This is a genomic window from Marinomonas maritima, assembly GCF_024435075.2.
GTDB lineage: Bacteria > Pseudomonadota > Gammaproteobacteria > Pseudomonadales > Marinomonadaceae > Marinomonas > Marinomonas maritima.
The window spans coordinates 1-57,671 of record NZ_JAMZEG020000002.1; the positions used below are offsets into that span (position 1 = coordinate 1).

Genomic DNA, 57,671 nt, shown 5'->3' on the forward strand with positions numbered 1-57,671 from the left:
AATTGGGAATAACATGAACATACCGAATATATTGACTTCCGTGCGGATCTTCATGATTCCAATATTAGTGGCTATTTATTATTTGCCTTGGGAAGGGCGATATTATGCCTGTGCCATTATTTTTGCTCTAGCCGCCATCACCGATTGGTTGGACGGGTATTTAGCAAGAAAGCTTGATCAAAGCACCGCATTTGGCGCATTTTTTGATCCAGTGGCGGATAAGCTTATGGTGTCGATTGCCTTGGTCATGCTGGTGGCGAGTTATGCGAATCCACTACTTACATTAGCCAGTGCCGTTATTGTTGGCCGAGAAATTGTTATTTCAGCACTGCGTGAATGGATGGCAGAAATGGGCAAGCGAGCCAGCGTCGCGGTGTCTTATATCGGTAAGCTAAAAACCACGATGCAAATGCTAGCCATTTTCATACTACTAGGCAGTCGCCCTGATACTATGATGGCGCATGTTGGGGAGGCGGTATTAATCGCAGCGGCGTTGTTAACGCTTTGGTCAATGTATATATACTTAAAGGCGGCGTGGCCTGAGCTAATGTCTAAAGAGTCGCACAAAAATTAAACAGATTATGAAAAAGTACTTAAGTTAGTTATTTATTTGGATTTTTCCCTTGACGTGAAAGCTCAAATACATAGAATAGGCACCGTCTTTTGAGACGCGGGAATAGCTCAGTGGTAGAGCACAACCTTGCCAAGGTTGGGGTCGCGAGTTCGAGCCTCGTTTCCCGCTCCAATCAAAAGATTTTCTGATATGAGGCCGGATGGCAGAGTGGTCATGCAGCGGACTGCAACTCCGTTAACGCCGGTTCGATTCCGACTCCGGCCTCCAAAATCAGATATGCCCGGGTGGTGAAATTGGTAGACACACAAGACTTAAAATCTTGCGCTGAATAAGCGTACCGGTTCGATTCCGGTCCCGGGCACCATTTATGGTGCCTTTTTTTCGCCTGTACTTTGTAAAAAAAATCCTTATCTAGCTCAAACCCTCGTACTTTCTCGCTTTCAGCCTTTTTATTACTTATGCTATCTTTTCTGAAATTCAGCACCGAAATTGCACCGGAGATTGTTTAAGTGGCTTTTGTCTTTGGCTATCAATACGTTTCATCTTCGGAGTGAACAGAAATAGTAGGCGATCCATCAAATGCCACTTCAATATTGAAGACAATGGGTCGGCAGCAGACTTGGCAATCTTCAATGTATTCTTGATTTTCCTCTAATGTTTCGATGATGACGTCGATGCTCTCTCCGCAATAGGGGCATGAAATGTCTTTTTCTAATAATTCGCTCATCTAAACCTCGTTTCTTTTATATCGCTTTTTGGTGTGTGATGTTATTTTTCTGGTCTTTGCTATTGAGTCTAATCTAGCTGATGGCGCTTTCACTTTACTTTAATAATAGCTAAAAAGTAGCCTACTCGCTTGTGGGTTATTTGGTTTGTATGTATTCCTTCTGTTCAAAAATCCACAGTGTTATCTATCTGCTTTCACTCTATTTGTGCAACACTGTTATGATTTGAGCTTCAAAGGTGAGGTGCTGTAATGATGAACTCTATTAAATACCTATCAGTGTTGGCATTGCCTGTGTTTTTGTTTGGCTGTGCTTCTGGGTCTCATGTCGTAACTGGGCAGCAGATGCCAGAGATTGAAGTGGATCAAGTGGTTGTTTTTACAGAGGCGCCTGCGTTCGATTATGAAATAATTGGCAGTGTACGAGCATCGAGCGACAACGGCTTCTCAGAGGAGTCTAGGAAGGAAAAAGCCACTCTAGAGATGCGAGAGCAGGCAGCTAAGATTGGTGCAAATGGTGTGATTCTGGATGGTGTCACGCAGTTGTCGTTTCGACGTTTAGGTACTGGTGTTGGCTTGGCTGTCGGCAGTGGAGGTGGAGTTGGTACTTCTCTTGGTTCAAGCTTTTCTTTCCCTACGGCAGAGGTGACGGGAACGGCGATTTATTATGAGTCAGATGTGGTGAAAGCGCTTTAATGTTTTCCCTTATTACGGTAAGTGTTTTGGGCTGTCTGTGATATTATTTTTTTATTCTGTGCTTTTAAAAACAGAGTAAATAAGCAGTGTCCAAAAACGATAAAAACCGATGAGAGAGTGTTATGTCAGGGTTGGAAGAAAAGGCAAAGGGTCGTCTCACAACGAGGACAGTCGCGATGCCAGGGGATACAAATCCTTCCGGTGATATTTTTGGTGGTTGGGTCGTATCGCAAATGGATATTGCAGCTGGTATATGTGCTGGACAGCGAGCTCAATCCCGTGTTGTCACGGTGGCTTTGGATGGTATGAGTTTTATTCGACCTGTTAAAGTCGGTGATATTTTAGGTGTTTATACCACAGTAGAATCGGTTGGTCGTACATCGATGAATATTCTGGTTGAAGCTTGGGTGCGTCGTGGTCGTATTGGTCAGCGTGAAAAAGTGACAGAAGGTATGTTTAAATTTGTTGCGATTGATGAGACGGGTGCTTCGACACCGATTCCAAAAGAAGAAGATTTACCGGATTACGTGTTGAATGGCTTTGATGACCATTAAGCTGTTGGCTACGAGATAGGCAAAAAAAAGCGCTTACCGAAGTAAGCGCTTTTTTTATATTGGTACCAGTAGGCGGACTCGAACCGCCACACCCGAAGGCAACGGATTTTGAATCCGTCGTGTCTACCAATTCCACCATACTGGCCTTGAAAAAGGTGAAACGTATTCTATGTTTTTTTGTATAGGTGTCAATCGTTTAACCTAAAATAAACATATTTTATTTAGTTAATAGATTTCACCACCTCATCTGACCATAGCATAGCGTCCAGAAATGCTCGATTTAAGGTCGTTCTTTCTGTTACTGACATAGATTCAATACTGTCCCAGTTTTGTTCTTCGCAGTTTAAGGTATGGGTCAAATAAGCGCCTAACTCTCCGGATTGGGTTGTTATGGCGGCGAGTGAGTTTTTATCTAGCGCGATCTGCTCTAATACAACAGATCTTTCTACGTTGAATACGGCGTCTATGCCGGACATCAAACCCACCATGAAAGCAGAATCGGTCAAGTTGGACTTTTTACTTTCAGCAAGCAGTTGGCAGCAACGCCCTCGAGTTAAAAGTACTTTGAGTAAAGCCATCGGTTGCTTGGTTGATGATGTTAGTGTGATAAGTAGTGCCCATTTTTTTAATTTGACAAGACCTAAAAAAACGACCGCTTCTTTAATAGATACAACGGTCTTAGGCACGCCGCACACTGGGCTATTGAGGATGCGTAATAGTTGATAAGACAATTTTGGGTTTTTACCGACTAGGTCAGTAATGGTTTCTATACTAACGTCTTTGTTTTGTAGTGCATTAACCAGTTCTATGGCGCCATGCGTTGCAGAGTCTATTTTTTTACCTTTAATGATTTCTGGGCGCTGTAAAAAATAGCCTTGGAATAAATCGAACCCGAGTTGTTTACACAGTTCAAACATTTTCGAGTCTTCCACTTTTTCAGCGAGTAAGATAAGACCTTTGGCTTTGAGTTCAGTGATTTTTTTTAAATATTGTTCAGGGTGCGTTGCAAGAACGTCAATTTTTACAATGGATACCCATGGTAGTAAAGCTTCATAAGCGGCATCAAATTGATAATCGTCTAGTGCAAATCGATAACCAGCGGAACGCCATTTTTTTATGGCCGTAAAAAACTCAGGGGTCAGTTTTTGACTTTCGAGTATTTCGATATAGACGGTATCTGGATCAATCGGGAAAAACGCGTCAGATAGCATCAACTCCGTGGTCATGTTGATAAAAAAAGGCTTTCTTAGTTGTGACTCTAATTTTGTGATGCCAATGCACAGGTTAACCAAAACTTGACTGGTAGCGGTTTCGCCATCTGAAATGTTGGCGTTTAGGGCGTCCTTTCCACGGAATAAAAGCTCATACCCGAAAATTTCTTTTGTTCTTTTGAGTATCGGTTGCTGAGCCATCATTAGGTCATCTAATACCGTTGGAAATTCGATCATATGTTACCCATTTTTAATTGCGTGATTCTGTATTATCTAAATATAGTAGGATATAAAAGCATACATTTCTTTCTCGTGGCAACGAGTAAAGTTATGACGCCGCATTTTGTTGCTTGATAAAATTTAAATGGGTACCAAAAAGGTTGACAGTAATTACTAGTGTCCATAGAATTCACCGCTGTTTTGGGGCCTTAGCTCAGCTGGGAGAGCGGTTCGCTGGCAGCGAACAGGTCAGCGGTTCGATCCCGCTAGGCTCCACCAATTTCAATGAGACTATTGAAAGCGGTAAACAACAATCTCAGGACATTCTGTCCACTTACGCTACGCGTTTTGTGGGGCCTTAGCTCAGCTGGGAGAGCGGTTCGCTGGCAGCGAACAGGTCAGCGGTTCGATCCCGCTAGGCTCCACCATTTAACGTATGCAAATACGAAACAACTTAAATCCCTTCTTCTTTTTTACCGCATCCAAGGTTAGGCTTGTTATCGTTTGTATTATTGGTCGAACGCTTTATTTTGCGTTCCCTTGTATTTAACGACAGACTGTTTTTCTAAACGGTTTTATTGATCCTTTTTCCACCGTATAGGGCTCGTGCATGTTTCAACTTTACACAGGTAACCGTCTAGAGGATTTAGCTGTGTTGCTGGCTAAAATTTTGGCTCTTTCACCGCCAGAAAACCCTTTTGATGATGAGTGTATCTTGGTGCAAAACCCAGGGATGGCTCAGTGGTTAAAAATGTTTTTGGCACAATCTCATTCTATTGCCGCGGGTTTGGTTTTTCCTCTTCCCTCGACGTTTGTTTGGCAAACCTTTTCACAAACGCTTGACGATATTCCGGCGCAAAGTGAGTTCAATAAGCCGTTTTTGGTGTGGCGTTTAATGCGATTGCTAGACTCGCGTCTTGGCGATCCTGAATTTCAGTCGCTCAGTTGGTATTTAGAAGAAGACGATACGCAAGTTCGACGTTTTCAGTTGTGTAACAGCATTGCGGATATTTATGACCAATATTTAGTGTATCGTCCTGATTGGATCAAAGTTTGGGAAGCGGGTGACGCTTTTGACAAAGGTACGGATAAAGCCTTAGAAGTCTTGTTTGAACAACAGCCATGGCAAGCCATATTATGGCGAGATTTGGTGGCTGATGTGAGCGAACAAGGTACGTCCTTGTATCATCGTGGTAATTTGATTGAAGCCTTGCAAGACGCCGCGCAGTCTTCGACTCGTCCGGTTGGCGTTCCTGAGCGTATTTTTATTTTTGGCGTTTCTTCTTTACCACCCAATACGCTTGAATCCTTAAGAGTACTCGCGGCATCGGGTTGGATTGATGTGCACCTTTTCCTACAGAACCCCTGTCGCTTTTATTGGGGCGACGTCGTTGACAAACATTATCTTGGACGAGAAATAAAACGCCAAACCCTTAAGCCTGGATTGAGTACAGACACCTTGCATTTGGATGCGAATCCTTTGTTGGCCAGCTGGGGGCGTTTAGGGCGAGATTATATCGCTCAGCTTCAAGAGATGGCCGACAGTGAATTAGAAGTCTTTGAAGATTATCAAACCCAACAATCGAGTGGTTTGCTGCAATGGGTTCAGCAAGATGTGCTGACCTTAGAAAACCACGGGTCTCAAGAAGAAAGAGATTCGACCATCGCCAGCGCTGAATATCGACACCGCATCGCGGTAGATGATCAAAGTATTCGTGTGCATCTTTGCCACAGTCCATTGCGTGAAGTGGAAGTATTGCACGATCAATTGCTGAAAATGTTCGAGCAAAATTCCAGCCTGACACCAAAAGACATCATTGTGATGTTGCCCGACGTCAACGCCTACAGCCCTTTTGTGAAGGCGGTTTTTGGTAAAGGAAGCGGGCAAAATAAAGGCAGCGGCCAAGCACAAAGTAGAAAACGTATTCCGTTTGCCTTGATCGACCAATCCGGTGGCATGGAAAATCCAATCGTCGATGCCTATTTGTATTTGCTAGGTCTGGCTGAAAGTCGTTTTACCTTATCGGAATTAATCAGTGTGTTGGAAGTACCTGCGGTGCTGGCGCGATTTGAGTTAACGTCAGATGAACTAGAACGTATTCGCCAATGGTCGACTGAAGTTGGCGTGCGCTGGGGATTGGATGGGCACACCGCCGAGCAACACGATTTGCCCACGCAGGAATCTCATACTTGGCTAAACGGCGTACGCCGCATGTTGTTGGGTTATGCCATGGGTCACGATCATATTTGGCAAGGCACGTTGAGTTATGGCGACGTAGAAGGGTTGGAAGCGTCGGTCGCGGGTAAGTTGGCTGAGTTTTTGGTTGCCATCAATGACGCTCAAGCTCGCCTAATGCAGTCTTTATCGCCGAAAGAATGGATTTCGACCTTGTACTATTTGTCCGAGCAGTTTTTCTTGGTCGATGAAGACGATGAGTTTCCTGCCTTGTTGAGTAAGCAATTGGATGCTTTGATGTTGCAATGGCAACAAGCGCATTTTGACGCGCCTTTGGATCAACAAGTGTTACGGCAGCTGTTATCGCCTTTGTTGCAAGAATCTCAGGGCGGTCAACGTTTCTTAGCGGGCCGAGTGAACTTCTGCACCTTGATGCCAATGCGTTCTGTGCCGTTTAAAGTGATTTGTGTCTTGGGGCTCAACGAAGGGGATTATCCTCGCAGTGTGGCACCTATGGGCTTTGATCTCATGGTTGGGCAATACCGCAGTGGTGACCGAAGCCGACGAGAAGACGACAAATATTTGTTTCTTGAAGCGCTTATGTCCGCGCGCGATTGTTTCTACCTCAGTTATGTCGGACGCAGTATTCAAGATAACAGTGACAAGAACCCTTCTATTTTGGTGAGCGAGTTATTGGAGTACATCGGTCAAAGCTGTGTGTTTGAAGGCGATCATACGTTGGCGCCAGACGATGCTCAGTCGGCCTTGTTGAATACGCTGATTGTCGAGCATCCATTGCAGCCGTTTAATCCTGCCTATTATTGTTCTCATGATAAACAAGACGAGGTAACGAATCACTTTGATAAACGCCTATACAGCTATGATGAACAATGGCTACCGGCGTTGTTGAGCGCAAAAATTGAAGAAGAGCCGCAAGGGTTCAAAGCACTGGACGGATTGGAGCAGTCTCGCTTTGACATGGCGCTTGATGAGCTGTCGCGTTTTATTGCTCATCCGGCGCGATACTTTACTCAGCGCCGTTTAAAAGCCTATTTGAATTTAAAAGAAGAAGATGAGCAAGAAGATGAACCGTTTGCATTAGATGGCTTGGCGGGCTATCAACTGCGTGAATCCTTACTTCAAGCCATGCTAAAAGGCGACGAAGCGTCGTTTGTTGAGCGTTTATCATTAATGGGGGCGTTACCTTATGGCGCGCTGGGGCGTTTGTCTTTACAGCAAAGCCAAGGGCAATGCCGACAACTGTTGACGGTGTTGCAAAGCTACGTATTGGAAGAGTGTGATCCCATTGAGGTGAACTTGTCACTGGGCAGTCTTGTTTTACAAGCGTGGTTGGATTTGCCGACGGCAACCACACGTTTGTCTTATCGTATTGGTGACTTGTCTGCTCATCAAAAAATGCAAGCGTGGATAGAGCATCTGGCTTTGTGTGCACAAGGCACGCCAAAACAACATCATCTGATTAACCTTACGAAAATGGGCAAGTTGTTGCAGCACAGTTTCATCTTGATACCGCCCAAAGAAGCCATGGAACATTTAACGAATATGTTGGCCTTGCTGCAATTGGGTTTATGCCAGCCGATTGCTTTGCCCGCAAAAAGTGCCGATGCATGGTGCAAAAGTTATTGTTCCAATAAAGCGGAAGAAGACGCTGACATAGCATGGGAGCAAGCGTTGAAGATTTATCAAGAGAGCAGCAGTATGTTTACTCGTAGTGAAGTCGATGACGCTTATTGGCAGCGCTACTATGCTGATTTGACCGATCAGAAAGATAACTTCGTTCGTTTGTGTGAGCAGATTTGGTTGCCCATGCACCGCCATTTGGAGGTGATGGAATGAGTGATCCCACGTCGAGCTTTTCGGCTGTTCCAGAGCAACTCAACGCGCTGACGTTTCCTTTGTTTGGCAAACGTTTGATCGAAGCCAGTGCGGGTACAGGGAAGACCTATACGATTGCCAACCTGTATTTGCGTTTATTAGTACCAACGGGGCAAGACGGTGATTTAGACAAACCACTAACGGTTGATCAGATTTTGGTGGTGACCTTTACCGAAGCGGCCACGGCGGAACTGAAAGCACGAATCCGTGATCGTATTCGTGTAGCGCGAAAAGCCTTATTACAAGGTGAAAGTGATGACGTTTTTCTGGCCGATTGGCTTGCAAAAATATCAGACGTTCAGCAATCCGGCGCCATTGAAAAGCTGCTTTATGCTGAAAAGCAAATGGACGAAGCGGCGGTGTTCACTATTCATGGATTTTGTCAGCGAATGTTGAGCCAAAACGCCTTTGAAAGTCGCATGCTGTTTCAACAAACCATTGAAACCGATGAGCAGGCGCCGTTGTCGATGGCGGTGAAAGACGTTTGGCGAAGCGCGTTTTATCCGATGGATGACACCAAAGCCGCTTTGATTCAGCCGATTTGGTCAAACCCTGATGCCTTACTGAAAGATTTGTATTTACTGAATAATCAGCCTGACGCCAAAATGGTTGCACCGGATTACGACTGGGAAAGCGCCTTGAGTCAGGCGCAGCATACAATGAAAAGCGTAAAAGCCATGTGGTTGTCGCAATCACACGACATTGTCGAAGCGCTTGAGCGTAGTGGTATCAAACGTACTTTCTGGCGCAAAGACCCATCGAAAGACATTCAAGCCATGACGCAATGGGCTCATTCAAGCCGTTTTGAATTGGATAAGAGCCTAGAAAAATTTGATACTAATGAACACGCCAGTCGATTAAGCAAAAGCGGTGATTTACCTGTCCATGAATTTTTTGATTTGGTGCAATCGTTGCGCGACAGCTTCCCTGATGCTGGCCGATTAAAAGCCGTTTTGCTTACTCAGCTTTGGCAGCAGACGCAAGAACGCATGAAGCGCTGGAAGCGTAGCACGCAGTCGTTGACCTTTACGGATTTGTTAACCTCGCTGGATGTAGCATTGACGCAAGATGAGGCCGGTAAATTGGCGGAGCGGATTCGCCATCTGTATCCGATTGCTTTGATTGATGAATTTCAAGACACAGACGCGGTACAGTATCGAATTTTTTCGACCATTTATGAATCTGCACAAGTTGACCAAAATGCGTTGGGTTTGATCATGATTGGAGATCCAAAGCAGGCGATTTATGCGTTTCGTGGTGCCGATATTTATACGTATTTGTCTGCCAAAAAACACGTTGATAAAGTTTATTCTTTGGCCACCAATTACCGTTCTTCCGCGGCGATGATTCAATCGGTTAATGGTTTGTTTACGACACAAAAAGAGCCATTCCGAGTGAGCGGTATTCCCTTTGTGGAAGTGCAAGATCGTGGTGTGGCGGGCCGATTTATTCGACGAGGTCAAACTCAAGCGGCATTGCAATTCTTGTATCGTCATTCTGATGAACCGGTTTCTTCTAAGGATTACCGCAATGCGATGGCGGAATCCTGTGCCGCGCATTTGCATGAATTGTTGCTCGAAGGTCAGTTGAATCAGGCTTTGATTGGCGAACAGGGCGTGAGACCCAAAGATGTTGCCTTGTTAGTGACTAATTTTAGTCAAGCCAATGCGCTTAAAGACGCGCTTCGGCAACGTGGCATTGCCAGTGTGTATTTGAGCGACAAAGGGTCCGTATTTGAAACGGTCGAAGCACGTGAGTTATTAATTGTACTGACGGCCATTTTATCCAATGGACAGGAAAGTAAACTGCGTTCTGCGTTGGCAACCAGTTTGGTGGAATGGTCGTTAGAAGAGTTGGATACGTTAAACCACGACGATGTGGTCTACGAAAAATGGGTACAGGCTTTTCGTTATTATTTGGAATTGTGGGACCAGCAAGGCTTGCTGCCCATGTTACGAGAATTTATGCAGGATGTGGCATTGGCAACGCACATGCTGAGTCATATCGGTGGCGAGCGCCGCTTAACAGATTTTTTGCATTTAATCGAAAAACTTCAGCAAAAATCCTTAGAGCTGGATTCTAAAGAAGGCGTGTTGCGCTATCTCAAGTTAGCCATTCAAAACCCCAACGGCAACAGCGACGAGCAAAAGATCCGTCTTGAAACGGACGCTGAGTTGGTTCGAATTGTGACGATTCATAAAAGTAAGGGCTTGGAATACCCAATAGTGTATTTGCCGTTTGCGTTTACGCCTTATCGAGATCAAGGCACTTCCGCGCTTTTTCACGACGATCAACAGCAATTGTGGATTGCCATCGACCCAGATGAAGCGCAAACAGAGCGCCATAAAGAAGAGCTGTATGCGGCGGAAATTCGCTTGGCATACGTGGCGCTAACACGTTCAAAAGAGGCGTGTTTTATCGGCTCGATGGAAGTGGGGAAAAAAGCCAATAAATCTCGTGGTGCTTCATCGGATGTACATCTTAGTGGTGTTGGCGCTTTGATCTCAGAAGGCGAGTTGCTAGAGGCGGGCGCTTTGTATCCGAGTTTAGAACGACTTTGCGGACGTTATCGAACTGAACAGATGAGCGTGCAGGATTTACCGGACGAGTTGCCAACGTTGCCGCGTTTCAAAATGGCTCAGATTGAATTGCTGGCGCCACAGGTTCGTCAATTCACTGGGCGCGTAGAACGCGACTGGTGGGTTGGTAGCTATTCTTCTCTTGTGGTGGAAGACAAAGAGCGTCACGATGAAAGTTTGCCTGGATTGGATGAAACCATGCGGCTGGTTGATCCTTTAGCGGACGACATTGAAGAGCCAGAGTTGCTGATAGAGCCGCAGCAGAATCGATTTACTTTTCCGAAAGGCGCCAAGCCTGGCACTTTTTTGCATGACACTTTGGAAGGTAAAGCCTTGCATAGTGTAGCCGCCAATCCGAGCTTTCGTGATTTGCTAAAAATCCGTCATCATAAACTCATGACCGACTTTTATGAACGTCAGGGATTTGATGAATGGCAAGATGTGCTGAGCGATTGGTTGCCTGATATTGTCAATACTGAGCTGGTGGAAGGTATGAGTCTTGGTGGGTTGGCACAGTCGGCTTGTCGCAAGGAATTAGAGTTTTTTATACCGGTGGATGGCATGAATGCGTTGCAGCTTGATCGTATTTCGCGTGAGCACGATGCGGTCTCTCGTGTGTCTCCATTGATTCAAGATAGGCCGTTAAAAGGCATGTTAAAAGGCTTTATCGATTTGCTGTTTGAATGGCAAGGTCGTTATTACGTGCTGGATTATAAGTCTAATTATTTAGGCGATGATTTTACGGATTACGAACCAGATAAGCTGGTGCATGCGATGGCAGAGCACCGATACGATTTACAATATCAGTTGTATACCTTGGCGTTGCATCGCTTATTAAAGCAACGTTTACCCCATTATGACTACGAAAAACACGTTGGTGGTGTGGTGTATTTGTTCTTGCGAGGCATGAAGCCTGAACAACAAACGGGTGTGTTTGAAACGCGTTTAACACTTGAACATGTGACGGCGTTAGACAACCTGTTTAGCGGCGATGCGGTGAAAGAGGAGACGGTGCAATATGGACTTTTCTAATCAATTGGACATTTTTGATCAATTAACCTCGTCAGAAGATCGCTTGCCAGAAGATCTATTGCCAGATAGTCACTCGTCAGTTCAAGTGAGTTTGTCAAAATTGCAAGTCAAAGGCGTATTTCGAGCCATTGATTGTCAGTGGATTGAGCAACTGGCTCAGCACGCTGGTGAAAACGATCATGGAGTTTGGATGGCGGGGGCTTTATGCAGTGCGTATCTTGGTGCGGGTCATATCTGTATTGATTTAGCGACGCTTTGGCAAATACCGCCAGAAGGTATGAGTGTTGATGAATTACGTAATGCTTTGGCAGCGGGCGGCGTAAACAGTGTTCAGGCTTGGTGTGACGTATTGAACGCGAGTTGTTTAGTTGCCACGGCACCAAATTTGGCGGAGCGTCCCATGGTGTTAGTGGGCACTCGTTTGTATTTGTATCGTTATTATCAATATGAACAGCAGGTATTAAATTATTTCAAAAAACAATTCGATGTCGCTCCGTTCGATGTTGACGCGGATTTACTGGCTCAGCTTTTTCCAGAGACATCTGAAACCGTCAATTGGCAAAAAATATCGGTCGCGAATGCTGCGAGTTTGTCTTTTTCCGTGATTAGTGGCGGTCCGGGAACGGGTAAAACCACCACGGTAACTAAGCTATTGGCTTTGCTAGTGGCGCAGTCCTTTTCACAAGGTAAGCCTTTGCGTATCGAATTGGCGGCTCCCACTGGAAAAGCGGCTGCACGGTTAACGGAATCTATTTCCAGCGCTAAAGCGGATTTACCGCTAAGCGATGAAATCAAGCAGGCGATTCCAGAGCAAGCCAGTACCCTGCATCGTTTGTTGGGCAGTGATTTTGGCCGTAGTCGCTTTAAACATAATAAAGACAACCCTTTGCACCTAGATGTTCTATTGGTTGATGAGGTCTCCATGGTCGATTTGCCGATGATGGCGAAACTTATTGATGCCATGCCGCCCCATGCACGGCTCATTTTGTTGGGCGATAAAGATCAGTTAGCGTCGGTAGAAGCGGGCAGTGTGCTTGGCGATTTATCCTTTGGTATTGAAAATGTGTATTTTCAACCAGAATGGGCGGCGCGTTTGGCGTTTGTAACAGGGGAAGATATAACGCCATTTGGGAACGCCTTAGCGCCTCCGATCAGCCGAGCGTTAACCTTGTTACGAACCAGTTATCGATTTCATGAAAACAGTGGTATTGGGCACTTGGCAAAGGCGATGAATGCCGGTGATGCAAAAGGTGTTTTGCGTTGTCTGCAATCTGATTACGGTGATGTTCATTGGTGCGTGCCCGAAGAAGGGCAAACGAAAGCGGACATTGCCACCTTGGCAAAAGGCTACGATGACTATTGGGAAGCGGTACGCCAGAAGCGTGGTGTCGCAGAATTGTATGCGATTTTTTCACGTTATCAAATTCTGACGGCGGTGCGTCAGGGCGAGTTTGGTGTTGAGAAGATCAATGCGCATTTGGAACTGTATTTTTATCAACGAGGTCGAGTCAAAGATCCACATGTTTGGTATCCAGGAAAAGCGGTGATGCTTACCAGAAACGACGCGGCATTGGGTTTGTTTAATGGCGACATCGGCTTGTGCATGCCAGATGACTCTCAACGGCTTCGGGTTTGGTTTATGCAACCTGATGGCAGCTTTACTGGTTTGTTGCCGAGTCGACTCAGTGAGTTTGAAGTGGTGTTTGCGATGACTGTGCATAAGTCGCAAGGCTCTGAGTTTGACCGCGTTGCTTTATTACTGCCAATAACACCTTCACCAGTATTGACCAAAGAGTTGCTGTATACCGGCATCACAAGGGCTAAAAAAGACGTTACTTTATGGGGTGCGAGCAGCTTGATCCGCAGTGCAGCGAATACGAAAATTCAGCGTTACTCTGGTCTTATTGAGGCGCTTTGGCCTAATTAATGAGTCTTGCATCATTTGGGATGCTTGATATTGGGGTATTTGACTCCACTAATAGTGAATCCTTTCAAAGGGCTTATAAAGTATCGAGTTAAAGAATCGTTTTATTACAATTCTTGCTAGGATTTTTTTATGATAGGGTAGCCGCATTATGAGTACTAGTAAGCCCTGATACAATGTTAAGTAGGAAAGAGTAGTAACAATGGCAAAAGAAATCGTTTTAACTGGTGTTACCACCACGGGCACACCACACTTAGGCAACTATGTTGGTGCTATACGTCCTGCGATAGAAGCAAGTCGTCAAGAAAATGCGGAGTCTTACTTTTTCCTTGCTGATTATCACGCATTGATTAAGTGCCAAGATCCTGAGCGTGTTAAACAGTCTCGATTAGAGATAGCAGCAACATGGCTAGCATGCGGATTGGATACTGACAAAGCAACGTTTTACCGCCAATCTGATATTCCTGAAATTGCTGAATTAAATTGGTTGCTGACGTGTGTCACGTCAAAAGGCTTGATGAACCGTGCGCACGCCTACAAAGGTGCGGTGGATGCTAATCTTGAGAATGAGCAAGATCCTGACTTTGGCATCACCATGGGACTGTTTTGTTACCCTGTTTTAATGGCCGCTGATATTTTGGCGTTCAATGCCCATAAAGTACCTGTTGGTCGAGATCAAATTCAACACATTGAAATGGCACGTGATATTGCGGGTCGTTTTAACCATCTGTTTGGTGAGCATTTTGTCTTGCCTGAAGCGGTGGTTGGCGAAGAAGGCTCGATACTCAAAGGCCTAGACGGTCGTAAAATGAGCAAGAGCTACAACAACACGATTCCCTTGTTTGATACTGAGAAAAAGCTACAAAAAGGTATTAATAAAATCAAAACGAATCTGTTAGAGCCTGGCGAAGCAAAAGATCCGAACGATTCTACGGTATTTGAAATTTACCAAGCCTTTGCAACACCTGAGCAGACGGCGCAAATGCGTCAGAACTTTGCAGAAGGTATTGCATGGGGTGAAGCGAAGAAGGAACTTTTTGCTCTGGTTAATGGTCAACTTAGTGAACCCCGTGAAAAGTATCTTGAACTGATGGCAAACCCTGCTCATGTAGAAGAAATTTTACAAGCAGGCGCTGAAAAGGCGAGAGCTCGTGCACGTATAATGATTTCAAACCTACGCAGTGCCGTTGGTTTGGTCAATTTTAAATAAAGGAGAGTTTTTGTGAGAACAACAGTATTTGCTATGCTTATGGCATTTTTTTTAGCAATTGGTGCAGGTGGTTATAGTGCCGATGTTCAGGCTAAAAAGTTTGGCGGTAGTAAAAGCTTTGGGAAAAGTTTTTCTATATCTAAACCGAAAAGTGCGACATCAGGAACCAACAAAGCGACTAATTCTGCAACCAACACGGGCACTAAAAAACCTGGCTTTCTAGGTGGCTTAGGCGGCGGGTTGTTGGGCGGCCTTTTGGTAGGTGGTTTGTTTGCTACGCTGATGGGAAGCGGTGCATTTTCTGGCATTTCTTTTGGTGACATATTGCTGTTCGCCTTGATTGGTTTCTTAATTTACAAATTCTTTATTGCACCGAAACGCCGTGCCGCTGCAGAATCTGCGGCTGGAAATGGGATGTTTCGTAACATGTCTGGGTCGGCTGATGAGAATGGTCAAACGTCACCAATGACTGGTATTTCAGGTTTTGGTGGTCAATCAGACATTAAGCTTCCAGAAGGATTTAATGAACAAACTTTTGTTGCTGAAGCAAAGAACCATTACATCACGTTGCAAAAAGCGTGGGATGATAATAATTTTGATGAAATTTTAGATTATGTTAGCCCTGAACTTTATAATCTTTTGGTTACTGAACGTGCTACTTACGGCGATAACAAGCCTCGTACAGAAGTTGTCTCTTTGATGGTTGAGATTGTTCGCGGTGAGCAAATTGGCTCTACGGCGTCTATTTCTCTCCAATTTTCAGGTTGGATTAAAGAAGGCGATGAGACATCAGATACTAATGAAATTTGGCATTTGGAAAAGAGTACATCAGACGCTAATGCAAATTGGACAATAGTTGGGATACAACAAGACAACTAATTGTTACTTAACGTTGCTCGTAGACTCGTCACTGTTTGTTTAAGCTAGACAAAACATGTGATGAGTTCTACATTACTCTAATTGAATTAAATTAAATATGGATTTGAGCCATGTCTGAAGTAGCACCTATTAAAGAAAACGGGAAAGCCTTATCTGAAACGAACAAAGGCGAATTGTTGCAGTATCTAACCTTTAAGTTAATTGACGAAACTTATGGTATTAACGTCATGCAAATTAAAGAAGTGCTTCGTTATAGCGAAATCGCTCCCGTTCCAGGTGCGCCTTCTTATGTGTTAGGTATCGTTAATTTGCGTGGTAATGTCGTCACGGTGGTTGATACTCGAGTACGTTTTAGTTTGCCTGAGTGCACTATTAGTGACGATACTCGAATTATTATTATTGAACATGACGGTGAACAAGTTGGTTTGCTTGTCGATGCGGTTCAAGAAGTGTTCTATTTATACCAAAATGAGATTGAGCAAAGCCCTAGTGTTGGTAATGATGAAGCGCTGAAGTTTATTCAAGGTGTTTATCAAAAAGAAGAAGAGTTGGTTATCTTACTTGAGCTTAATCGTATGTTTGAGCGAAATGAGGCTCTTGGTATCGAGGCAATGAATTAATTTACTCTTTGAAGTCGAGACTTTAATTAGGGTGAAAAAAACCATGTAGAACATGGTTTTTTTATGTCTGAAGAATAGGATTAATTTATCTTTCCCAATACGCTTCTTCTAAACTGTCTTCTCGTTCTGGTAACCCTCTGGAAAGCCTAGACGCGTTGTGAGCGAGTATTTCATAGCTAACGCGATTGGAGTATTTACAGATCTGAGCGAACGAAGAGTAAGCTAAAAAAGGAGCTGAGTGTTTACTTGAGTTTGGAATGGTTTCTTTGTGAAAATGGTTTGCTGAAATATCATGTAATAACGCGGATAACGCCCCATCACCCGCGCCATTGGTGTTGCGGATTTTTTCTGGTCCGCCCATGTAAGGGTCAATATGCGAAAAAACTTTAATCGGCTGTTTACAGGCTTCTCGTAACATTGGACGGCTGAATTCCCAACGGTTAAAATCTGCCAAACCACCTGACTTAATCGGGTTAGTGGTTTCACGTTTAAAATCGTCGTCAGTATGGCCGCAGAGATACATACCATCAGGGCCTGCTGTGAGTAAAACGATATCAACATACTCTAGCATTGCCTCAGCAGCTAGAAGTGGATCAGCAAAGCCTGTGAGTGCTTCTGCTTCTAGTTCGTTCATGGCGAGCACGTTTACATAGTTTTTAATGAGTTCAAGCAGTTCTTCTCGATGCTCTTCTACTAGATGCTTAGTGCCTAATGTTAGCACTGTTGGCACATGATGCTGATGAGCGTACTGCAACGCCGTTACCATGGCTTGTTTAATGGGTTTACCTTGATGTCTCAATGGGTAAGCGCAAGTGACTAGTGCCGCCGCCCCAGCGATGATGTTTTCTGGGATGTGGTCAGTATCGAGTTCATCCATGTCACCTGGTGCAATAGCGAAGGTTCGTTCGCCATCAGGTGTAATCAAGGTGATGCCGCGGCCAATATCTCCAGCCACGCCCTGAAGATGATTCATATCGACTTTACTGCTGGTGTGGCAGATATAGTGATAAGCTGGAGACCCCAAAGTGATATTGGCTGACATGACGCCAAGCAAAACAGATTTATCATCTGCCAGCACGGAGTAGTTATGGATCGTATTACCAATGGTTCCGCCAGCAAAATGATCCGATATACATTGCTGTGCTGTTAATTCGCTGTAAATTGCGGAGGCAGTCTCAGGGTCCACAAGGTTTGATAGGCCCTTTTGAATGTTGAATGTCTCTAGAAATTGATCGGAGACATTGGCAACCACATCGACAATGGTTTCATCCAACCCAACAATATAGGTGTCTTTATCAGGTTGTACTTCTGAAGTAGGTAACACCGGTTTTGGTTGAGATACCGGAAAATAATGTTTAAGTTTACGTCTGCCGGGAAATCTCATGGTAAGTGCTCATGGAATGGATAATAGCGCCAGTTTATCAAAAAATTGACTGGTCGGGCAGGATGAACACAAAGAAAGTAGGATGAAAATGAACGAATCAGAGTTAGATCGTTACAGCCGTCAATTATTATTGCCGAATTTCGATGTCCAAGGGCAGTTGAAGCTTGCTCAAGCGAAAGTGTTGGTGATTGGTTTGGGTGGGCTTGGGAATATTGCCGCGACCTATTTGGCGACATCTGGGGTGGGATATTTGACTTTAGCTGATGGAGATCAGTTGGAAAGCAGCAACCTTCCTCGTCAAGTGCTCTACGATGAAAGCCAGATTGGTCTAAATAAAGTGGTGGCCGCAGCAGAACAGCTTTCTCAAAAAAATGCGGCAGTGAAAATCCAAACTATTGCTCATAAACTATCTGGCGAATCGCTATCAAAAGCGGTTGAAGAAGCAGATGTTGTGTTGGATTGCACTGATAATTTCACTGCCAGACAGGCAATTAATCGCGCGTGTTTGGCGTTAAAAAAACCGCTGGTCAGTGCCGCCGCTATTCGATGGGAAGGCCAGTTAGTAAGCTTTTTGTACCATCAAAAATCTACGCCATGTTATGAGTGTCTTTATCCTTCGTTATCGGATCAGCAGTTAAGCTGCAATGAAAGTGGTATTGTTGCGCCTGTTGTTGGCTTATTAGGCGTTTTTCAAGGGCTTGAAGCGTTAAAGTTAGCCAGTGGCTGTGGTGAAGTTCAACACGGTTTGTTGCGACTGTTTGATGGATTTGAAGGTCGCTGGCGTGATATGCGTTTAACACCAGACCCAGAATGTGTGGCTTGTTCACTTTAAATTAGACAAGCGCTTGAAAACTCATAGATAGCCCCTATCTCAGTAATTAATATTTTTCTCTAAGAATTTCACCCGATTTTCGTTAGAATCGATCACAGCATTTTTAGCTTGTCATCTTTAGGTGTCAGGCAAGCATTCATTTACAGGAGCAATAACATGAGCGATGTAAAACACGCTAAACTGATGATTTTAGGTTCAGGCCCCGCTGGTTACACGGCGGCTGTGTATGCCGCACGTGCCAATCTTAATCCTGTAATGATTACCGGTATGCAAATGGGTGGTCAGTTGACGACAACGACAGATGTTGATAACTGGCCAGGTGATGATCAAGGCGTACAAGGTCCAGAATTGATGGAGCGTATGCGTAAGCATGCTGAGCGTTTTGAAACAGAAATTATTTTCGATCAGGTTAATAAAGTAGATTTAGAAAATCGTCCTTTCCGTCTAGAAGGTGATAGTGGTGTTTATACTTGTGATGCCTTGATCATTTCAACGGGTGCCAGTGCTCAATATTTGGGCCTAGAAAGCGAAACGAAATTCATGGGGCAGGGCGTATCAGCCTGTGCAACTTGTGATGGCTTTTTTTATAAAAATCAAGACGTAGCGGTAGTTGGTGGTGGTAATACGGCAGTTGAAGAAGCGCTGTATCTGTCTAATATCGCAAAAACGGTTACCGTTATTCACCGTCGTGATAAATTCCGTTCAGAGAAAATTTTGGCGGATAAATTGATGGAAAAAGCGAAAAACGGCAATGTGAAAATTGAGTGGTATTCTGAGCTTGATGAAGTGTTGGGTGATAGCGCGGGTGTGACAGGTGTTCGTATTAAGAACAATGAAACAGGTGAGTCAAAAGATCTCGCCGTTGCGGGTGTATTTATTGCTATCGGCCATAAGCCAAATACAGATATTTTCCAAGGCCAGCTAGAAATGAAAGATGGCTATATTAAAGTTCAAACTGGCTCGCATGGTAACGCAACTCAAACAAGCATTGATGGTGTTTTCGCGGCGGGTGATGTGTCTGATCACATTTATCGCCAAGCAATTACCTCAGCTGGAACAGGTTGTATGGCCGCTCTAGACGCTGAGCGCTTCCTTGACTCTATGGAATAAACTTCTTAGTAACATTAGGAAGTTAATAGACATAAAAAAACCGATCTTAGGATCGGTTTTTTTATGTCTTTAGCAGTGAGATAACGTCTTAGTCGTTATCCTATTGTGCGTTGTAAGCTTCAACGCCTTCAATGATGGCTTTTTTCGCTTCCTCGGCGTTTGCCCAGCCTTCAACTTTTACCCACTTGCCTTTTTCAAGGGTTTTGTAGTTTTCGAAGAAATGTTCAATTTGATCGCGTAGCAATTGTGGAATATCGTTCACGTCTTGGATGTGACCGTATTCTTTGCTTAGCTTTTCGTGAGGAACCGCAACTAATTTCGCGTCCATGCCTGCTTCGTCAGACATGTTTAAAACGCCAACAGGGCGGCAGCGAATAACAGAGCCAGGAACTACAGGATAAGGCGTAATTACCAATACATCTACTGGGTCACCATCGTCAGCTAATGTATTATTTACATAGCCATAGTTTGCTGGGTAAAACATTGGTGCCGTCATGAAGCGATCAACAACAAGTGCGTCCATGTCATGGTCGACTTCGTATTTTACTGGATTCGCTTGCGCTGGAATTTCGATGATTACGTTGATGTCATTTGGAACATCTTTGCCCGCTGGGATTTTGCTATAGCTCATGATTATTTCTTCCAATGTGTTAAATATGGGCAATATTATAAAAGCTAGACTGCTTCTATGCTAGTTGTGGAACGCATCCATTCGTAATATTCGCTATTACAATAGAATAAATTGAGTAAAAATAACTCTAAAGTGCGTTAACTTATTGCTTTCTTTCTGAATTTAGCTAGTCTTACACTGTGATCAAAATATAGTCGCGAGGACAGTAATGACAAAATCTGAGCTGATAGAGCTGCTAATCGATCAGCAATCCCATTTGCCGGTGAAAGATGTTGAGCAAGCAATTAAGGCAATGCTGGAGCATATGTCTGATTCTTTGGCGAATGGTGAGCGTATCGAGATAAGAGGCTTTGGTAGTTTTTCTCTGCATTATCGAGCACCTAGAATTGGTAGAAATCCTAAAACTGGAGAGTCTGTTGAGCTAAGTGCGAAATATGTACCTCATTTTAAACCGGGTAAGGAATTGAGAGAGTTGGTCAATTTACCTGATGACGAGATAAATGAACTTAACTAATTTACGTCTTATGCCTCGAAATCTTTGAGCTATCACGGCATAATATCGCCATTCTATTTTAGGTAGGTTGTTTTATGTTTAAATGGCTGAAAAGAGTTATTTACACCGTTCTCGTTGTATTTTTTCTCGCCGTGGGTGTGTTTTTTGCCATCCGAAATCCGCAACTTATTCCTCTTGATCTTGTTTTTTGGCAGGGTCCTCAATTAAGTGTTGCTCTCTATATCATTTTATCTTTTACGGTAGGTGCTTGTGTTGCTCTATTAATAAGCTCCATTGCATATATGCGAAGTGAGCGTCAGATTCGAGTGTTGACCCGAAAATACGAAAAAGCACGTGATGAAGTGGATACCTTACGTAAAGCCTCTATTACCAAAGAGCTTTCTGTCGGGAAGGAGTAATTGAGTTGACCGAAATTGGGTTGTTTTTTGTTCTATTTGTCGCGCTTTTTGTTGGCTGGGCAATGGGTCGTAAAAACTCGACTAAGAAAAATAAGCAGACCAAAAAAAGTATTCCTACCGATTATTTTCGTGGTCTAAATCATTTACTTAATGATCAGCACTCTGAGGCAATTGATGCCTTTGTCGATTCTTTAGAAGTCAATTCCGATACGTTTGATATACACCTTACACTAGGGAATTTATTCCGTAAGAAAGGCGAAATTCAAAAAGCCATCAACATACATCAAAACTTACTTGCTCGTCCTGAAATATCGCAACGTGAAATGCGCATGGTGCAATTAGAGTTGGCCAGCGATTTTATGTCGGCGGGTTTATTAGATCGAGCAGGGCGCTTGTTGCTAAACATGGCATCCACATCGCGGAAAAGCGAATTTCAGCCTAAAATTCTGACGTTACTGGTGGATCTCTATGAATTTGAACAGAGTTGGGATAAAGCGATTCAAATTGGTTCTGAGCTTATAAAAGAAGCGCCTACTAAAAAAGAGGTTAAACGCTTAGCGCATTTTCATTGTGAAATGGCGCAAGAGTTACAAAAAAAAGAGCAGTGGAAATTGGCGTTTCAGCACTACAAATTGGCTTTAGAGGTTGATCCTAGTTGTATTCGAGCAAGTATTGGAGCCGCAGACGTTTTAAACAGTCAGCGTCGTTATCGTGATGCAATCAAAGAATTGAAGCATGCAGCAGATCAAGATCCCGAATTTATCTCTATCATCATTCCTCAATTAAAAGAGTGTTATCAAAAAGTTTGGGGCAGCAGTGGTTACATCAAATTTTTACAAGACCAAAACCAAAAGAAACCATCCACCGCTTTGATTATGGCGCTTGTTCAGCATTATATGGAAACAGACAAAGATTACGCTGAAATGTTTTTGGTCGAACAGCTCAGGTTGCATCCAACAATTAAGGGTTTCAAAGAGCTGATTAGTTTGCAGCTTGCGGATTCTCAGGGTTATAACCAGCAACACTTAGTGGTTCTTTTTGAGCTTATTGATCAGCTTGTGCAAGCTAAACACAAATTCCAATGCCGTCAATGTGGTTTCTCTGGTCATCAACTGCATTGGCAATGCCCTAGCTGTAAAAACTGGGGTGTTGTTAAGCCTATTCATGGCTTAGAAGGCGAATAATACCAACGGTACTGTATACATTAATCGATAGAAACTGAAAGAAAGAGGACACTGAATGAGCTGCCAATCCCCTATAGTGGTTGCCCTAGATTACCCAACCATGGTGCAATCTATTGAGATGGCGAAACGACTAGACCCTAACCAGTGTCGAGTTAAAGTCGGTAAAGAGCTGTTTACAACAGCTGGTCCTGTTATTTTAGACGAACTGCATAAATTGGGTTTTGATATTTTTCTTGATCTTAAATTCCATGACATTCCAAATACCGTGGCGAATGCGGTGAGTGCTGCGGCCAAAGCAGGGGTTTGGATGGTAAACATTCATGCGTCTGGTGGTCGCCGCATGATGGAAGCTTCCGCAAATGCATTACAGCAATTGTCTGATAACAAGACATTATTAATTGCGGTGACTGTGCTAACAAGTATGGACCAATCTGATCTTGTTGAAATTGGCATTGATGCAACGCCTGAGCAACACGTTAAACGCCTCGCTGCGTTGGCGAAATCGTCGGGAATGGATGGTGTTGTTTGTTCTGCACAAGAGTCCAGTATGCTGTCTACGGAGCTTGGTAAAGACTTTGTATTGGTTACGCCTGGGATTCGCCCTGCGGGTTCTGATCAGGGTGATCAAAAGCGTATTATGACGCCTGCTCAGGCCATGGCCGCGGGCAGTCATTATCTTGTTATGGGGCGTCCTATTACTCAGGCCAAGGATCCTATTGCTGTGTTAACTCAGGCGAATATGGATTTGGGCGTGATGGCGTAAATTACTCTTAATGAGTCTTGAAGTCTGAGAAAAAACCTTTTATTCTAAAAACCACTTATTAGTGTTGGCTTATTGGCGATACATTAAGTGGTTTTTTTTATTGGCAAGATGCCATGCCCCATTTTAAAAGGATGTTTATATGAAGAACTTAAATCGTATTTTTCGTGTCTGTGTTTTCCGCTCACTGTTTGTTATTTCCCTGGCTTTAACGCCTTTTTCACTTTTTGCCGCCACACCTTTGGATATTAATACCGCAACAGCTACTGAGCTTTCAGCGGTTATGTCTGGTATTGGTATAAAAAAAGCGGAAGCTATTATCGCTTATAGAGACGCCAACGGGCATTTTGAATCTATTAGTCAATTGGCAAGAGTAAAAGGAATCGGCCCTAAGACTATTGACCGTAATCACACGGTGATTCAAGTACTGGATGCGGACAATAAAATAAATTAAGCCTTAGTAAGTATGGAAGATAAGCTAACTTTTGGTTTGTTTATCTTCTAATGCTTGTATAGCTTGGTGCTGAGTGATAAACACTTGGCCAGTTAAGTTATCAAGTAACTTTGAATCTTTTAACCTATCCATCACTGGTCCTTTCACTTCCGATAAGTGCAGTTTTACATCAGAATCGGCTAAACGATCGACGATTTTTTCCAAACTTTGTAGCGCGCTTGCATCAATCATATTGACGGCGGTACACATTAGTATCAAATGTCTAATGGCCGTGTTTTGTGAAACCAAACTTTGTAATCTTTCTTCAAATACTCTGGCATTGGCAAAGAATAAGTTTTCGTCAATACGCACAGTAAGAATGCTTGGATGAGTTTCTACCGTAAAGCGTTGTACATTACGAAAATGCTCTGTCCCCGGTAGTCTGCCAACAATGGCGATGTGTGGGTGACTGGTATGCCATAGAAAACACAAAATCGAAAGAATTACGCCAACAATCAAGCCCGTTTCCATACCTTCAATCATTACGACGCTAAAGGTAATAATTAATAAGCTGGCCTCTTTTTTAGAAAAGCGCCATAAGTTGCGTAGGTCTTGTACACTGACCAACTGCATCATAGAGATAGAAATAATGGACGCTAAGATCGCTTTCGGTAAATAATAAAACAAAGGTGTTAGAAAGAGTAACGTGAGCAATATCAATAAGGCTGAAATAATGCCTGTCATTGGGCTTTTTGAACCACAATCTGCATTTAATACGGTACGAGAAAAACCACCAGTAACAGGAAATGCACCACACATTGCAGAACCTATATTGGCCAGACCAAGCCCTACAAGCTCCTGATTCGGGTCAATGTCTTGACGTCGTTTAGCGGCAAAGGATTGCGCCACGGATACCGAACCAATAAAGCCAACAATACTAATCAAAAAAGCGCTGGGTAATAACTCTTCGACTATCTTCCAGTTGATGCCTTCCATATTGAGCGTTAATGGTTTGATCGGCACGCTACCAATAATACTGACGCCCATGTTTTCAAGAGACAATAGAGCAACGGTTACTGTCGCTGCAACGACCACCAAAACAGGTCCTGATTTGCCAAACAATTGAATGGCTTGCGCTGAGCAGCCGAGACTTTTTAATAAGGTAGCAAAATAGCGACGCATCAATAAAAGAGAGGTGATAGACGCTAAACTTAGGATAAAAGTGGGTAAATTTATATTATTCACATGAAGGTACAGGCTATGCACTAGAGGTAACAAAGTGTCACCTTCAGATTGAATGCCTAACAGGTACTTGAGTTGCCCAATGACAATTAATAAGGCAGAGGCGCTAATAAAACCGGAGATCACAGGGTGGCTTAGTAGGTTGGTCAAAAAGCCCAAACGTAATAAGCTCAACACTAATAAAAACACACCAGACATGAAGGCTAATAGAATCGCTACAGTGGCGTATTGTTCGGTGCCAGAAACGGCAAAGGGCAAAACGGCAGAGGCGGTCATGACAGAGGTTAACGCCACGGGTCCCACTGCGAGTGAGCGACTGGTGCCAAATAAAGAATATAGAATAGAAGGTAAAATACTGGCATACAGCCCCGTAATAGCGGGTAAGCCTGCTAGCATGGCATAAGCTAAACTTTGTGGAATGACCATGATAGTGAAGACGATACTGGCGACGGTATCACTTTTTAAATCAGCATCTTGGTAGCTTTTGAGCCAAGTTAGCGCTGGTAAATATTTAGCAAATTTTTTCATGAGGTTCTGATGCCAAGTGATGGGAGTGTTAGGCTCTGTCTGCTATTTTCAGTCAGTAGTAAATTACCTGCTCGTACGCTCATTCTTTCTTAGTCACATGAGTCTTAGTGTGTTGAATATGGTACTTTTTTGGTGCCTTATTTGATAGGGCAGCGACCGATAAAATCTCATTAAGTTATAAGCTTATCTCTTTATGTGTTCATCTTGGAATTGAGGTCTTTTTAGACGACGTCTGAATAATGGAATTTGGTTGTTTTCAACGAGAAGGTGAACGGAAATACCAGACGCCGTAGGTAAAATTTGCTAGTCTGTTGAGTCGATTGTAAAGCTTAGGAAAAACCCGTGTCGCAAGAGTTTCAAATTGTTTCATCTTACTCACCCGCAGGCGATCAGCCAAAAGCCATCGAAAAATTGGTTCGTGGTGTAGAAGCTGGCTTGGCTCACCAGACTTTATTAGGTGTAACGGGCTCCGGTAAGACTTACACCATTGCCAATGTGATTTCTCAGGTTAAGCGTCCAACGATAGTCATGGTGCACAACAAAACCCTGGCGGCGCAGTTGTATGGGGAATTCAAAGAGTTCTTCCCGAACAACGCCGTAGAATATTTTGTGTCTTACTACGATTACTATCAGCCTGAAGCTTATGTGGCTGCATCAGATACCTTTATCGAAAAAGACTCGTCAGTCAATGAACACATAGAGCAAATGCGGCTGTCTGCCACTAAAGCGTTACTTGAACGAGAAGACGTTATTATTGTCGCAACCGTATCGGCGATCTATGGTTTGGGTGATCCTCAGTCTTATTTGAAAATGATGTTGCACTTGGATCGAGGTGATCGTATTGATCAGCGGGCAGTGTTGCGTCGCTTGGCTGAACTGCAATACACCCGCAATGACTTGGTTTTAGAGCGCGGTAATTTCCGAGTTCGTGGCGATGTTATTGAAGTTTTCCCTGCGGACTCTGAAGAGACGGCAATTCGTATCGAGCTTTTTGATGACGAAGTTGAAAACTTATCGATGATTGATCCTTTGACGAACAAAACTATTCGTAAAGTCCCCCGTGTCACTATTTATCCGAAAACGCACTATGTGACGCCAAAAGAAACGGTTGTTGCTGCCATTGAGCGAATTAAAGTTGAGTTAGATCAGCGCCTAGAGCAGCTTAAATCTTTGAACAAGCTGGTTGAGCTACAACGTCTAGAACAGCGTACTCGCTATGATTTAGAAATGATGCAAGAGCTGGGTTATTGTAATGGCATAGAGAACTACTCTCGTTATTTATCTGGTCGTGAAGAAGGCTCGCCGCCACCGACGTTATTTGATTACCTACCTGCGAACGCATTATTGGTTATCGATGAATCCCATGTGACGGTGTCGCAGATTGGGGCTATGTATAAAGGGGATCGTTCTCGTAAAGAAAACCTTGTTGAATATGGTTTTCGATTGCCTTCTGCGCTTGATAACCGACCAATGCGATTTGAAGAGTGGGAACAGATTAAACCGCAAACTATTTTCGTTTCAGCCACACCAGGGAAATACGAGGCAGAGCATCAAGACTGGGTAGTAGAGCAAATTGTTAGACCAACAGGTTTGATTGACCCCATTCTAGAAGTCCGACCTGTAGCGACTCAGGTAGACGATTTATTGTCTGAAATTAACCTAAGGGCGCCTATTGGTGAACGCGTTTTAGTCACTACGTTAACTAAACGTATGGCGGAAGATTTAAGTGATTATCTGAGCGACCATGGTGTTCGCGTGCGTTATTTGCACTCAGACATTGATACTGTAGAGCGAGTCGAGATCATTCGTGATCTACGCTTGGGTGAGTTTGACGTCTTAGTGGGTATCAACTTACTGCGGGAAGGATTGGACATTCCTGAAGTGAGTCTTGTGGCGATTCTTGATGCCGATAAAGAAGGCTTTTTACGCTCGGAAAAATCCCTGATCCAGACCATCGGTCGTGCGGCCCGTAACGTCAATGGTAAAGCCATTTTATACGCCGATCGCATTACCGGTTCAATGGAACGAGCGATCAGCGAAACAGATCGTCGTCGAGAAAAACAAAAAGCACACAACGAAGAGCATGGTATTACACCAGTAGGCATCACCAAATCCGTGGAAGATATCATGGAAGGGGCTTATAACCCAGGTGCAGGAAAGCGTGGTGGTAAAGCTAAAAAAGTGGCTGAAACAGCCAAAGATTATCAAGTGGAAAGCATGGAAGACGTAGCTCAGGTTCGTAAAGCTATGATCCAGTTGCAGAAAGAAATGATGCAAGCGTCTGAAGAGCTTAAATTCGAGCTGGCTGGTGGTTATCGAGATCAGATTCGTCAGTTGCAGAAAAAACTAAAAGACGTTGGTGAGTCGTAACTCTTGGATTCAAAGAAAAAGGAGCCTTGAATGGCCATTACCCTCAGAAGCTACAACATTATTCGTGTTATCGATAACGGTGTAATAGTGAACTGTACTGTGCTTGAAATGTGTTATGACTATGCTCTTGTTAAATTTAAAGATAAAAAATACAAGGTTCCTTATGGCTTGATTGATCAAGTAATCGGCCACGAACTGCTTGTCCCTTTAAGTGAATAACCTATTTAAAACAAAGGCTTCAAAAAACACGGAAGAAGGCTTGTCAAAACCAACTCTCTGCGTATAATAGCCAACACTTTTTAGGACTATAGCTCAGTTGGTTAGAGCGCATCCTTGACATGGATGAGGTCGGCAGTTCGAATCTGCCTAGCCCTACCAAATTATAAAGCCTCGACGGTTAGTGACTGCTCACAACGTCGGGGCTTTTTTGTATCTGCAAACTATAAAGTTAAACATTCCTAAACAAAACAAGCTGAAAATAGTTAATTCTTTTCTTATGATTCTTAATATTTGATCATCTAGTGTTCAGTTCATGTTCATTGTGTGGAATCTTTTGCGCGTAAGAGGTTTTTGAAGAATGGTAGGATGTCTAACCTAGTCTACTTTAGCCTTTTATTAGTAAAACCTTAGTTCAATAGTGGCGTCTGAAAATTCGTTCTTTAGGGACTCCGAAAACCCATTTAATTTTCGGAATGATGAATTAATAACCCAACACATTAGGCGCGGGTAAGACGGCACGAGCCTAACAGGTCACTTAATAGGGCTGTAAGCCAATAGTGGTAAGGCTTTGGCGGCTTTATTTGTTAGGCTGTTAAGCAATTAAGGTGTTTTTCTAAACTTAGAATTTAGGAAATTGCATTAGTCGCTTCTTGCTGGTGTTCTACACTCTCTTTATCTATTATTTAAAAATAAAGTTATAATAAAACACTTAATAGCCTAACAGAAACGGCTAGAACCCTTGATGGTATGGACCCACTTTAATAGACATCTCATAGCTATATAATAATAGGTAAACATGAGGTGAATTATGAGTGGAAAACGTTATACCGATGAGTTCAAAATTGAAGCCGTTAAACAAGTCACTGAGCGCGGCTATAAGATTGCAGAAGTGGCTGAGCGACTTGGCGTTAGTTACAAAAGTATGCATGATTGGATTGCCCGATACAGCAAACCAGAAGCGAATAGAAAAGCGGACGATTCAGTTCGACGCGACGAAGTTGCGCGACTTTATGGAGTTTCAGAGTCATTGTTTGAAGGTTTATCTCTTACTAAAAGAACAATCTATGCCTTACTGCCTTACTGCCTTACTGCCTTAAAGCGTTGGAAAAGTGATTCTTCGATTAAAAAATGAGGCATTAAAGATCTTAAAGCGAATTTTTGCTTTCCTTTAAATGTAAGTTTTGGGCGCTAGCAAAAAGTTACACGCTCAGCAGAGCGGAACCAAGCTTGCAAACTAGGAAGCGTTGAGAAGTAACAAATATACTTGAAGATCCAAAGAACAACCCCATTCTCCGCCTTCCCCTTGAAAACAAAAGGGGAAGGGACTTGGTGCTCAGTAAACGTTACCTTTTGTGTTTGAAAACCTGATGAAGTCAGCTCGACGCGACGAAGTTGCGCGACTTTATGGAATTTCAGAGTCAGTTAAAAATGCTCTTCTGATCAACACTAAAACGATCTATGTCTTACTGCCTTAGAGCATTGTATACGAAGCATTTGAATGACATTAAAAAACCATCTTATAGCATAAGATGGTTTTGGGTTTTACTTGAGGGGTGTAGGTTTAGTGGCTAATACCACTTCCTCCTACGACAGTAATATTATAAGGCGTTCCTTCAACGACTACGGTGTCGATTTCTGAGAAATCTTTTGTGCTAATGCGACGTACTAAACCAGCAATTGGGTCCGTCATGATGATTTCATCTCCCGCCATTGCTAGGCGCGGGCGTGGATCGTTCCAGTGTCCGTCCATGCTGTATGGTTTAGTGACACGTGCACTGTCTTCAATTTCACCGTTTAATAAGTTGATTCGGTGGATTTGTCCATCTTCTGTTAAGACATAAGCATTTTGGATTTTTACGGGGTCAAGAATGAAGTCAATACGTCGAAAGGGAAGTTCCACTAGCTGCATGTAAGGTGATTCTGTCGGATCGATGATAGCTAAGTTCTTGGCACCGTAGCTAGCTAAGAATACTTGGAATGATTTTGCGCCTTTAAGTGTGCCCGACATTTCGTCTTTGGGGAAGTTTGAAGGGTAAGGTAACATTTTATATTGAGTTTCGTTCTTACCTGATTTTGCTACTAGGACACCTTCCTCACAGCCGACCGCTAGGTAAGTGCCTGAAAAAGCTTCACCATGCAGTCCAGTACAGGTTTGCAAGTCTCCGGTCGGTGTTCCATCTGAACTTACGTTTTGTAAGCCAATACGTGGTGGCGCATGACCTTCTTCAGCCTCGTCCGATGCGATGCTTGATAACCAGTTGTCGCCCCAAGGTACAACGATGCCATGATGTGCATGTTTTTGGTGAATTTGTGTTTCTTTGATAGTGCCTTTGGCTAATTCAGCGTTGTCTAATACGCTGGCGTAACCGCCTTTGTCAAAGTTAATTGACACGCGATTACCATGGTCAATAACATGAAAGGGTCGTGGGCCCTGTATGGATGCTTTTACTGCCTCTGGGTCATGGATTTCGATATCTGCGTGATCACCATGATTATGGGTATGGAATCCTGATTGAATGAAATTTACCTGATCATGATCAGATTGTACGGCAACGATGACAGAGTTATCAGCAACAGAGTAAAGCTTTGTCTGCCCTATAGTATTGAATGTCCAATGCTTTTTTGGTGTATTTAAGTCAAAAGCGGTTACGCGAGGAGCGTCATGATCGCCAACAAATACGCGATAAAGTGTCACGTTGTCATCATCATGATGCTCGCTTGCAATTGCGGCCGTAGCCAAACTCATCGCAAGAAGGCTAGCGCCGCCAAGAAGTTTTATCATTCGGTTTTCTCCATTAAATGTATCGTTGTTTTGTTCGCTTGTAGAGCTGCTTTGCAGGCATTTATACAAATAAGATTGAGCATTATTTGATATGTTATAATATAACTTAATTTTTACAGTTACAACGCATCAATACCAAAGTGACTTTCTTAATCGGGGAAAGCATCGCGTGACGGGGCTATAAAACTAGGGAGTGCCTTACGATGTAGGGAGCGTCGCAAAAGCGATTTTTCGATAAAAGAAATTAAGCATTAAAGATCTTAAAGCGAATTTTTGCTTTCCTTATAAGCGTAAGTTTTGGGCGCTAGCAAAAAGTTGCCCGCCCAGCTTTTTTCTGAATTAAGGAGCGGAATAAAGTTTAGGAATGCAAAGTGTTTGAATGGAACATGAATTCCACGTCGGTCTGAAGCCGCGACTTACAATGAAAGCTCCGCTTTCGGCACATTACGCTGCGCTAATGATGCCCTACGGCCTTTGGTGTTACATCGTTGAAGTCCCGATGAAGTTAGTTCGACGCGACGAAGTTGCGCGACTTTATGGCGTTTCAGGGTCATTGCTTGACGAGCTGTCTCCCGTCGAATAAACCATCTATGCCTTACGATATAACGAGCGTACGGGAACAATCATGTTCTTACGCAGAAAAGGAGGCATTAAAGATCTTAAAGCGAATTTTTGGTTACTTTTTGGGCGCTAGCAAAAAGTTACACGCTCAGCAGAGCGGAGCCAAGCTTGCAAACTAGGAAGCGTTGAGAAGTAACAAATATACTTGAAGCTCAAATAAAAAAAGCCCCGTATGGCGGGGCTATAAAACTAGAGAGTGACATACGATAAGGTCACGCGCTGTTGTTACACAGCATTCTGACCCGATGACGCACTTTTCAATGCGTCATCAAGATGCAGATCGGTTTGAAGATGAGCCAATGTTTTAGCTCTTTAGCTCGCCTTGAAAAATGTATTAAATAACATTTTTATTTAGTGATGTGCTTTTTAACACTTCATCCAAATGTAACCATGTTTCGATCACGGTATCTGGGTTAAGGGACATGCTTTCGATTCCCTGAGCCACTAACCAGTCAGCAAAATCGGCGTGGTCGGATGGACCTTGGCCACAGATACCAACGTATTTACCTTGTTCGCGACAGGCGGTAATCGCCATTTTTAGCAGTTTTTTGACGGCAGGATTGCGTTCGTCGAACTTGTCAGCGATCAATCCAGAGTCGCGGTCTAGCCCTAGCGTCAATTGGGTTAAATCGTTTGAGCCGATAGAGAAGCCATCGAAGTATTGTAGGAATTCATCCGCTAATAATGCGTTGGATGGTAATTCGCACATCATAATGACTTTTAATCCGTTTTCGCCACGAGCCAAACCTTGTTCTGCTAGAAGCTCGGTGACTTGCTGTGCTTCTTCTAAGGTACGCACAAACGGAATCATGATTTGTACATTGGTCAGTCCCATGACGTTACGAACGCGACGGATGGCTTCACATTCTAGGGCGAAGCAATCGCGGAATGACGCATCTATGTAGCGCGCCGCACCACGGAAACCAAGCATTGGATTTTCTTCGTCTGGTTCAAACAACGGACCGCCGACAAGGTTGTGGTATTCGTTTGACTTAAAGTCAGACAAACGCACGATGACTGGCTTGCTGGAGAAAGAACACGCCAATGTGGCTACGCCTTCGACGAGTTTATCGACGTAGAATTCCACTGGGCTGTTGTAACCCGCGATTCGGTGGTCGATTTCTTCTTGTAAAGCAGGTGTCATGTCTGTGTAGTTCAATAGCGCTTTCGGGTGAATGCCGATCATGCGGTTGATGATGAATTCCAATCGAGCCAAGCCAATACCCGCATTGGGTAGCATGGCAAAGTCGAAGGCGCGGTTTGGATTGCCGACGTTCATCATGATTTTGACCGGTAGCTCTGGCATGTTGCCGACTTCAGAAGTGATGATGTCGAATGGTAATTCGCCTTGGTAAACAAAGCCCATGTCACCTTGTGCACAAGAGACGGTCACGCTTTGTCCATCTTTTAACACGTCTGTCGCGTCGCCACAGCCAACCACAGCCGGAATGCCGAGTTCGCGTGCAATAATGGCCGCGTGACAAGTGCGTCCGCCACGATTGGTGACAATCGCAGAAGCGCGCTTCATGATCGGTTCCCAATCTGGGTCGGTAATATCGGTTACTAATATATCGCCTGGTTCAATACGATCCATTTCGGCAATTGAAGACAATACTTTGACTTTCCCTGTGCCGATCTTGTGACCAATGGCGCGACCAGTGATCATTACGCTAGATGTTTGTTTTAGGTTGTAACGCTCCATGCTTTGGGCGTTGCCTTGGCTGCGTACGGTTTCTGGTCGAGCCTGAACAATGTAGATCTTGCCGTCGATGCCATCTTTTGCCCATTCAATGTCCATCGGACGTTGGTAATGGCTTTCGATGATGCACGCTTGGCGAGCAAGGTCTTCAATCTCATCATTGGTGAGTGCGAAACGATTTTGATCATCTAAAGCGACTGGCACGATTTTGACAAATTCGTCATCGCCGCCGACGTCGGCGTATTCCATTTTTTGTGCTTTGCTGCCTAGGCTCTTACGGACAACGGCAGGGCGGTTCGCTGCAAGTGTTGGCTTGTGAACGTAGTATTCATCTGGATTGACTGTACCTTGTACAACCATTTCGCCTAAACCGTACGCTGCCGTGATGAAAACGACTTCGTCAAAACCAGATTCTGTGTCTAGGGTGAAAAGTACACCGGAAGCGCCAATGTCACTGCGCACCATTTTTTGAATACCAGCGGACAAAGACACGCCTTGGTGTTCGAAGCCTTGGTGTACACGGTATGAAATAGCGCGATCGTTAAAGAGGGATGCAAAAACGCGTTTGACGGAGGCTTTGATGTCTGCCAATCCTTTGACGTTTAAGTAAGTTTCTTGCTGACCAGCGAAAGAAGCGTCTGGTAAATCTTCTGCGGTCGCGGATGAGCGAACCGCGAACGAGGTATCGTCGGCGTTGTCTTCACATAAAACGGCGAAAGCGGCTTCGATTTCTTGGTCAAATTCAGTCGAGAAGGTAGCGTCTTCAATCCATTGGCGAATTTGTGCACCGGTTTTCGCAAGCGCGTGAACGTCGTCTACGTCCAAAGCGCCAAGTGTTTGGTGAATTTTTTCGTCTAGGCCACTTTCTGTTATAAACGTTTGATAAGCATAGGAAGTGGTTGCGAAACCGTTTGGTACTTGAATACCTAGGTCTGTCAGGTTAGAAATCATTTCTCCCAAAGAGGCGTTTTTGCCGCCAACTTCACCGACATCTTCCATATGAAGATCTTTAAACCACTTAATAAACTTGCTCACAAGAGACTCCAGTTTTTTTATAAATTAATAGTAGGAATAGTTTTATAGCCAGTTTCTTTGTACATCAGGTCTTAGCGCTTTAGGTGCTTGTCAAAGTACTTGATCTGGGTTCATTGTATGTAGGGTAGTTGCTTTGAATAAAATCGATTATTCGATGTAGTTTTATTTCAATCGAAAAAACGAATGTCGTTAGATAACAACAAAATAGGTGGAAATTGAATGAAAGTGTATTTTGTCTCAGATGGGACTGCGATCACGGCAGAGGTGTTTGGCTCGGCAATGTTGTCGTTTTTTGATGTGGCAGTAGAAACAAAAAGCGTGCCTTTTTTGACCACTAAAGATCAGGCTGAAGGATTAAAGCAGCAGATTAACTTGGAAGTGCAGCAAGGTATTGCGTTGTTGGTTTTTTATACTATTTCAGATATAGCCATTCGAGATATTGTCCAATCTTGTGATTGTCACTGTTACAATTTATTTGGCGATTTACTGCTGCCTATTGAAAAAGCCTTAGGGGTTAAAGCACAACCCACTGCGCGAAAAGCACATGGTATGAAAGAAGGGGTTTATGATGGGCGTATAGATGCCATCAACTATGCGCTGGCAAACGATGACGGCGCATCCATCAAAAATTTCGATCAAGCGGACATTATTTTACTGGGTGTCTCTCGCTCTGGAAAAACACCGACCAGTTTGTATTTAGCCATGCAATACGGCATTAAAGCGGCAAACTACCCGATTACCGAAGATGATTTTTCTTCTCCAGGTTTGCCCAAGGTGCTAAAAGACCACAAGAAAAAACTGTTTGGATTGACCATAGACGCTCAGCGTTTGCATGAAATTCGTACAGGCCGTATGGCGGCGAGTAAATACGCGTCTTCTCGTCAATGTCGTTATGAGGTAGACGAAGTGGAGTCCTTGTATCGCCAAGAGCGCATTCCTTTTTTGAACTCGACAAAACTGTCTGTGGAAGAAATTTCCACCAAAGTGATGGCAGAAATGAATTTGGTGCGTCACAGACAGTAAGACTGAACCGGAAAACAATCGAATAATTCGATGTATTGACGCTTTAGTGTGGAAATATAGACAAAAAAGTAATGAAAAAATTTGGGTTAGGTCAAAAAAGCATGACGAACATGAAGAGTAAGGCCCCTAATATAGAACCATAATGACAATTTGTTGTGTAATTACTAAATACCCCAGAGATAGAGTGTGTAGATAATGTTAAGAGCAGCGCTAACTTGGAGAGTATTTAGTGAATATGCTCTATAATAACGATTAATCGAACGTATTAGCCGCTTGGTCCACGTGACAACCGAGTGCAGGAATCGTTCTGAATAGTAAGATGTTCATATTTCTACTTTATAAAAGGGTGTCTTATTAAAAAAACCAAGGATAAAAATACATTGAGTAATAAAAAAATTAACGACCCTCACATGCAGCGCGAAGCGTCTAAGTACGACAACCCGGTACCAAGCCGTGAATTCATTCTAGAGTTTCTTGCAACCCAAAATAAAAGCATGGGTCACTTTGACTTATGTGCTGCATTTTCGCTGACTGGCGAAGATGAAATAGAAGCCCTCCGTCGTCGCCTCATTGCTATGTGTCGAGACAGCCAGCTAACCAGTAACCAAAATGATGAATACACGCCGATTTTGGAAAGTGACCTAATAGAAGGTTATGTTCAAGGCAATAAAGAAGGTCATGGTTTCTTGTTACGTCAAAACGATGACGATATTTTCCTATCTTCTCGTCAAATGCAGAACGTGATGGATGGCGATAAAATAAAAGCACGTCTTTCTGGTCGCAGTGTTAAAGGCCGTTTAGACGGTGTTGTCGTTGAAGTGCTAGAACGTAAGCATATCCAAATGGTTGGTCGCTATTACCTAGAAAAAAATGGTCAAGAAAGCGGCACCGCATTTGTAACACCAGAGAATCCTCGTATTGCGCAAGATATTCAAATCACCACAGATTCTGGTTTAACACCAAAACACGGCCAGTATGTTTTGGCTGAAATTGTGTCTTATGCGGAACGTGGCAAACCAGCACAAGGTCTTGTTAAGAAAATTCTTGGTGACTTTATGGCACCGGGTGTTGAAATTGAAGTGGCGATGCATCGTTACGAGATTCCTCACGAATGGCCGGCGGCGGTTGAGAAGCAAGCCAAAAGTTTTACCGAAGAAGTATCAGAAGAAGACAAAGCACATCGAGTGGATCTTCGTGAGACACCCTTTGTGACGATTGATGGCGAAGACGCGCGCGACTTTGATGATGCCGTATATTGTGAGAAAACCGCTGGTGGATGGAAGTTGTTTGTCGCCATTGCCGATGTTTCCCATTATGTGAAAAAAGACTCCGCATTGGATGAAGAGGCCATTGTTCGTGGTAACTCTGTTTACTTCCCAGGTAAAGTGATTCCGATGTTGCCGGAAGTCTTGTCGAACGGTTTGTGTTCCTTGAATCCAGACGTTGATCGTTTGGCGATGGTGGCAGAAATCTCGTTGACCACGAAAGGCAAGATGCGTGGCTTTAAGTTCTACGAGGGTTTGATTCGTTCTCATGCTCGCTTGACCTATTCTAAGGTCGCGAAAATGATTGCTGCGGAGCCAGAAGAGCAAGGAATGGAGTTACGCGAGCGTTACGCTTCTATTGTTTCTCATATTGATGACTTGAACGGTCTGTATCACACATTAAAAGGCGCCCGTGATGAACGTGGTGCAATGGAGTTTGATACCATTGAAACCCGTATGGTGTTCGATGAAAACTCCAAGATAGAGCATATTATTCCCGTTGAGCGTAACGATGCTCATAAATTGATTGAAGAGTGTATGTTGTGCGCCAACGTGGCGACGGCAGAGTTATTGATTAAGGCGGACTTGCCGGCTTTGTTCCGTGTGCATGAAGGTCCAAAAGAAGATCGTTTGTTAACGCTGCGAACTTACTTAGGTTTGCTAGGATTGGAGCTGATGGGTGGTTTGAAACCAACCCCAGACGATTACGCAAAACTGGCAGAACAGTTAAAAGGTCGTGCGGATTCTCGTAGCATTCAAACCATGATGTTGCGTTCTATGTCCCAAGCGGTTTATCAAGCAGATAACTTAGGCCACTTTGGTTTGAATTACGAAGCCTACACTCACTTTACGTCGCCTATTCGTCGCTATCCGGATCTGTTAGTGCATCGTGCGATTCGTTATTTGATTCGTGGTGAAGGCCGCCCAGATGTGCGTCAGGCGCATCGTGTAGCGGGCAGTCTTGAGCTTAAAGAGCGTAAAATTTACGGTTACGATCATGCGGATATGGATGGCTTTGGCGATTCTTGTTCTGTGACAGAGCGCCGTGCCGATGAGGCAACGCGTGACGTAGAGGCTTGGTTGAAATGTCAGTACGTTGAGCAACATCTTGGCGAACCTTTTGTTGGAATTGTGACCGCGGTGACCTCGTTTGGTTTGTTCGTTGAGCTACAAGGTTTATTTGTCGATGGCTTGGTGCATATTTCAGGGCTTGGGCAAGATTACTTTGTTCACGATATGGAGCATCAAGCGATTATTGGCGAGCGTACAGGTCGTGTATTCCGTTTAGGCGATACATTGAAAGTCACTGTGGCCAGTGTGAATCTTGAGCAGCGTAAGATCGATTTAAGCTTGGATGATGCGGGCGCATCGCCATCGCGTCCTCGTAAAAAGGTAGAGCGCAACGACAGTACCGAGCTGGAAATGCAATTGGCTCAGTTGCCTCCGATTGAATTGGGTGGACGACCTAAACCTAAAGCGGCTAAAAAAGCAGACGTTAAAGGTGAGAAAACCACTAAAGACGCTAAAGAGCCAGATGGCAAAGCCAAGAAAAAGCGCCGTCCTCCTGTTTCTAAGGGCAAGCGTATTAGACAGAAGAAATCGGCGTCGGCAGCCGCTGCAGCAAGTGGTAAACCGGCCAGCGCGGCGGCCAAAAAGCCTAAAAAACCGAAGAAGCCAAAAAAGAACAATGCCAAGCCAAAAGCGAAAGATTGATTTAGCGTTTTTTGAGTGACAGATTTTTTGAATTTATAGAGTAAAACGTAAAGCATGTCAGATTTAGAATGGATATTCGGCATTCATGCCGTGGAAAACGCGTTGACCCAACAGCCAGAGCGCGTGAAAGAAGTGCGCTTTCAAGAGGGTCGTGACGATAAGAAAAATCAGCGATTGGTACAGCTTTGTAAAACCAGCAAAGTGAACTACAGCGTGGTGCCTCGTAAAGAGTTAGACCAGTTGTTCACTAAGAACAAAGACCGTGTTGTGCACCAAGGTGTTGTGGCTTATACCACGATGACGAAAGCGGGTAACGAAGCTGACTTACATACCCTTGTTGCTGGTTTGGATGAAACACCGCTGATTATCATTTTGGACGGTGTGACCGATCCGCATAACTTAGGCGCTTGTTTACGAAGTGCGGATGCGGCGGGTGCTCATGCAGTAGTGATGCCAAAAGACAACTCAGCACCATTAAATGCCACGGTAAGCAAAGTAGCCTGTGGTGCAGCGGAAAGCATGCCTGTTTATGCGGTTACCAATCTTGCTCGTACGATGAAAAAGTTACAAGACCAAGGTGTTTGGATCTTTGGTACGGCAGGTGAAGCGACACAAACGATTTACGAGCAAGACTTGTCCATTCCTACCGCGATTGTGATGGGTGCGGAAGGCGACGGCATGCGTCGCTTAACTCGCGAGCAATGCGATTATTTGGTGAAATTGCCAATGGCTGGTGTGGTTTCTAGTTTGAATGTGTCGGTAGCGACTGGCATTTGCTTGTTCGAAGCCGTACGTCAGCGTGCTGTCAAAGCAAAAGGGTAAGGGGTAAGGCGTGTTTAAGCAGTTTACTATTCAAGCGCCATTACCTGCGATTGAAGCCGAATTACAGCAGAAAATTGATGGCAAAACCAAACCCTTAGGGGCGTTGGGTGAATTGGAAAATATCGCTTTTCAGCTGGGTCGTATTCAGCAAACGTCCACACCTAATGTGTCGAACGCTAAGATGGTCGTTTTTGCGGCAGATCATGGCGTGGTGGCTCAAGGTATTAGTTTGTTTCCTCAAGAAGTCACACCGCAAATGGTGATGAATTTCTTGATGGGCGGTGCGGCGGTCAGTGTGTTTTGTGAACAGCACCATGTGCCTTTACGAGTGGTAGATGTAGGCGTGAATGCGGCGCTTGATGAACATCCATTATTGGGTAATCGCAAGGTCGCGTTTGCTTCCAAAGATTTCAGCCAAGAGGCGGCCATGTCTGCTGAGCAGGTTGCACAATCGATACAAGCTGGTGTCGACGAAGCGGATTTTGCTATTGATGATGGTGTGAATTTGTTGATGTTTGGTGAGATGGGCATAGGTAATACCTGTGTCTCTTCTTGCATGATGACGGCGTTAATTGGCGTTAGCGCGACGGACAGTGCTGGACGTGGAACCGGATTGGATTCTGCTGGTGTGTCTCATAAAGTGCAGATAATCGAGCAGTCATTGCGTCGTGCAGAACACGCAACGGGTCAAGTAATGTCTGAATGGAGTGCACAGACGTTAGCAGAACAAGTGGGTGGTTTTGAAATTTTGGCGATGGCTGGCGCTATGTTGCAATCAGCACAACGTCAGACCGCGTTTGTTGTTGATGGTTTTATTTGCTCTGTTGCTTTGTTGTTTGCCCAAAAAGTAGTACCTAATGTGCGCGAATACGCCATTTTTGCTCATCAGTCGAATGAGAAAGCACACAAAATGTTGTTGAGTCATTTAAGCGCGGAACCCATTTTGTCCTTGGATTTACGCTTAGGGGAAGGTTCTGGTGCAATTTTAGCGTATCCCCTTATTAAGAGTGCCTGTGTTTTTCTGAAAAACATGGCGAGCTTTGAAAGTGCAGGCGTTAGCGATTCTAAATAACATGGTTATTACTTGGGGTAAGCATGAAAGGCATGATAATGAGTCCTTATTGGCAAGGCTTTAAACGCAGCCTTGTTACCTATACACGAATTCCATTAAAAGTGGATTGGAGCGATGACATAAAGCACACCCCAGCGGTGTGCTTTTTACCATGGATTGGCGTGGTTGTTGCCTTATTGAGCGCTTGGCCGTTGTGGTTTGATTGGTCTTCGTCTTTGCAAGCACTACTGATGTTATTGACATCGGTATTGTTGACCGGTGGGTTTCATGAAGATGGTCTGATGGACAGTTGTGATGGTTTGGTTGGTGGCTGGGACAAAGAGCAGCGTTTGTCGATCATGAAAGATTCACGTATCGGCAGTTATGCGGCCTTGTCTATTTGGTTTTCTCTGTCGCTAAAGTGGCTGCTGCTTAGTGAGCTTTTGGCTATTATCCCCGCGTCTTTTTTAGGCTTTATTTATACCTTGGCTGCTTGGTGCGCTGTGCATGTGATGGCCAGAGCGATACCGCTTGTGCTGATGAACAGTTTAGATTATGTGACTGTGGAGCAAAGTAAAGCGTCCAGTATGATTGCAACATTGACCTCGAGTCAGTGGGGCATCGCATTGGCACCTTGTCTACTTTTTGGTTTGTTGGCGTTTAATGTCTTTGACTTAATCATCACCCTGATGCTTGCCGCTGGTTTAGTCTTTTTGTTGCGTGTTTATTTGCGTAAGAAAATAGAGGGGTTCAATGGCGATACCTTAGGGGCGGGTGAGCAAATTGGTGAGATTTTTATCATCTTATGTTTGCTGGTGTCTTATTCGTGAAGTTGTATCTGATACGCCATCCGCGGCCGGATGTGAAAAAAGGTTTGTGCTATGGCGATATGGATGTGCCTCTTGCTGAAGGTTGGGAAGCTGGAGCGCAGGCGTTAAAAAAGGCCTTGTCGATCGAGTTTGATATGCTCTCAAGTATGAGTTACCACAGTCCATTAAGTCGCGCGTCTAAACTGGCCAATTTTATTACGGATGGCTGTTCGCAGTCGGTTGATGCATTAAAAGAATTGGATTTTGGCGATTGGGAAGGTTTATGTTGGCAAGATATTCCAAAGACTGAAATTGATAGTTGGGCGGAGAATATAGTTCATGCTGCGCCGTATAACGGCGAATCGTTACAAGTTGTAGCGGATCGTGTTTGGCAATGGTGGTTGTCGGTCAAAGATACGTCGGCCGAGCACGTCGTTGTGACAGCGCATTCAGGTGTTATAAAAGTGTTTGTTAGTTTGCTTTGCCAATGGCCTTTGGCGCAATGTCACCGTATTGACGTCGGATTTAGTAGTTTGACTGAATTTTCAGTCCAAGGCGACTTTGTGGTATTAAAGCGTTTGGGTGCTGGCGACTGGGTTTCTGCTTAAGTTTTTTGAGAAAAAATTAAAAATGCTACTATATTTTTTGGGTATGTTTGGGATTGCTGCGTTTGCAATTACCGGGGTTATTTCCTCCGGTAAAAAAGACATGGATCTTTTTAGCGTGGTGTTTCTGGGGATGGTGACGTCTCTTGGCGGCGGCACGATACGAGACACCGTGTTATCGGTTGAAGCTGTGTATTGGGTCAAAGATACATCGTATCTGTGGGTGGCTTTTTTGTCTTCTGCTCTTGCTTTTTTTATCGTTCGATTTATTGATGACAAGAAAGCTGTTTTTCATTATGCCGACTCGTTTGGTTTAGCCTTGTTTACTGTGGTAGCGACGGAAAAAGTGTTGAATCTCGGTTTTCCGCCAACCATTGCTATTACTATGGGGATTATTACCGGTGTGGCGGGTGGCATTATTCGCGATGTATTAAGCCACCGTCCGCCTTTAGTATTAGGTCGAGAATTCTATGCAACGCCGGCTTTTTTAGGGGCGTTGTTGTTAGTGCTACTTGAAAAAAATATACCTGCACATGAGTTTAACTCGATTTACGCTGTGGCTTTAGTCTTTATACTAAGGGTGTTTGCGATACATAAAGACTTATATTACCCAAGCTGGTTACTCTACAAAAAGAGATAGATTATGACGGAACAATCGAACACTAAGCAGACTGAACAAGATAATGTAGACAAAAATGAAGCGCGTTTATTAAAAAAGAAAGCCGTTGTTGATCAGCGTATTGCGGCCGCAACAGAAGAGCGTGGCGTGACTATTTTGCTTACTGGAAATGGTAAAGGTAAGAGCTCTAGTGCATTTGGCACCATGGCGCGTGCTTTGGGTCATGGTCAAAAAAGCGCGGTCATTCAGTTTATCAAAGGTCGCAAAGCCACGGGTGAGCAATTATTTTTTGGTTCGCATCCGTTAGTCGACTTTCATGTTATGGGGCATGGTTTTACGTGGGAAACACGTAACCCTGAGTTGGAAAAAGAAGCCGCAGAGCAAGCTTGGGCATTGGCAAAGGGCGTATTGTCAGATTCAAGCGTGCATTTTGTCTTGTTGGATGAAATCACTTATATGTATAAATATGGCTATCTTAATGAAGCCGATTTGATTGCTGCGCTTGCTGCTCGTCCAGCACATCAAAATGTGATGATGACGGGTCGCACAGCGCCAAGGGCGTTATTAGACAGCGTCGATACGCACAGTAAAATAGCAAATGAGCGTCATGCCTTTGCAAATGGTGTCAAAGCGCAAGTGGGCATTGAATGGTAGTTCGCTTTGCGAGCTACAATACCGCATTGAGCCGATCCCATCCGGGGGCACTTTTGGCAGCACTCAAGTCCAGCAAGGACAAACAAGTGCTCGCCACCATCGCGTTATTGCAAGAAGTACGCCCCGACATTATCTTGCTGAATGAGGTTGATTTTGATGCCTCAGGCGAGACCGTTACGCTTTTACAGTCTTTGCTAAGAAAGCCTTCCTCAACTCGCACAGGGTTGGACTATCCCTTCTTCTTTTGTCAGCCCGTTAATACTGGAGTGCCTTCTGGTCGAGATTTTGACAAAGATGGGGACGCGACAGATAAAGGCGCTGACGCGTTAGGTTTCGGTGATTTCCCAGGTCAATACGGTATGCTGCTGTTATCACGTTTCCCGATTGATCACTTGGCTTCTCGCACTTTTCAACATTTTTTATGGCGCGATATGCCAAACGCACATTTACCAAAGTACACTTCTGGAGACGCTTGGTTTAATGACGAAGATTTGGCTGTGTTGCCTTTGTCATCAAAATCTCATTGGGATGTGGCGATAAAAGTGAATGCTCAAGCGCTGCATTGTTTGTGCTCTCATCCAACACCTCCTGTCTTTGATGGTGCCGAACGCCGAAATTTTTGTCGTAATCAAGATGAAATTCATTTTTGGTCAGACTATCTTTCAAAATCGCCTTATATTATCGACGATCAAGGGCGTCGAGGTGGGTTGGAGGGCGGTGATTTTGTGTTGCTAGGGGATTTGAATGCCTCTCCTTATGAAGGGGATTCTGATAGGACAGCGATTCAAAACTTACTGGCGCACCCCGCCATGTCAGCAATCGGGTTTCCAACCAGTCGCGGTGGAGTTGAACACTCACCGAAAGTTGATGCAAAGCACAGTGCTTATCACACTGCTGTGTGGCGTATGCAGGCAGATTATGTCAGGCCTAGTCGTTTGCTTGAAACCGTTGGACAAGCAGTATTTTGGCCTGACTCTCGTGACAATCAACACTCTCTTCTTAGCAATACTTCAGATCATCGCCTTGTTTATCTAGATGTCATCATTAAGCCTTAAAAAAACAAATGAGATTTATTCTCATATAAGCTAGATATTTTTAAAATCATGTACGATAATGATTCTCATTAAGTTTTATTAATCCAATACAAAAGATCGCGGAGGAAATAATGCAGAACTGGGAACGTTTAACAAGACAAGCCAATAGAGCCTATTCAAATCATGCTTTTTCGGATGCCGTTGAGTTAAATCAACAGGCATTAATGCAAGCTGAAATGTCATTCGATGATGACTTTTATCGTGATGCTGAGTCGGCCGTTGCTGCAGCCGCAGTGAGCTTTTTAAATATTGCGGAATCTTATACGGCGCTGGGCGATTTCGTTTCTGCGAATACGCAATTTGAAAATGCGGTCAATTTTCTACAGGCCGTTCTTGTTCGCCCTGATCTAGATGGCGAGCAAAGGGGGCTTATTACGAGAACGGCGACACACATTCGTTTTGAGTGGGAGTTGTTTTCTCAAACTTATAGTAAGCATGTATCAACTCAGAGCAAAGCCCTGATGCAAGCCTTGTCTAATGCTGTTCCTAGTTCAGAAACCATGGTTCACCATTAATCATCCCTGTTCATCTAACGCCATTAATAAGGGTCATTGTATGAAGTCGGTTTTTACTATTTTAGCATTCAGTAGTTTGCTTGTTATTGGTCAACTGGTTCAAGCGCATCCAGGCCGCGACCATTCTCATTGGTCAAGTGAGCCTATTCATATCTTGACCATGTTTGCCATCGCCAGCTTGATTGTCAGCGGTATGATATACAAACAGTGCATTCGTCGACGTAAAAAATTTGAACGGAAGGATCTTAACCATGATGCATAGTGTGATTAAAACCCTCGACAAAGTAATTCATTTTAAAACCGCCCAAGCTCATTGCGATATACCCTGTAAAATTTACGATCCGGCAACGGCTCAACTAGCAGCGTTAACTTGTGTGCGTTTAATGGATTTAATTAAAGAAATTGAAGACAAAGGGACTTTGAGTGTGGCGGATTACGCACAGGTTTCTCGTTTAGTAGGTGAAAAAGAATCTGCCAGTACGGAGGTTAAAGACGCTATTGGTATTATTTGGGGGGATTATTTTAAAGCGCCGCAGTTTGAGTTGGTATCGAATGCGCATAATTTAACTCACAGTATTATGTTGCAAGCGTCAAAATGCAAACAAGGTATTGACCGAGTAGAAGGTGAGAAATTGGTTGATTTGGTGAATGACTTTGCGGAAGTTTTTTGGCTAACAAAAGAAGTGCCGACTTACCGTGCTTCATGCCCTTATCCACCGATGTTGGAAATGGTTTACCCTGATTTAAAAGGCCAAGGTAAGCGCTTTTAATCCGTATTTTAATTGTGACACTGTGGAAGGATATCGATATGTTTCACTTAATCAAAGTTCAAGGAGAAAGTATGTCTCCTAGTTTATGTCATGGAGACTTTGTATTTACCAGTCGCTGGTATAAAAAACTCAACACGGGTCACCTTGTTGTTGTCGATCATGCACTGTACGGATACATTGTAAAAAAAATTTTGCATATTGCGCCAGATGGACAACTTTGGCTAGGCGGTGAAAGTAACAAGAGTTTGCAATCAGAACGTATAGGTTGGGTATCTTCTCGGCGAGTTGTTGGTAAAGTCATCGCTCGTATTTGTGCTTCTTAAATGAAGTGTACAAAAAAAAAGACACTTTATTAGAATGGCAAGGAATTGCATGGTACCCAGATGTTGGCCTTACGTTTTTTTTTCTATAAAATCCCTTCTTTAACTCCCCCCGCCATTTTATTAAGCCAGAGAGAAGTTCATGACAGCAGCCGAGTTACCAAAGGTAAAGAAACACACACGTCTTGAGGATGCCCAAGCCGTCATTCTTGGTACCTTGATTATTGCGTTAGGCGTTAACCTTTTTACCCATGCTGGGTTGTTAACGGGTGGTTCAGCTGGTTTGGCTTTTTTGATGCAGTATTCGACACCATTGACGTTTGGTCAGGCGTTTTTCTTAATTAATATCCCTTTCTATTTATTGGCCGTTATTCATTTCGGTTGGGAGTTTACAATAAAGACGTTTCTTTCCGTATTTTGCCTTTCTGTTTTCTCCGATGTGACTCCAATGCTGGTTACTTTTGATCAAGTGAACCCTATTTATGCCAGTGTAGCCGGCGGTTTTTTAATGGGCGTGGGCTTTTTAATGTTGTTTCGCCATAATGCCAGTCTAGGGGGGTTGAACATATTAGCGCGTTACCTTTCTGAAAAACACGGTATTTCCATGGGGAAATTCCAGATGGCAGTGGATTGTATGATCGTGCTTTTATCCGTTTTTGTGGTCGATTATACCTTGATCATTATTTCATTTGTGGGGGCCATTGCGTTGAATATGATTATTGCTGTTAATCATAAACCAGGCCGTTATATGGGTAATGTTTAGTTGAGCTAAGATTATTGAGTGTAACGAAAGCGGCTATATCAGCCGCTTTTTTTGGCCTATAAACTGCTTAACGTATGCTGGTGATTCCTAAGTGAGCGCCCCTCAGGTATGATTACGGCAATTAAAAGACAGAGGTAAAGAGTGTGGAGTTACTTAAAGTAGACAACCTTAACCCCTACTTAGAAGATCTTGTCGAGTTATTATGTGACGCTGTTGATTCGGGCGCGCCAATTGGTTTTTTACCACCAATGAGCGAATCAGAGGCGAAAGCGTATTGGCTAACAGTGAATGATGATTTACAAGAAAATGCCCGCCAAGTGTTATTAATACGTGAAGACGATAAGGTGGTTGGTAGCGTACAAATTGCTATGTCACCAAAAGCCAATGCGTTGCACCGTTGTGATGTCGAAAAACTGATGGTCCATACTCAAGCAAGAGAGCATGGTTTGGGCGGTATGTTGATGCAAGGTGTTGAACGCGTGGCGGCGTCGATGCAAAGGCAACTGCTAATGCTTGAAGTAAGAAGCGACGATATTGCTCACGACATGTATGTTAATATGGGCTATATTCCATTTGGCGAAGTGCCCGGATACTCTCGCAGTGCGAACGGTATGCTGCATAATGCGACGTTCTTCTTCAAAGAAATTGAAACCACCCACGAAGTATTTTCTTAATCTAAACAAAGCCATAGGCGATTCTCTTGAGACTTGATTTTTATTTATCCCACGTGACTGAATTGGCACGTAAAGCGGCAAAAATTGCCGCGTCAAAAGGCCGTGTTACTGTAAACGGTGAGGTGGTTAAAAAGGCCAATTACACAGTACAAGACGGTGATAAAATTTGCCTAGATGACACGCTTTTGGCGTGGCCATCAGAAGGGTATTATTTACTGCATAAGCCTGCTGGTTACGTTTGCGCTAACCAAGATCCAGAGCATCCTACGGTATTGGATTTATTGCCTTCGCATTTGGGCCAAGCGCTCAATATAGTTGGCCGTTTAGACAAAGACACAACGGGCTTACTGTTGTTGACGACAGATGGACAATGGCTACATCGAATTACATCACCTCGTAATGCGTGCAACAAACGCTATCGTATGATGTTGGCCGAGCGAATCAGTGACGAAGATTTAAAACAATTGGAAGCGGGAGTGATGCTGAATGGCGAGCCGCAACCAACGTTACCTGCTGTTGCTGAACGCATTAGCGACTGTGATATTTATCTTACAATTCAAGAAGGTAAATATCATCAAGTGAAACGGATGTTGGCCGCTGTAGGCAATAAAGTGGAAGAGCTTCATCGTGATCAGATTGGTCCGCTTTCACTTGATGTTGATTTACAAGCGGGTGAGTTCCGTGCCTTGACGGCAGAAGAAGTTGCTTACTTTTAGTAAGGTTTTAACAAGACAAAAAATCGTATTGATTGGCGATATGACAAGAGAGTGAAATGATGAAAGAGTTATCGATGGATGAACGTGTTCAATTGTTGGTTGCGCCTGACAGCGAACGCTTAGTGTATTTTGTTGAGCAAGCCAAAGCCTCTCAATTGGTATGGAGCTTAAGTAACGAAGAAGGTTTCGTGATGGTAGAAACCGACGACGGTGATTGTGTTATGGTTTGGCCAGATGCTGATTTTGCTAGCCAATGGGCGATTGAAGATTGGGACGACTGTGAGCCAGTGTCCGTTTCGCTTGATATGTTTAAAACAGAATGGTTACCCAGCCTTGCACTGGATAATATCACCGTGGCTGTTTTCCCTAATATTGAAGACGAAGGTAAGTTGTCGACCGCGGAAGAGTTAACCGCGCTGTTGGCTTAATACGATAGAAATAAAAGTTTTCGTGAATGTTGTTGGTTACTGAAAAAGAACAACCCCACCCTAACCCTCTCCTTTGAAGGCATAAGGGGAGGGAATAAAGTGCTAATCTGCATCCTCTTTGAAAACATAAGAGGTGGGAACAAAAGCACTAAAGTCCTTTCCTTACTAAGAGGGAGGTTGGAAGGGTTGTGTCTTGTTGGTTCAGCAATACTTGTGAAAATACAAATAAGGACTTAACTCCCCCATGAGTAAACGTCAAAATCACCGTGAAGAAGTCTTTGTTAAAATACTGGAAGCCGCTGAGATTGAATTCGGGCTAAAAGGTTACAGTGGTGCCAGCCTACAACACATTGCCGAGCGTGCTGGTTTGCCCAAACCGAACATCATTTATTATTTTCAGTCCAAAGCCAATTTGTATAAACAGGTGCTTGATCAGACCTTAATGGGCTGGAATGATCTTTTTGATCGGGCGACGATAGACGATGATCCGGCCTATGTGCTGGACAGCTTTATTCGCGTTAAACTCAAACAAAGTTTTGATAAAGGCGCTACTTCTCGTCTTTTTGCGATGGAAGTTATTGGTGGCGCGCTCCATATTGGCGACTATTTAAAAGAAGAGCTAAGACCTTGGTTTATGTCGCGAGTCGCATTGCTTCAAAGCTGGATGGACGCTGGAAAAATGCGTCAGTGTGATCCTGCTAGTGTGATTTACATGATTTGGTCGTCTACTCAACATTACGCAGACTTCGAAGCACAAGTGCTAGCGCTCAGTGGTATTGAGTCGCTGACTGATGACGATTTGAAGCGCATCGGAGACACCGTAAGTGGTATTATTCTAGCAGGTTGTGGTTTGAGCTTACCCTCTAACCATTAAACGTGATGATCCTCCCCGCGTTATTTTTTCTCTTCTCTTAATTTGTGAATGTGTTGAACCAGAGCCCGCAATTTTGCGGGTTTGGCCGGTTTCGCCATATAAGTAATCTGCAGTTGTTTACATTGTTCTATTAATTCTGGATCGCGTAGGGCGGTAATCAACACCGCTGGGATGATTTTCCCTGCACGGGCTCTGAGCGCCTTGATCAAGGATAAGCCATCTCGGTGGTCATCAAGGTGATAGTCGACCAAAAGTAATTCTGCCTCGCCTTCAGCCTGCAATGCGTCATTAAAGCGATTAAAAGTGCGACAATCACATTGCCAGTGAGTTAATAGTGTATTCATGGCTGTCAGATTGTTTTTTTCATCGTCAATGCACCAGACATAGCAATGCGCCAGTTTTTCTTGCGGCGTTATAATAGGCGGTGGTGTTGATAACGCTACGATCATATTGCTTTGGGCTAGGGGAATTTCAATGCTAAAACAGCTGCCTTTGCCGGGGATTGAGCGTATTTCAGTGGCCAATCCCAGTTGCTTTTGCATGCGACGAACCAAACCAAGCCCTAGTCCCATGCCGGGTTCTTGCGTGTTTTCCCAGCGGTAGAAATCGTCAAATATTTTCTTTTGTTCTGACGCTGGAATCCCAACGCCGGTGTCCCATACTTGTAAATACACAACGCCAGCTCGAGGTCTTACGCTTAATAAGACACGTCCTTTTAGTGTGTACTTCACGGCATTGGAGACAAAATTTTGGATGATTCGGCGCAAGTAAATAGGGTCAGTATGCACTCGAAAAGAACGCATGTGGGTGGTTAAACGAATATTTTTACTCTCCGCGATAACACCAAATTCCGCCACAATCGGTGCGAGGATGTCCTGTAGATTACAGTCCACTAATTTTGGTTGTATGGCGCCTTGGTCTAAGCGTGCAATTTCAAGCAAGGTCGAAATCAGCGCCTCGGTAGATTCGAGTGAGTCAGACAGCCTATTAACAACTTGATGTGTATCATTAGGAAGTTGAGTGGATTGTAAGATTCCCATGTAAAGCTTGGCGGCGTTTAGCGGTTGTAGAATATCGTGGCTGGCTAAGGCGAGAAATTCTGTTTTAGACGCATTGGCTTGTTCGGCCTCCGCTTTGGCACTGATCAACGCTTTTTCAGCTTGATTACGACGTTCAATTTCTTGCATTAGCTCGTTGTTAACACCTTGTACTTCTTCGGTTCGCGCTTCGACTCGTTTTTCTAAGTCTATATTGGCTTCCTTTAAGGCTTGTTGGCTTTCAATGTGTTCAGTTACATCGGTGAAGCTCGTGACGAAGCCGCCATCAGGAAGCGGGTTTCCGACCATTTCGATGACTCGGCCACTGCCTCGACGACGTAAAAAACGATGAGTCGTGCCTTTTCTAAGGTGTTCTAAGCGCTTGCTTACCAGTTCTTCAATGTCACCAACACCGCATTCACCACGTTCGGCATTAAAGCGAATAAGCTCTTCGACAGGCAGTCCAACGGTCAGCATACTTTCTGGGTAAGGATAAAGTGACAGGTAGGTTTTATTCCACGCGACGATACGCAGGTCTTTGTCGACTACGCTAATGCCTTGGTCTAAATTGTCCATGGAAACGAATAGTAGGTTTTGACTAAACTGAATCGCTTGGGTGGTTTCATCTAAATATGTCACCATTTCCTCTACCTTGATTTGCTTATCAATCAAGATGGAGTTAATGATGGTGCGAGCCGAAGACCCCCCCAAAACGCCTCCTAAAATACGTTCGCAATAGTCCACAAATAGCCGATTTGGCGACGCATTATTCGGAATGGTTTGGCTGTAATCTTGCTCAAAATTCGACAGTACTTGCTGGCTCTTTTGTTTGCCTAAAAAAGTTTCTAGCAAGACAAAAAAATCGCCGTTGGTGGCTTTACTCTTAGGTTTAAAAAAACCTTTTTCAAGCTCTGTAGTAGGACTAACAAAGGCAGTTGCTTGGATTCTATCTATCAAACGCTCCGTCGATAACAAAGACCCCACTATGTAACCAAAAACATTTGCTAATAAGCTGATAAAGGCGCCGTAGCTGATTAATTCTGAGCGGGATTGAGCGGTGTCTAGGCCCCAATCTATATTGCCAGAAAGTGGTAGCATCATCATCAACATCCAGCACAAGAAACCCAGAGTTAACCCAGTGTAAACACCGTGCGCGTGTGCGCGTTTCCAATAGAGCCCCCCAAGAACGGCGGGCATGAGTTGCAGAACAAGAGAGAAGGCCAAAACACCTGTACCAGCCAGCGATTCGTTGTTCGCCATCTTTTGGTAGTACAAAAAGGATAGGACTAAAATACCGGCCATCGCTAAGCGTCGAATCATTAATATGCGACGTCGATATAAAGGTAAAGCTTGTTGTTGTGCACTGGCTCGGGCCAGCATAAGAGGTAGGATTACATCGTTGCTGATCATGATACTTAGAGCAAACGTAGCCACAATGATCATCGCCGTTGTGGCCGACATTCCGCCTAGAAATATCAACATTTGTAAGGGCAGGTTATCTGACACTAGGGCGAACTGAATCACATAAGTGTCTGGATTAATATCCGCAGAAAAAAGACTCTGGCCGGCAATGGCGATGGGCGGAATAATAGATGCGAAAATGAGCAAGTATAAAGGGAATAACCAACGTGCCATATTGGATTGTTTGTTACTTTGATGATCCACTACGGTGACGTGGAACTGTCTGGGCAAACAAATAACCGCTGCTGCTGCCATAAATGTCTGCATGAGAAAGGGAAAAGACAAAAACTGTTCAGGGTTCCATACTGAGAAGTCCACATTTTGGCTCATCTCGTCTAGACCAAAATCTTGAGTCATGATGATGGCAACCAAGCCAACCGCGACAATGGCGATCAATTTAAACAAAGACTCGGCGCCAATTGCTAGCATCATTCCGGAGCGATACTCTGTCACTTCCACTTTTCTTGTACCAAATAACATGGCAAAAACACCAATCGAAATGGTAGCGACAAAAACAACAAGGCTGGCCGAAGACTCATCTTGATTAACAAAAAGAGCGAAGTTAGAACCTATGGCTTTCAGCTGTAAGGCAATATAAGGAATGACGGCCAGCATACTGATGAGTATGACCAGTGGGGCGGTCATGGGTCGTTTACCGTATCGAGAGGAAATAAAGTCGGCAATTGAGGTGATGTTTTGTTTACGGCTTACCGTAATCATTTTTCGTAATATTGGGAAGGCAAATAAATACAATAAAATGGGGCCTAAAAGAATGGGCAAATAGCTCCAGCCAGAACGAGAGGCTTCACCGATGGAACCGTAGAAGGTCCAAGCGGTACAATAAATGGCCAACGATAAACTATAGACCAATGGGTGACGCGTCAGTTTTTTGGCTGCAGGGCTTTCTTTGTCGCCCCAAATGGCGATCCAAAAGAGGCCTAGAACGTAAAGAATGGCTAACAGAATCCAGAAAACAGTCATTGAATAAATTACCTGAACATAGGTTGATGCGTCATTGTTATTTTAAACTCAATGTAACATAGTCAATTTAACAATCCTCTACGACTTAGGTCTCGTAGCGTTAGTAGAGGGCTGTTTTTCCTCTGTAAATAGTCTTTTTGCGCATCAATCATTTGTGGTGCGACGACCAATGCTAAACTGTACTTCTATAAGACAATACTAGGAGACACCATGAACCAATTTCCTACCCATCTTGATATAAAAGCATTTCATGCTCATCTTTATTATACGGATGAAGCGGGAGTTGAGATGGCCAAGCAGATTGCAGCGCAAGCGGCTGAATTGTTTGATATTCGTATTGGGCGCTTTCATCAGAAACCCGTTGGTCCGCACCCCGTTTGGAGCTGTCAGTTGTCGTTTACTTCAGAAACGTTTGGCCAAATTGTTCCTTGGCTGATGTTAAACCGACAGTCTTTAGATATTTTTGTTCATCCATTAACGGGCAATAATTACGTAGATCATACTCAAGGTGTTAGTTGGTTAGGGCGAGCATACACTCTAGACATTTCACAGTTTAAGCCGTTAGTTAAATCATTCACGTAAAAAGAGAAGAGCGAAACAGTGATGCTAATTCGACCTGCAAGTATGAATGACGCCGCAGCCATTGCGCAAGTGGCGGCTGGATTGGGTTATAAAGAGAAGACTATTGAACATTCTGCTGTGCAGAGGCTTGAGCGTTTACTGAGTTCTAATGACGATAGAGCTTGGGTGGCTGAATTAGACGGCGTGGTGATTGGCTGGCTTCATGCGCAACATGCTTTTCGAATGGCTTCTGCAGATTTTATTGAAATACTGGGATTGTCTGTTTCGGCCGAAGCCCGTTTCAAAGGGGCTGGACGTACCTTGGTTGAACAAGCTAGACAGTGGGCATCAGAAGAACATGTAACGTTGCGAGTTCGAACCAATGATATTCGCGATGAGGCCAAAAAATTCTATTTGGCTTTAGATTTTTTGTTGGTGAAAAGGCAATCTGTCTTTGAATTGTCGCTTCAAATTTGATCCGTTTTGCTTGATAGGTGTCTTTTTTTCAAATTAATATTCCAACATCCCTTTAAAAATCGTCGAACATACCAAACTTCTAGGTTTATACGGTAGTTATTGCGCTTATGGGACGTTATCATAATGCCACAAACTATTGTTTGGGTTCGTGTTGTGGCGGTGTATCGCAACCCTGTTTGCTTGTATCAAGCGCTCGTACCCTTATTCATTTTTAAGCTGGAGAATAGAATGCAAATTACAGAAAACGCCGTTGTTAGCATGCACTACACATTGACAGACGAACAAGGCCAAGAGCTAGATTCTTCTGTAGGTCAAGAGCCTTTAGTATTTTTAAGTGGCGCTCAGAACATCATTGATGGCCTAGATAAAGCACTTCAAGGCAAAGCGGCGGGCGATAAACTTGCGGTATCGGTTGAGCCTGAAGATGGCTACGGCGCAGTACATGAAGAACTTATTCAGAAAGTACCGACAGAAAACTTTCAAGGCGTTGATGATATTGAAATTGGTATGCAGTTCATGGCACAAACGCCAGGCGGCCAACAACCTGTTACTGTCATCGGGGTAGAAGACGACGGTATTATGCTTGATGGTAACCATCCATTGGCTGGTAAAACGTTGAAGTTTGATGTTGAGATTATTGAAGTTCGCGAAGCATTGGCTGAAGAGTTAGAGCATGGTCATGTGCATGGTGAAGGTGGCCATCAACACTAGATCAAATAAAAAACGAACAAACAAAAAGCAGCCTCTGGAAACAGCGGCTGCTTTTTTGTTTTAGAGGCAAGAGCGAGACAGACTTATGGCACAAGAAACTTTCATAGCATTAAAAGAGGCTGTTTTATCTTGCCAGCATTGTGCGAGTCTTCTTCCAAATCCCCCTGAACCGATTATCCAAATTCATCCTAATGCAAAAATACTTATTGCAGGTCAGGCTCCGGGTCAAAAGGCCCATGATAGTGGCCGCCCTTTTGATGACCTAAGTGGTGATCGATTAAGGAGTTGGCTTGGCGTGACTGTGGACGTATTTTATGACGCTCAACAAGTTGCTATTTTACCAATGGGCTTTTGTTTCCCCGGTAATACTTATTACAAAAGTGGGCCGTCAGCAGGAAAGATATCAGGGGATTTACCGCCACGTCCTGAGTGCGCCGTAAAGTGGCGTGAGGCTATACTGAGTCAGCTTACGCATATTGAGTTGACGATCGTATTAGGCGTTTATGCCCAAAAGTATCATTTAGGGCGTTCAGGCAATCTCACAGAACAGGTTAAAGCGTGGCTATATTGGTTGGAACAAGGAATATTAGTTTTACCTCACCCTAGTCCTCGAAATAATCGCTGGTTGAAGCAAAACCCTTGGTTTGAAACTGAGGTTTTGCCAGAACTCAAAAAACGGGTTAACGCGTTACTTCAGGTTCCCGCGTCATAATATAATGCTCTATGCCATCTTCCATATAAGGTGCGGAAACCGTGGTAAAACCGTGGGATTTATAGAAATTTTCAAGATGCGATTGAGCGCCAATTTTGATCGGACTGGTTGGCCATAGAGTAGTTGCATGTTTAATTGCATGACTCATCAATGTATGACCCATTTTATCCTTGCGGCTTTGCGGAGCAACAACGACGCGTCCTATGCTGCTGTAACCTGAATACGAATCACCTTCGGCCAACAATCTTGCATAGGCTACGAGTTGATTGTCTTGCAAGGCAAAAAGATGTTGAGTGCTGGGTAATGTATCCAAGCCGTCTAATTCTGGAAAAGGGCAGTTTTGCTCAACCACAAAAACATCACAGCGAAGTCTAAGTAAATCATAAAGTATGTGAGTAGACAGCTCGTTAAACGGCTGACAATGCCATGTTATCATTACTTTTTTCCATCAAATTATTGTTCGATCTTGTTGGCTTATATTATGCCTAGGAAGTCGTGTTATGAACATGAAAGAGTTCTCACTGTGCGTTGGATTATCGGCTCATACGTTGCGTTATTATGAAAAAATCGGATTGATAAAAAATGTTCAACGTAATACCAGCGGTCATCGGTCTTACACAAAAAAAGAGGTAGAGTGGGTTGGTTTTATTGTTCGTTTGAAAGAAACAGGGATGGCTCTGGAAAATATACTGCAATACGCGGCACTACGAGAGGTCGGGGTAATGACAGTCTTGGAACGTCAGCAACTGTTAGAGCGCCATAAAGACCTGTTAAAAGCGCACATAGCGTTGCAGCAGAATCATTTAGAAGCGTTAGACAAGAAAATTGATTTGTATAAAGCCAACAAAGTGAGTTGACTTAGAGTTTACTCTAACTTGTAAGGTATTACTTCTTTCAGAAAATGAATAGGAGTACGCCATGAATAACTCAAGATTTGACTTAGGTTTAGCACTGCTTTCTAAGATTGACGGAGAAGCGGGGCATAACGTGATAGATAGCCTACAAGACATTTGCCCTGATTTAGCTCGATTTACCATTGAATACCCATTTGGTGATATTTACTCACGACCCAGCTTGGATCTTAAGTCCAGAGAGATCGCCACCGTCGCAGCATTAACGGCGTTAGGTAATTGCCGTCCTCAACTTAAAGTCCACCTGAACGCTGCTTTAAATGTTGGTTGCAGTGAGGACGAAATAAAAGAAGTGTTATTGCAAATGTCAGTCTACGCAGGCTTTCCATCGGCATTGAATGGCATGTTTGCTTTCAAAGAAGTGTTGCAAGAACGAGAGACTGAATAAACTAAACGTCAGTTTCTAAGTTGTACTGATGTTTTAACGAATATTTAGGACTTTTAGCTCTTACGCTCGGTAAACCGAGTGTAAGAGCTACATTCAGATAATAAGTGTGGCACTGCCAAAAAGTTGTATGAATTTTTCAATACCGATGCGATAAAGGAAAAGCAAAAGACACATAAGTATTTACATATTCCCCCGAATATTTATCAGCGTCGGTATTGAATCGAGGTGACATTTTCTCGGAAATAATCTACTTTTCCATCCAGCTCGTGAGAAATAATAACCGTTTTACTTGTCACATCGGACTCTGCCAAACCATACCAAAATGATTGATCAAACGTAGTTAGATACCAGCCGTCGCCTAACTCCTCTGATGTTAACCCGATAATTTCCGTTCCTTTTGGAAAAATTTCCGCTCCTAGCCGGGTTAAAACAGCTATAAAACCTTCTTTGTTTTGACACTGCTGCCAATTTGTATCGGCGTCATCTTTGTAGTGGTCAATGCGTAAGTCAATATTGTCTGCTATCAAATCTAGTAATGACATATCTCCTTTTTCAAATTTATTTAATAACTCATGGATTACAATATTGTGGTGACGTTCAAACATGTTAGATACCTTATTAATTTATATTTTTTAAAATCATTAATATTCAGATATTTATAGATTTTTTTTGATTTTCATTTGGCGTTTTAATAGAGTAGATAAAATAAATCCATAGGTATAATATGTTTTTTATTTTTCATGTATAGGTTTTTTGTATGGTTGAGATTAAGCCACTTCATTACTTCGTATCAGCGTATGAGGAAGGGTCTATCACGGCGGCAGCGTCACGATGCTTCATATCACAGCCCTCCATTACCCACGCTATTAAGTCATTGGAAGATCGTTTGGGTGTAATACTATTTGAGAGAAGTAAGCAGGGTATTAAGCCAACAAAAGAAGGGCAAACGCTCTATAAGCTTGCCACCGATCTCTTGCTACAAAATCAGCAATTAGAGGCGGCTTTTACACCTGATAAAAAAGTTGAGTTGCACCTTTATATACAACCCGATATTAATATTGAGCGGTATTGCAATATCATTGACACTATTCAAAACACCTCGCCATTTATTGATTTGTCTATAGTAGAGACGGTTGATCAAGCTCAGTTGGCTATCATTGATGAGGAGCGATTATCATCCCAATTTCAATTTAAGGTACTCAATCAGGAACGCTATCAACTGGTTGTTCGCAAGGATCACCCTTTAGCCACCGAAAATGTGGTTACGCTGGAGTCATTTAAAGATCTTTCGTTTATTGAGAGGCCTTACTGCACTAATCGTAAGGCGTTTGAGCGGCTGATGAATGAGAAAAAAATATCGATTACCTATAAAGGGAAATCTATTCATGATTTACAAATCCAAGGTCTGGTAAAGCTAGGCCTAGGAGTGGCAGTAATACCAGAATCGTATATCCAAAAAGACGATGATTTAAAGTACATGGCTATTGCTCTGGATGCGCCCATAACTCGCACTATTGTGCTTGCCTATCGAAAGCTCCCTAGTGTGTTAATGACGGCGATGGAAGAGACTAAATGGGCTTATTGCCGCAAAAAATAAAGAATCAGGCTCTAAGGTTTCCTATCGTCCAACAATGGATCATTGTGATAAAAAATAGTGTATACCTGTTGAGTTTGAATGATG

At 43.7% G+C, this 57,671-nt stretch carries 54 protein-coding genes, 7 tRNA genes and 1 pseudogene; 51 read left to right on the top strand and 11 right to left on the bottom strand.

The window, feature by feature from the left end; translation table 11 throughout:
* Positions 1–13: 13 nt before the first annotated feature.
* The 4 genes from pgsA (at position 14) to M3I01_RS06085 (ending at position 938) form a co-directional block, all read left to right on the top strand.
* On the top strand, positions 14–574 hold the full coding sequence (gene pgsA / locus M3I01_RS06070; protein ID WP_255896104.1) for a CDP-diacylglycerol--glycerol-3-phosphate 3-phosphatidyltransferase: 561 nt from the start codon (positions 14–16) through the stop codon (positions 572–574).
* A 96-nt stretch (positions 575–670) separates the two neighbouring features.
* Positions 671–745: transfer RNA gene (locus M3I01_RS06075), tRNA-Gly, on the top strand.
* Between the two features lie 22 nt (positions 746–767).
* A tRNA-Cys gene (locus tag M3I01_RS06080) sits at positions 768–841 on the top strand.
* Between the two features lie 11 nt (positions 842–852).
* A tRNA-Leu gene (locus tag M3I01_RS06085) sits at positions 853–938 on the top strand.
* Positions 939–1,103: 165 nt separating this feature from the next.
* Here M3I01_RS06085 and M3I01_RS06090 read toward each other — a convergent pair.
* Positions 1,104–1,301, bottom strand: a complete 198-nt coding sequence (locus M3I01_RS06090; protein WP_255894818.1) for a CPXCG motif-containing cysteine-rich protein — start codon at positions 1,299–1,301, stop codon at positions 1,104–1,106.
* A 249-nt stretch (positions 1,302–1,550) separates the two neighbouring features.
* On the opposite strand from M3I01_RS06090, the gene M3I01_RS06095 reads away from it, so the two are divergent.
* Entirely contained in the window at positions 1,551–1,994 is a 444-nt protein-coding gene (locus tag M3I01_RS06095) for a hypothetical protein (protein ID WP_255894819.1), read from the top strand.
* Between the two features lie 122 nt (positions 1,995–2,116).
* Positions 2,117–2,548, top strand: coding sequence for an acyl-CoA thioesterase (locus M3I01_RS06100; protein WP_255894820.1), 432 nt, complete (start codon positions 2,117–2,119; stop codon positions 2,546–2,548).
* Between the two features lie 60 nt (positions 2,549–2,608).
* On the opposite strand, the gene M3I01_RS06105 is transcribed toward M3I01_RS06100, so the two are convergent.
* Positions 2,609–2,693 (bottom strand) — tRNA-Leu (locus tag M3I01_RS06105).
* A 76-nt stretch (positions 2,694–2,769) separates the two neighbouring features.
* Positions 2,770–3,996 (bottom strand): EAL and HDOD domain-containing protein, encoded by a 1,227-nt coding sequence (locus M3I01_RS06110; protein ID WP_255894821.1) that lies wholly within the window; start codon positions 3,994–3,996, stop codon positions 2,770–2,772.
* A gap of 185 nt (positions 3,997–4,181) precedes the next feature.
* On the opposite strand from M3I01_RS06110, the gene M3I01_RS06115 reads away from it, so the two are divergent.
* The 8 genes from M3I01_RS06115 to M3I01_RS06150 all read left to right on the top strand — a co-directional run bounded on the left by M3I01_RS06115 (position 4,182) and on the right by M3I01_RS06150 (position 16,294).
* Positions 4,182–4,257, top strand: a tRNA-Ala gene (locus M3I01_RS06115).
* Between the two features lie 73 nt (positions 4,258–4,330).
* Positions 4,331–4,406, top strand: a tRNA-Ala gene (locus M3I01_RS06120).
* 182 nt (positions 4,407–4,588) lie between these two features.
* Positions 4,589–8,011 (top strand): exodeoxyribonuclease V subunit gamma, encoded by a 3,423-nt coding sequence (recC, locus tag M3I01_RS06125; protein ID WP_255894823.1) that lies wholly within the window; start codon positions 4,589–4,591, stop codon positions 8,009–8,011.
* Positions 8,008–11,661: an exodeoxyribonuclease V subunit beta gene (gene recB / locus M3I01_RS06130; RefSeq protein WP_255894826.1), complete on the top strand. Its 3,654-nt coding sequence runs from the start codon at positions 8,008–8,010 to the stop codon at positions 11,659–11,661. The genes recC and recB overlap by 4 nt, the downstream gene beginning before the upstream one ends.
* Positions 11,648–13,588, top strand: a complete 1,941-nt coding sequence (gene recD, locus M3I01_RS06135) for an exodeoxyribonuclease V subunit alpha (protein ID WP_275564975.1) — start codon at positions 11,648–11,650, stop codon at positions 13,586–13,588. The genes recB and recD overlap by 14 nt, the downstream gene beginning before the upstream one ends.
* 199 nt (positions 13,589–13,787) lie before the next feature.
* Entirely contained in the window at positions 13,788–14,795 is a 1,008-nt protein-coding gene (locus tag M3I01_RS06140; protein WP_255894828.1) for a tryptophan--tRNA ligase, read from the top strand.
* A 12-nt stretch (positions 14,796–14,807) separates the two neighbouring features.
* A complete protein-coding gene (locus tag M3I01_RS06145; protein WP_255894829.1) occupies positions 14,808–15,674 on the top strand; it encodes a Tim44 domain-containing protein in 867 nt (288 codons plus the stop codon).
* A gap of 110 nt (positions 15,675–15,784) precedes the next feature.
* Positions 15,785–16,294 (top strand): chemotaxis protein CheW, encoded by a 510-nt coding sequence (locus M3I01_RS06150; RefSeq protein WP_255894831.1) that lies wholly within the window; start codon positions 15,785–15,787, stop codon positions 16,292–16,294.
* A gap of 85 nt (positions 16,295–16,379) precedes the next feature.
* On the opposite strand, the gene M3I01_RS06155 is transcribed toward M3I01_RS06150, so the two are convergent.
* Entirely contained in the window at positions 16,380–17,678 is a 1,299-nt protein-coding gene (locus M3I01_RS06155; RefSeq protein WP_275564976.1) for an inosine/guanosine kinase, read from the bottom strand.
* A gap of 82 nt (positions 17,679–17,760) precedes the next feature.
* Here M3I01_RS06155 and M3I01_RS06160 point away from each other — a divergent pair, with 82 nt between their 5' ends.
* Positions 17,761–18,510 carry a HesA/MoeB/ThiF family protein gene (locus M3I01_RS06160; RefSeq protein ID WP_255894833.1) on the top strand — a complete coding sequence of 250 codons (750 nt, stop codon included), beginning with the start codon at positions 17,761–17,763 and terminating at the stop codon, positions 18,508–18,510.
* Positions 18,511–18,666: 156 nt separating this feature from the next.
* Complete coding sequence (gene trxB, locus M3I01_RS06165) at positions 18,667–19,620, top strand: thioredoxin-disulfide reductase (protein WP_255894834.1); 954 nt, start codon at positions 18,667–18,669, stop codon at positions 19,618–19,620.
* Positions 19,621–19,720: 100 nt separating this feature from the next.
* Here the strand turns inward: trxB and ppa are convergent, their stop codons facing one another.
* Positions 19,721–20,251, bottom strand: coding sequence for an inorganic diphosphatase (gene ppa / locus M3I01_RS06170; protein WP_255894836.1), 531 nt, complete (start codon positions 20,249–20,251; stop codon positions 19,721–19,723).
* A gap of 208 nt (positions 20,252–20,459) precedes the next feature.
* Here ppa and ihfB point away from each other — a divergent pair, with 208 nt between their 5' ends.
* The 5 genes from ihfB (at position 20,460) to M3I01_RS06195 (ending at position 23,561) form a co-directional block, all read left to right on the top strand.
* Positions 20,460–20,765, top strand: a complete 306-nt coding sequence (ihfB, locus tag M3I01_RS06175; RefSeq protein ID WP_255894840.1) for an integration host factor subunit beta — start codon at positions 20,460–20,462, stop codon at positions 20,763–20,765.
* Between the two features lie 74 nt (positions 20,766–20,839).
* A complete protein-coding gene (locus tag M3I01_RS06180; protein WP_255894843.1) occupies positions 20,840–21,163 on the top strand; it encodes a LapA family protein in 324 nt (107 codons plus the stop codon).
* Between the two features lie 5 nt (positions 21,164–21,168).
* On the top strand, positions 21,169–22,347 hold the full coding sequence (gene lapB, locus M3I01_RS06185) for a lipopolysaccharide assembly protein LapB (protein WP_255894844.1): 1,179 nt from the start codon (positions 21,169–21,171) through the stop codon (positions 22,345–22,347).
* Positions 22,348–22,402: 55 nt separating this feature from the next.
* Positions 22,403–23,110 carry an orotidine-5'-phosphate decarboxylase gene (pyrF, locus tag M3I01_RS06190; RefSeq protein WP_255894847.1) on the top strand — a complete coding sequence of 236 codons (708 nt, stop codon included), beginning with the start codon at positions 22,403–22,405 and terminating at the stop codon, positions 23,108–23,110.
* A 139-nt stretch (positions 23,111–23,249) separates the two neighbouring features.
* On the top strand, positions 23,250–23,561 hold the full coding sequence (locus M3I01_RS06195; RefSeq protein ID WP_112140248.1) for a ComEA family DNA-binding protein: 312 nt from the start codon (positions 23,250–23,252) through the stop codon (positions 23,559–23,561).
* Positions 23,562–23,585: 24 nt separating this feature from the next.
* Here M3I01_RS06195 and M3I01_RS06200 read toward each other — a convergent pair whose 3' ends face one another.
* Entirely contained in the window at positions 23,586–25,310 is a 1,725-nt protein-coding gene (locus M3I01_RS06200; RefSeq protein WP_255894849.1) for a SulP family inorganic anion transporter, read from the bottom strand.
* Positions 25,311–25,652: 342 nt separating this feature from the next.
* Between M3I01_RS06200 and uvrB the strand changes: the two genes are divergently transcribed.
* The 4 genes and pseudogenes from uvrB to M3I01_RS06220 all read left to right on the top strand — a co-directional run.
* Positions 25,653–27,680 (top strand): excinuclease ABC subunit UvrB, encoded by a 2,028-nt coding sequence (uvrB, locus tag M3I01_RS06205; RefSeq protein WP_255894856.1) that lies wholly within the window; start codon positions 25,653–25,655, stop codon positions 27,678–27,680.
* A gap of 30 nt (positions 27,681–27,710) precedes the next feature.
* Positions 27,711–27,899: a hypothetical protein gene (locus M3I01_RS06210; RefSeq protein WP_112140242.1), complete on the top strand. Its 189-nt coding sequence runs from the start codon at positions 27,711–27,713 to the stop codon at positions 27,897–27,899.
* A gap of 82 nt (positions 27,900–27,981) precedes the next feature.
* A tRNA-Val gene (locus tag M3I01_RS06215) sits at positions 27,982–28,058 on the top strand.
* Positions 28,059–28,707: 649 nt separating this feature from the next.
* Positions 28,708–28,908: pseudogene (locus M3I01_RS06220) on the top strand (transposase); the annotation flags it as partial.
* Between the two features lie 552 nt (positions 28,909–29,460).
* Here the strand turns inward: M3I01_RS06220 and M3I01_RS06225 are convergent.
* Positions 29,461–30,681: a hypothetical protein gene (locus M3I01_RS06225; RefSeq protein WP_255894858.1), complete on the bottom strand. Its 1,221-nt coding sequence runs from the start codon at positions 30,679–30,681 to the stop codon at positions 29,461–29,463.
* 421 nt (positions 30,682–31,102) lie between these two features.
* Here M3I01_RS06225 and M3I01_RS06230 point away from each other — a divergent pair, with 421 nt between their 5' ends.
* Positions 31,103–31,264, top strand: coding sequence for a hypothetical protein (locus M3I01_RS06230; RefSeq protein ID WP_255894859.1), 162 nt, complete (start codon positions 31,103–31,105; stop codon positions 31,262–31,264).
* Positions 31,265–31,636: 372 nt separating this feature from the next.
* On the opposite strand, the gene ppsA is transcribed toward M3I01_RS06230, so the two are convergent.
* Complete coding sequence (gene ppsA / locus M3I01_RS06235; protein WP_255894861.1) at positions 31,637–34,036, bottom strand: phosphoenolpyruvate synthase; 2,400 nt, start codon at positions 34,034–34,036, stop codon at positions 31,637–31,639.
* A gap of 219 nt (positions 34,037–34,255) precedes the next feature.
* Here ppsA and M3I01_RS06240 point away from each other — a divergent pair, with 219 nt between their 5' ends.
* From M3I01_RS06240 to M3I01_RS06325, 18 genes are all read left to right on the top strand, one after another.
* Positions 34,256–35,059: a pyruvate, water dikinase regulatory protein gene (locus tag M3I01_RS06240; RefSeq protein WP_255894862.1), complete on the top strand. Its 804-nt coding sequence runs from the start codon at positions 34,256–34,258 to the stop codon at positions 35,057–35,059.
* 410 nt (positions 35,060–35,469) lie between these two features.
* Entirely contained in the window at positions 35,470–38,037 is a 2,568-nt protein-coding gene (rnr, locus tag M3I01_RS06245) for a ribonuclease R (protein ID WP_394358977.1), read from the top strand.
* 54 nt (positions 38,038–38,091) lie between these two features.
* Complete coding sequence (gene rlmB, locus M3I01_RS06250; protein WP_112137573.1) at positions 38,092–38,859, top strand: 23S rRNA (guanosine(2251)-2'-O)-methyltransferase RlmB; 768 nt, start codon at positions 38,092–38,094, stop codon at positions 38,857–38,859.
* Between the two features lie 10 nt (positions 38,860–38,869).
* Positions 38,870–39,931, top strand: a complete 1,062-nt coding sequence (gene cobT / locus M3I01_RS06255) for a nicotinate-nucleotide--dimethylbenzimidazole phosphoribosyltransferase (RefSeq protein WP_255894867.1) — start codon at positions 38,870–38,872, stop codon at positions 39,929–39,931.
* A 38-nt stretch (positions 39,932–39,969) separates the two neighbouring features.
* The gene (locus M3I01_RS06260) at positions 39,970–40,740 is read left to right on the top strand and encodes an adenosylcobinamide-GDP ribazoletransferase (RefSeq protein WP_275564978.1); all 771 of its coding nucleotides are present in this window, start codon (positions 39,970–39,972) and stop codon (positions 40,738–40,740) included.
* Complete coding sequence (locus M3I01_RS06265; protein WP_255894869.1) at positions 40,737–41,327, top strand: histidine phosphatase family protein; 591 nt, start codon at positions 40,737–40,739, stop codon at positions 41,325–41,327. The genes M3I01_RS06260 and M3I01_RS06265 overlap by 4 nt, the downstream gene beginning before the upstream one ends.
* A 22-nt stretch (positions 41,328–41,349) precedes the next feature.
* Entirely contained in the window at positions 41,350–41,964 is a 615-nt protein-coding gene (locus M3I01_RS06270) for a trimeric intracellular cation channel family protein (protein ID WP_255894870.1), read from the top strand.
* A gap of 3 nt (positions 41,965–41,967) precedes the next feature.
* Positions 41,968–42,597, top strand: coding sequence for a cob(I)yrinic acid a,c-diamide adenosyltransferase (gene cobO / locus M3I01_RS06275; RefSeq protein WP_255894873.1), 630 nt, complete (start codon positions 41,968–41,970; stop codon positions 42,595–42,597).
* Entirely contained in the window at positions 42,591–43,652 is a 1,062-nt protein-coding gene (locus tag M3I01_RS06280) for an endonuclease/exonuclease/phosphatase family protein (protein WP_255894874.1), read from the top strand. Before cobO ends, M3I01_RS06280 begins: the two co-directional genes overlap by 7 nt.
* Positions 43,653–43,762: 110 nt before the next feature.
* Positions 43,763–44,206 carry a tetratricopeptide repeat protein gene (locus M3I01_RS06285; protein ID WP_255894878.1) on the top strand — a complete coding sequence of 148 codons (444 nt, stop codon included), beginning with the start codon at positions 43,763–43,765 and terminating at the stop codon, positions 44,204–44,206.
* A gap of 40 nt (positions 44,207–44,246) precedes the next feature.
* Positions 44,247–44,468, top strand: a complete 222-nt coding sequence (locus tag M3I01_RS06290) for a hypothetical protein (protein ID WP_255894879.1) — start codon at positions 44,247–44,249, stop codon at positions 44,466–44,468.
* Positions 44,458–44,976 (top strand): superoxide dismutase, Ni, encoded by a 519-nt coding sequence (sodN, locus tag M3I01_RS06295; protein ID WP_255894880.1) that lies wholly within the window; start codon positions 44,458–44,460, stop codon positions 44,974–44,976. The genes M3I01_RS06290 and sodN overlap by 11 nt, the downstream gene beginning before the upstream one ends.
* Positions 44,977–44,990: 14 nt before the next feature.
* Positions 44,991–45,299 (top strand): S24 family peptidase, encoded by a 309-nt coding sequence (locus M3I01_RS06300; RefSeq protein ID WP_394358969.1) that lies wholly within the window; start codon positions 44,991–44,993, stop codon positions 45,297–45,299.
* A gap of 139 nt (positions 45,300–45,438) precedes the next feature.
* The gene (locus tag M3I01_RS06305) at positions 45,439–46,059 is read left to right on the top strand and encodes a YitT family protein (RefSeq protein WP_255894882.1); all 621 of its coding nucleotides are present in this window, start codon (positions 45,439–45,441) and stop codon (positions 46,057–46,059) included.
* Positions 46,060–46,202: 143 nt separating this feature from the next.
* On the top strand, positions 46,203–46,733 hold the full coding sequence (locus M3I01_RS06310) for a GNAT family N-acetyltransferase (protein WP_275564979.1): 531 nt from the start codon (positions 46,203–46,205) through the stop codon (positions 46,731–46,733).
* Between the two features lie 26 nt (positions 46,734–46,759).
* Positions 46,760–47,449, top strand: coding sequence for a pseudouridine synthase (locus M3I01_RS06315; protein ID WP_255894884.1), 690 nt, complete (start codon positions 46,760–46,762; stop codon positions 47,447–47,449).
* Between the two features lie 56 nt (positions 47,450–47,505).
* Entirely contained in the window at positions 47,506–47,877 is a 372-nt protein-coding gene (locus M3I01_RS06320) for a DUF2750 domain-containing protein (RefSeq protein WP_176335855.1), read from the top strand.
* A 244-nt stretch (positions 47,878–48,121) separates the two neighbouring features.
* On the top strand, positions 48,122–48,751 hold the full coding sequence (locus M3I01_RS06325; RefSeq protein WP_255894885.1) for a TetR family transcriptional regulator C-terminal domain-containing protein: 630 nt from the start codon (positions 48,122–48,124) through the stop codon (positions 48,749–48,751).
* Positions 48,752–48,771: 20 nt separating this feature from the next.
* Here M3I01_RS06325 and M3I01_RS06330 read toward each other — a convergent pair whose 3' ends face one another.
* Complete coding sequence (locus tag M3I01_RS06330; RefSeq protein ID WP_275564980.1) at positions 48,772–52,230, bottom strand: PAS domain-containing hybrid sensor histidine kinase/response regulator; 3,459 nt, start codon at positions 52,228–52,230, stop codon at positions 48,772–48,774.
* Positions 52,231–52,440: 210 nt separating this feature from the next.
* On the opposite strand from M3I01_RS06330, the gene M3I01_RS06335 reads away from it, so the two are divergent.
* The 4 genes from M3I01_RS06335 (at position 52,441) to M3I01_RS06350 (ending at position 54,691) form a co-directional block, all read left to right on the top strand.
* The gene (locus tag M3I01_RS06335) at positions 52,441–52,812 is read left to right on the top strand and encodes a DOPA 4,5-dioxygenase family protein (protein WP_255894889.1); all 372 of its coding nucleotides are present in this window, start codon (positions 52,441–52,443) and stop codon (positions 52,810–52,812) included.
* A 21-nt stretch (positions 52,813–52,833) separates the two neighbouring features.
* A complete protein-coding gene (locus M3I01_RS06340; protein WP_255896105.1) occupies positions 52,834–53,268 on the top strand; it encodes a GNAT family N-acetyltransferase in 435 nt (144 codons plus the stop codon).
* A 228-nt stretch (positions 53,269–53,496) separates the two neighbouring features.
* Positions 53,497–53,979: an FKBP-type peptidyl-prolyl cis-trans isomerase gene (locus tag M3I01_RS06345; RefSeq protein WP_255896106.1), complete on the top strand. Its 483-nt coding sequence runs from the start codon at positions 53,497–53,499 to the stop codon at positions 53,977–53,979.
* An 85-nt stretch (positions 53,980–54,064) separates the two neighbouring features.
* Positions 54,065–54,691, top strand: coding sequence for a uracil-DNA glycosylase family protein (locus M3I01_RS06350; RefSeq protein ID WP_255894891.1), 627 nt, complete (start codon positions 54,065–54,067; stop codon positions 54,689–54,691).
* On the opposite strand, the gene M3I01_RS06355 is transcribed toward M3I01_RS06350, so the two are convergent.
* Positions 54,660–55,127 (bottom strand): GNAT family N-acetyltransferase, encoded by a 468-nt coding sequence (locus tag M3I01_RS06355; RefSeq protein WP_255894892.1) that lies wholly within the window; start codon positions 55,125–55,127, stop codon positions 54,660–54,662. The two genes, M3I01_RS06350 and M3I01_RS06355, sit on opposite strands and share 32 nt — an antisense overlap.
* A 64-nt stretch (positions 55,128–55,191) precedes the next feature.
* On the opposite strand from M3I01_RS06355, the gene M3I01_RS06360 reads away from it, so the two are divergent.
* Positions 55,192–55,548 carry a MerR family transcriptional regulator gene (locus tag M3I01_RS06360; protein ID WP_255894893.1) on the top strand — a complete coding sequence of 119 codons (357 nt, stop codon included), beginning with the start codon at positions 55,192–55,194 and terminating at the stop codon, positions 55,546–55,548.
* A gap of 61 nt (positions 55,549–55,609) precedes the next feature.
* The gene (locus M3I01_RS06365; protein ID WP_255894894.1) at positions 55,610–55,990 is read left to right on the top strand and encodes a carboxymuconolactone decarboxylase family protein; all 381 of its coding nucleotides are present in this window, start codon (positions 55,610–55,612) and stop codon (positions 55,988–55,990) included.
* 203 nt (positions 55,991–56,193) lie between these two features.
* On the opposite strand, the gene M3I01_RS06370 is transcribed toward M3I01_RS06365, so the two are convergent.
* On the bottom strand, positions 56,194–56,595 hold the full coding sequence (locus tag M3I01_RS06370; RefSeq protein WP_255894895.1) for a hypothetical protein: 402 nt from the start codon (positions 56,593–56,595) through the stop codon (positions 56,194–56,196).
* 152 nt (positions 56,596–56,747) lie between these two features.
* Here M3I01_RS06370 and M3I01_RS06375 point away from each other — a divergent pair, with 152 nt between their 5' ends.
* A complete protein-coding gene (locus M3I01_RS06375) occupies positions 56,748–57,587 on the top strand; it encodes a LysR family transcriptional regulator (RefSeq protein ID WP_255894896.1) in 840 nt (279 codons plus the stop codon).
* The last annotated feature ends 84 nt before the right edge of the window (positions 57,588–57,671 follow it).

Bases quoted from the DNA above. Each gene is read 5' to 3' on its own strand.
- M3I01_RS06240 (WP_255894862.1), top strand. From the start codon at position 34,256: ATGAAAGTGTATTTTGTCTCAGATGGGACTGCGATCACGGCAGAGGTG.
- M3I01_RS06350 (WP_255894891.1), top strand. From the start codon at position 54,065: ATGGCACAAGAAACTTTCATAGCATTAAAAGAGGCTGTTTTATCTTGC.
- M3I01_RS06325 (WP_255894885.1), top strand. From the start codon at position 48,122: ATGAGTAAACGTCAAAATCACCGTGAAGAAGTCTTTGTTAAAATACTG.
- pyrF (WP_255894847.1), top strand. From the start codon at position 22,403: ATGAGCTGCCAATCCCCTATAGTGGTTGCCCTAGATTACCCAACCATG.
- M3I01_RS06355 (WP_255894892.1), bottom strand. From the start codon at position 55,127: ATGATAACATGGCATTGTCAGCCGTTTAACGAGCTGTCTACTCACATA.
- M3I01_RS06195 (WP_112140248.1), top strand. From the start codon at position 23,250: ATGAAGAACTTAAATCGTATTTTTCGTGTCTGTGTTTTCCGCTCACTG.
- M3I01_RS06365 (WP_255894894.1), top strand. From the start codon at position 55,610: ATGAATAACTCAAGATTTGACTTAGGTTTAGCACTGCTTTCTAAGATT.
- M3I01_RS06340 (WP_255896105.1), top strand. From the start codon at position 52,834: ATGCTAATTCGACCTGCAAGTATGAATGACGCCGCAGCCATTGCGCAA.
- M3I01_RS06320 (WP_176335855.1), top strand. From the start codon at position 47,506: ATGATGAAAGAGTTATCGATGGATGAACGTGTTCAATTGTTGGTTGCG.
- M3I01_RS06305 (WP_255894882.1), top strand. From the start codon at position 45,439: ATGACAGCAGCCGAGTTACCAAAGGTAAAGAAACACACACGTCTTGAG.
- M3I01_RS06150 (WP_255894831.1), top strand. From the start codon at position 15,785: ATGTCTGAAGTAGCACCTATTAAAGAAAACGGGAAAGCCTTATCTGAA.
- cobO (WP_255894873.1), top strand. From the start codon at position 41,968: ATGACGGAACAATCGAACACTAAGCAGACTGAACAAGATAATGTAGAC.
- M3I01_RS06285 (WP_255894878.1), top strand. From the start codon at position 43,763: ATGCAGAACTGGGAACGTTTAACAAGACAAGCCAATAGAGCCTATTCA.
- M3I01_RS06225 (WP_255894858.1), bottom strand. From the start codon at position 30,681: ATGATAAAACTTCTTGGCGGCGCTAGCCTTCTTGCGATGAGTTTGGCT.
- M3I01_RS06230 (WP_255894859.1), top strand. From the start codon at position 31,103: ATGAAAGCTCCGCTTTCGGCACATTACGCTGCGCTAATGATGCCCTAC.
- M3I01_RS06290 (WP_255894879.1), top strand. From the start codon at position 44,247: ATGAAGTCGGTTTTTACTATTTTAGCATTCAGTAGTTTGCTTGTTATT.
- M3I01_RS06090 (WP_255894818.1), bottom strand. From the start codon at position 1,301: ATGAGCGAATTATTAGAAAAAGACATTTCATGCCCCTATTGCGGAGAG.
- ihfB (WP_255894840.1), top strand. From the start codon at position 20,460: ATGACAAAATCTGAGCTGATAGAGCTGCTAATCGATCAGCAATCCCAT.
- M3I01_RS06180 (WP_255894843.1), top strand. From the start codon at position 20,840: ATGTTTAAATGGCTGAAAAGAGTTATTTACACCGTTCTCGTTGTATTT.
- sodN (WP_255894880.1), top strand. From the start codon at position 44,458: ATGATGCATAGTGTGATTAAAACCCTCGACAAAGTAATTCATTTTAAA.
- M3I01_RS06375 (WP_255894896.1), top strand. From the start codon at position 56,748: ATGGTTGAGATTAAGCCACTTCATTACTTCGTATCAGCGTATGAGGAA.
- recD (WP_275564975.1), top strand. From the start codon at position 11,648: ATGGACTTTTCTAATCAATTGGACATTTTTGATCAATTAACCTCGTCA.
- M3I01_RS06335 (WP_255894889.1), top strand. From the start codon at position 52,441: ATGAACCAATTTCCTACCCATCTTGATATAAAAGCATTTCATGCTCAT.
- M3I01_RS06200 (WP_255894849.1), bottom strand. From the start codon at position 25,310: ATGAAAAAATTTGCTAAATATTTACCAGCGCTAACTTGGCTCAAAAGC.
- M3I01_RS06260 (WP_275564978.1), top strand. From the start codon at position 39,970: ATGAGTCCTTATTGGCAAGGCTTTAAACGCAGCCTTGTTACCTATACA.
- pgsA (WP_255896104.1), top strand. From the start codon at position 14: ATGAACATACCGAATATATTGACTTCCGTGCGGATCTTCATGATTCCA.
- M3I01_RS06360 (WP_255894893.1), top strand. From the start codon at position 55,192: ATGAACATGAAAGAGTTCTCACTGTGCGTTGGATTATCGGCTCATACG.
- M3I01_RS06345 (WP_255896106.1), top strand. From the start codon at position 53,497: ATGCAAATTACAGAAAACGCCGTTGTTAGCATGCACTACACATTGACA.
- ppa (WP_255894836.1), bottom strand. From the start codon at position 20,251: ATGAGCTATAGCAAAATCCCAGCGGGCAAAGATGTTCCAAATGACATC.
- M3I01_RS06330 (WP_275564980.1), bottom strand. From the start codon at position 52,230: ATGACTGTTTTCTGGATTCTGTTAGCCATTCTTTACGTTCTAGGCCTC.
- recB (WP_255894826.1), top strand. From the start codon at position 8,008: ATGAGTGATCCCACGTCGAGCTTTTCGGCTGTTCCAGAGCAACTCAAC.
- trxB (WP_255894834.1), top strand. From the start codon at position 18,667: ATGAGCGATGTAAAACACGCTAAACTGATGATTTTAGGTTCAGGCCCC.
- M3I01_RS06155 (WP_275564976.1), bottom strand. From the start codon at position 17,678: ATGAGATTTCCCGGCAGACGTAAACTTAAACATTATTTTCCGGTATCT.
- M3I01_RS06100 (WP_255894820.1), top strand. From the start codon at position 2,117: ATGTCAGGGTTGGAAGAAAAGGCAAAGGGTCGTCTCACAACGAGGACA.
- M3I01_RS06370 (WP_255894895.1), bottom strand. From the start codon at position 56,595: ATGTTTGAACGTCACCACAATATTGTAATCCATGAGTTATTAAATAAA.
- M3I01_RS06140 (WP_255894828.1), top strand. From the start codon at position 13,788: ATGGCAAAAGAAATCGTTTTAACTGGTGTTACCACCACGGGCACACCA.
- M3I01_RS06110 (WP_255894821.1), bottom strand. From the start codon at position 3,996: ATGATCGAATTTCCAACGGTATTAGATGACCTAATGATGGCTCAGCAA.
- M3I01_RS06095 (WP_255894819.1), top strand. From the start codon at position 1,551: ATGATGAACTCTATTAAATACCTATCAGTGTTGGCATTGCCTGTGTTT.
- M3I01_RS06210 (WP_112140242.1), top strand. From the start codon at position 27,711: ATGGCCATTACCCTCAGAAGCTACAACATTATTCGTGTTATCGATAAC.
- recC (WP_255894823.1), top strand. From the start codon at position 4,589: ATGTTTCAACTTTACACAGGTAACCGTCTAGAGGATTTAGCTGTGTTG.
- rnr (WP_394358977.1), top strand. From the start codon at position 35,470: ATGCAGCGCGAAGCGTCTAAGTACGACAACCCGGTACCAAGCCGTGAA.
- M3I01_RS06160 (WP_255894833.1), top strand. From the start codon at position 17,761: ATGAAAATGAACGAATCAGAGTTAGATCGTTACAGCCGTCAATTATTA.
- M3I01_RS06270 (WP_255894870.1), top strand. From the start codon at position 41,350: ATGCTACTATATTTTTTGGGTATGTTTGGGATTGCTGCGTTTGCAATT.
- M3I01_RS06280 (WP_255894874.1), top strand. From the start codon at position 42,591: ATGGTAGTTCGCTTTGCGAGCTACAATACCGCATTGAGCCGATCCCAT.
- rlmB (WP_112137573.1), top strand. From the start codon at position 38,092: ATGTCAGATTTAGAATGGATATTCGGCATTCATGCCGTGGAAAACGCG.